Source organism: Flexithrix dorotheae DSM 6795 (assembly GCF_000379765.1).
GTDB classification, from domain to species: domain Bacteria; phylum Bacteroidota; class Bacteroidia; order Cytophagales; family Flammeovirgaceae; genus Flexithrix; species Flexithrix dorotheae.
In genome coordinates this window covers 57,672-115,342 of sequence record NZ_KB903438.1, presented here as the reverse complement: position 1 = coordinate 115,342, position 57,671 = coordinate 57,672, and the positions used below count along the sequence as shown (strand labels likewise).

General features: G+C 36.4%; 46 protein-coding genes (2 of these 46 cut by a window edge). 20 read left to right on the top strand and 26 right to left on the bottom strand.

Going from position 1 to position 57,671, the window contains the following annotated elements:
- Positions 1 to 431, top strand: the 3' portion of a protein-coding gene (locus tag A3EM_RS0112790) for a DUF3291 domain-containing protein (protein WP_020528615.1). It extends 19 nt beyond the left edge of the window; the window shows 431 of its 450 coding nt (coding positions 20-450); the start codon falls outside the window, past its left edge; the stop codon is at positions 429 to 431.
- Between the two features lie 90 nt (positions 432 to 521).
- Here A3EM_RS0112790 and A3EM_RS42265 read toward each other — a convergent pair whose 3' ends face one another.
- From A3EM_RS42265 to A3EM_RS42260, 3 genes are read right to left on the bottom strand one after another with little or no spacing between them, the layout of a single operon-like run.
- Complete coding sequence (locus tag A3EM_RS42265) at positions 522 to 1,628, bottom strand: MBL fold metallo-hydrolase (RefSeq protein WP_020528614.1); 1,107 nt, start codon at positions 1,626 to 1,628, stop codon at positions 522 to 524.
- 43 nt (positions 1,629 to 1,671) lie between these two features.
- Positions 1,672 to 2,451, bottom strand: coding sequence for an SDR family NAD(P)-dependent oxidoreductase (locus A3EM_RS0112780; protein WP_020528613.1), 780 nt, complete (start codon positions 2,449 to 2,451; stop codon positions 1,672 to 1,674).
- A 52-nt stretch (positions 2,452 to 2,503) separates the two neighbouring features.
- Positions 2,504 to 3,067, bottom strand: coding sequence for a TetR/AcrR family transcriptional regulator (locus A3EM_RS42260; protein WP_020528612.1), 564 nt, complete (start codon positions 3,065 to 3,067; stop codon positions 2,504 to 2,506).
- 468 nt (positions 3,068 to 3,535) lie between these two features.
- Between A3EM_RS42260 and A3EM_RS0112765 the strand changes: the two genes are divergently transcribed.
- The 3 genes from A3EM_RS0112765 to A3EM_RS0112755 all read left to right on the top strand — a co-directional run bounded on the left by A3EM_RS0112765 (position 3,536) and on the right by A3EM_RS0112755 (position 7,509).
- Positions 3,536 to 4,441, top strand: coding sequence for a DMT family transporter (locus tag A3EM_RS0112765; RefSeq protein WP_026210267.1), 906 nt, complete (start codon positions 3,536 to 3,538; stop codon positions 4,439 to 4,441).
- Positions 4,442 to 4,684: 243 nt separating this feature from the next.
- On the top strand, positions 4,685 to 5,893 hold the full coding sequence (locus tag A3EM_RS0112760; protein WP_157637862.1) for a glycoside hydrolase family 88 protein: 1,209 nt from the start codon (positions 4,685 to 4,687) through the stop codon (positions 5,891 to 5,893).
- Positions 5,894 to 6,111: 218 nt separating this feature from the next.
- Positions 6,112 to 7,509, top strand: coding sequence for a sulfatase family protein (locus A3EM_RS0112755; RefSeq protein ID WP_020528608.1), 1,398 nt, complete (start codon positions 6,112 to 6,114; stop codon positions 7,507 to 7,509).
- Between the two features lie 68 nt (positions 7,510 to 7,577).
- Here A3EM_RS0112755 and A3EM_RS0112750 read toward each other — a convergent pair whose 3' ends face one another.
- On the bottom strand, positions 7,578 to 10,352 hold the full coding sequence (locus A3EM_RS0112750; RefSeq protein ID WP_083925222.1) for a tetratricopeptide repeat protein: 2,775 nt from the start codon (positions 10,350 to 10,352) through the stop codon (positions 7,578 to 7,580).
- A gap of 549 nt (positions 10,353 to 10,901) precedes the next feature.
- Positions 10,902 to 13,253 (bottom strand): glycoside hydrolase family 3 N-terminal domain-containing protein, encoded by a 2,352-nt coding sequence (locus tag A3EM_RS0112740; protein ID WP_020528605.1) that lies wholly within the window; start codon positions 13,251 to 13,253, stop codon positions 10,902 to 10,904.
- Between the two features lie 600 nt (positions 13,254 to 13,853).
- On the opposite strand from A3EM_RS0112740, the gene A3EM_RS42255 reads away from it, so the two are divergent.
- The gene (locus A3EM_RS42255; protein ID WP_044238293.1) at positions 13,854 to 14,246 is read left to right on the top strand and encodes a type III secretion system chaperone family protein; all 393 of its coding nucleotides are present in this window, start codon (positions 13,854 to 13,856) and stop codon (positions 14,244 to 14,246) included.
- A gap of 135 nt (positions 14,247 to 14,381) precedes the next feature.
- Here the strand turns inward: A3EM_RS42255 and A3EM_RS0112730 are convergent, their stop codons facing one another.
- The 4 genes from A3EM_RS0112730 to A3EM_RS0112715 all read right to left on the bottom strand — a co-directional run bounded on the left by A3EM_RS0112730 (position 14,382) and on the right by A3EM_RS0112715 (position 22,131).
- Complete coding sequence (locus A3EM_RS0112730; protein WP_020528603.1) at positions 14,382 to 17,624, bottom strand: WD40 domain-containing protein; 3,243 nt, start codon at positions 17,622 to 17,624, stop codon at positions 14,382 to 14,384.
- Between the two features lie 158 nt (positions 17,625 to 17,782).
- The gene (locus A3EM_RS0112725) at positions 17,783 to 18,010 is read right to left on the bottom strand and encodes a hypothetical protein (protein WP_020528602.1); all 228 of its coding nucleotides are present in this window, start codon (positions 18,008 to 18,010) and stop codon (positions 17,783 to 17,785) included.
- 311 nt (positions 18,011 to 18,321) lie between these two features.
- Positions 18,322 to 20,979, bottom strand: coding sequence for a T9SS type A sorting domain-containing protein (locus A3EM_RS0112720; RefSeq protein ID WP_044238257.1), 2,658 nt, complete (start codon positions 20,977 to 20,979; stop codon positions 18,322 to 18,324).
- A gap of 57 nt (positions 20,980 to 21,036) precedes the next feature.
- Complete coding sequence (locus tag A3EM_RS0112715; protein WP_020528600.1) at positions 21,037 to 22,131, bottom strand: right-handed parallel beta-helix repeat-containing protein; 1,095 nt, start codon at positions 22,129 to 22,131, stop codon at positions 21,037 to 21,039.
- Between the two features lie 302 nt (positions 22,132 to 22,433).
- Here A3EM_RS0112715 and A3EM_RS0112710 point away from each other — a divergent pair, with 302 nt between their 5' ends.
- Both A3EM_RS0112710 and A3EM_RS0112705 read left to right on the top strand, forming a co-directional pair.
- Positions 22,434 to 24,692: a hypothetical protein gene (locus A3EM_RS0112710; protein WP_157637861.1), complete on the top strand. Its 2,259-nt coding sequence runs from the start codon at positions 22,434 to 22,436 to the stop codon at positions 24,690 to 24,692.
- A 65-nt stretch (positions 24,693 to 24,757) separates the two neighbouring features.
- Positions 24,758 to 25,369 (top strand): TlpA family protein disulfide reductase, encoded by a 612-nt coding sequence (locus tag A3EM_RS0112705; RefSeq protein WP_044238290.1) that lies wholly within the window; start codon positions 24,758 to 24,760, stop codon positions 25,367 to 25,369.
- A 302-nt stretch (positions 25,370 to 25,671) separates the two neighbouring features.
- Here A3EM_RS0112705 and A3EM_RS47520 read toward each other — a convergent pair whose 3' ends face one another.
- The 3 genes from A3EM_RS47520 to sufC all read right to left on the bottom strand — a co-directional run bounded on the left by A3EM_RS47520 (position 25,672) and on the right by sufC (position 28,394).
- Complete coding sequence (locus tag A3EM_RS47520; protein WP_020528596.1) at positions 25,672 to 25,830, bottom strand: hypothetical protein; 159 nt, start codon at positions 25,828 to 25,830, stop codon at positions 25,672 to 25,674.
- 447 nt (positions 25,831 to 26,277) lie between these two features.
- Complete coding sequence (gene sufD / locus A3EM_RS0112690) at positions 26,278 to 27,600, bottom strand: Fe-S cluster assembly protein SufD (protein ID WP_020528595.1); 1,323 nt, start codon at positions 27,598 to 27,600, stop codon at positions 26,278 to 26,280.
- A 41-nt stretch (positions 27,601 to 27,641) separates the two neighbouring features.
- Positions 27,642 to 28,394 (bottom strand): Fe-S cluster assembly ATPase SufC, encoded by a 753-nt coding sequence (sufC, locus tag A3EM_RS0112685; RefSeq protein WP_020528594.1) that lies wholly within the window; start codon positions 28,392 to 28,394, stop codon positions 27,642 to 27,644.
- 308 nt (positions 28,395 to 28,702) lie between these two features.
- Between sufC and A3EM_RS0112680 the strand changes: the two genes are divergently transcribed.
- The 5 genes from A3EM_RS0112680 to A3EM_RS0112660 all read left to right on the top strand — a co-directional run bounded on the left by A3EM_RS0112680 (position 28,703) and on the right by A3EM_RS0112660 (position 33,705).
- Positions 28,703 to 29,371, top strand: a complete 669-nt coding sequence (locus A3EM_RS0112680; RefSeq protein ID WP_157637860.1) for a TMEM175 family protein — start codon at positions 28,703 to 28,705, stop codon at positions 29,369 to 29,371.
- 48 nt (positions 29,372 to 29,419) lie between these two features.
- Entirely contained in the window at positions 29,420 to 31,096 is a 1,677-nt protein-coding gene (locus tag A3EM_RS0112675; protein WP_020528592.1) for a DUF748 domain-containing protein, read from the top strand.
- 152 nt (positions 31,097 to 31,248) lie between these two features.
- On the top strand, positions 31,249 to 31,575 hold the full coding sequence (locus tag A3EM_RS0112670) for a HesB/IscA family protein (protein ID WP_020528591.1): 327 nt from the start codon (positions 31,249 to 31,251) through the stop codon (positions 31,573 to 31,575).
- Positions 31,576 to 31,710: 135 nt separating this feature from the next.
- Positions 31,711 to 32,226 carry a hypothetical protein gene (locus A3EM_RS0112665; RefSeq protein WP_020528590.1) on the top strand — a complete coding sequence of 172 codons (516 nt, stop codon included), beginning with the start codon at positions 31,711 to 31,713 and terminating at the stop codon, positions 32,224 to 32,226.
- Between the two features lie 417 nt (positions 32,227 to 32,643).
- The gene (locus A3EM_RS0112660) at positions 32,644 to 33,705 is read left to right on the top strand and encodes a DUF3500 domain-containing protein (RefSeq protein ID WP_020528589.1); all 1,062 of its coding nucleotides are present in this window, start codon (positions 32,644 to 32,646) and stop codon (positions 33,703 to 33,705) included.
- Positions 33,706 to 33,791: 86 nt separating this feature from the next.
- Here A3EM_RS0112660 and A3EM_RS0112655 read toward each other — a convergent pair whose 3' ends face one another.
- Together A3EM_RS0112655 and A3EM_RS0112650 are read right to left on the bottom strand one after the other, a co-directional pair.
- Entirely contained in the window at positions 33,792 to 34,484 is a 693-nt protein-coding gene (locus A3EM_RS0112655; protein WP_020528588.1) for a potassium channel family protein, read from the bottom strand.
- On the bottom strand, positions 34,477 to 35,100 hold the full coding sequence (locus tag A3EM_RS0112650; RefSeq protein WP_026210266.1) for a uridine kinase family protein: 624 nt from the start codon (positions 35,098 to 35,100) through the stop codon (positions 34,477 to 34,479). The genes A3EM_RS0112655 and A3EM_RS0112650 overlap by 8 nt, the downstream gene beginning before the upstream one ends.
- A 149-nt stretch (positions 35,101 to 35,249) precedes the next feature.
- Between A3EM_RS0112650 and A3EM_RS0112645 the strand changes: the two genes are divergently transcribed.
- Complete coding sequence (locus tag A3EM_RS0112645) at positions 35,250 to 36,260, top strand: DHH family phosphoesterase (protein ID WP_020528586.1); 1,011 nt, start codon at positions 35,250 to 35,252, stop codon at positions 36,258 to 36,260.
- Here the strand turns inward: A3EM_RS0112645 and A3EM_RS0112640 are convergent.
- The 6 genes from A3EM_RS0112640 to A3EM_RS42240 form a co-directional block, all read right to left on the bottom strand.
- Entirely contained in the window at positions 36,257 to 36,838 is a 582-nt protein-coding gene (locus A3EM_RS0112640) for a non-canonical purine NTP diphosphatase (RefSeq protein WP_020528585.1), read from the bottom strand. The two genes, A3EM_RS0112645 and A3EM_RS0112640, sit on opposite strands and share 4 nt — an antisense overlap.
- Positions 36,839 to 36,865: 27 nt before the next feature.
- Entirely contained in the window at positions 36,866 to 37,453 is a 588-nt protein-coding gene (locus tag A3EM_RS45795; RefSeq protein ID WP_020528584.1) for an FKBP-type peptidyl-prolyl cis-trans isomerase, read from the bottom strand.
- Between the two features lie 124 nt (positions 37,454 to 37,577).
- The gene (locus A3EM_RS0112630) at positions 37,578 to 38,474 is read right to left on the bottom strand and encodes an FKBP-type peptidyl-prolyl cis-trans isomerase (protein ID WP_157637859.1); all 897 of its coding nucleotides are present in this window, start codon (positions 38,472 to 38,474) and stop codon (positions 37,578 to 37,580) included.
- A 363-nt stretch (positions 38,475 to 38,837) separates the two neighbouring features.
- The gene (locus tag A3EM_RS0112625) at positions 38,838 to 42,212 is read right to left on the bottom strand and encodes a UvrD-helicase domain-containing protein (protein WP_020528582.1); all 3,375 of its coding nucleotides are present in this window, start codon (positions 42,210 to 42,212) and stop codon (positions 38,838 to 38,840) included.
- 87 nt (positions 42,213 to 42,299) lie between these two features.
- Complete coding sequence (locus tag A3EM_RS42245) at positions 42,300 to 43,907, bottom strand: S8 family serine peptidase (RefSeq protein ID WP_020528581.1); 1,608 nt, start codon at positions 43,905 to 43,907, stop codon at positions 42,300 to 42,302.
- Positions 43,908 to 44,035: 128 nt separating this feature from the next.
- Positions 44,036 to 44,536 (bottom strand): DUF4920 domain-containing protein, encoded by a 501-nt coding sequence (locus A3EM_RS42240; protein ID WP_020528580.1) that lies wholly within the window; start codon positions 44,534 to 44,536, stop codon positions 44,036 to 44,038.
- Positions 44,537 to 44,670: 134 nt separating this feature from the next.
- Between A3EM_RS42240 and A3EM_RS0112605 the strand changes: the two genes are divergently transcribed.
- A complete protein-coding gene (locus A3EM_RS0112605; RefSeq protein ID WP_020528578.1) occupies positions 44,671 to 45,975 on the top strand; it encodes a cryptochrome/photolyase family protein in 1,305 nt (434 codons plus the stop codon).
- 62 nt (positions 45,976 to 46,037) lie between these two features.
- Here A3EM_RS0112605 and A3EM_RS0112600 read toward each other — a convergent pair whose 3' ends face one another.
- From A3EM_RS0112600 to A3EM_RS0112580, 4 genes are all read right to left on the bottom strand, one after another.
- Complete coding sequence (locus tag A3EM_RS0112600) at positions 46,038 to 46,772, bottom strand: protein phosphatase 2C domain-containing protein (RefSeq protein ID WP_020528577.1); 735 nt, start codon at positions 46,770 to 46,772, stop codon at positions 46,038 to 46,040.
- Between the two features lie 17 nt (positions 46,773 to 46,789).
- The gene (locus A3EM_RS0112595) at positions 46,790 to 47,200 is read right to left on the bottom strand and encodes a hypothetical protein (RefSeq protein ID WP_020528576.1); all 411 of its coding nucleotides are present in this window, start codon (positions 47,198 to 47,200) and stop codon (positions 46,790 to 46,792) included.
- Between the two features lie 34 nt (positions 47,201 to 47,234).
- Positions 47,235 to 48,605, bottom strand: coding sequence for a histidine--tRNA ligase (gene hisS / locus A3EM_RS0112590; protein ID WP_020528575.1), 1,371 nt, complete (start codon positions 48,603 to 48,605; stop codon positions 47,235 to 47,237).
- A gap of 1,050 nt (positions 48,606 to 49,655) precedes the next feature.
- Entirely contained in the window at positions 49,656 to 50,099 is a 444-nt protein-coding gene (locus A3EM_RS0112580; RefSeq protein WP_020528573.1) for a GNAT family N-acetyltransferase, read from the bottom strand.
- Between the two features lie 206 nt (positions 50,100 to 50,305).
- On the opposite strand from A3EM_RS0112580, the gene A3EM_RS0112570 reads away from it, so the two are divergent.
- The 4 genes from A3EM_RS0112570 to A3EM_RS45785 all read left to right on the top strand — a co-directional run bounded on the left by A3EM_RS0112570 (position 50,306) and on the right by A3EM_RS45785 (position 53,734).
- Positions 50,306 to 50,875: an RNA polymerase sigma factor gene (locus A3EM_RS0112570; protein ID WP_020528571.1), complete on the top strand. Its 570-nt coding sequence runs from the start codon at positions 50,306 to 50,308 to the stop codon at positions 50,873 to 50,875.
- A 14-nt stretch (positions 50,876 to 50,889) separates the two neighbouring features.
- The gene (locus A3EM_RS45790) at positions 50,890 to 51,624 is read left to right on the top strand and encodes a tetratricopeptide repeat protein (RefSeq protein ID WP_020528570.1); all 735 of its coding nucleotides are present in this window, start codon (positions 50,890 to 50,892) and stop codon (positions 51,622 to 51,624) included.
- A 165-nt stretch (positions 51,625 to 51,789) separates the two neighbouring features.
- Positions 51,790 to 52,983, top strand: a complete 1,194-nt coding sequence (locus A3EM_RS0112560) for a hypothetical protein (protein WP_020528569.1) — start codon at positions 51,790 to 51,792, stop codon at positions 52,981 to 52,983.
- A gap of 307 nt (positions 52,984 to 53,290) precedes the next feature.
- A complete protein-coding gene (locus A3EM_RS45785; protein WP_083925221.1) occupies positions 53,291 to 53,734 on the top strand; it encodes a DUF4174 domain-containing protein in 444 nt (147 codons plus the stop codon).
- Between the two features lie 61 nt (positions 53,735 to 53,795).
- On the opposite strand, the gene groL is transcribed toward A3EM_RS45785, so the two are convergent.
- The gene (groL, locus tag A3EM_RS0112550; protein ID WP_020528567.1) at positions 53,796 to 55,436 is read right to left on the bottom strand and encodes a chaperonin GroEL; all 1,641 of its coding nucleotides are present in this window, start codon (positions 55,434 to 55,436) and stop codon (positions 53,796 to 53,798) included.
- Between the two features lie 79 nt (positions 55,437 to 55,515).
- A complete protein-coding gene (locus tag A3EM_RS0112545; RefSeq protein ID WP_020528566.1) occupies positions 55,516 to 55,794 on the bottom strand; it encodes a co-chaperone GroES in 279 nt (92 codons plus the stop codon).
- Between the two features lie 194 nt (positions 55,795 to 55,988).
- On the opposite strand from A3EM_RS0112545, the gene A3EM_RS0112540 reads away from it, so the two are divergent.
- Together A3EM_RS0112540 and A3EM_RS0112535 are read left to right on the top strand one after the other, a co-directional pair.
- Complete coding sequence (locus tag A3EM_RS0112540; protein ID WP_020528565.1) at positions 55,989 to 56,918, top strand: DUF4846 domain-containing protein; 930 nt, start codon at positions 55,989 to 55,991, stop codon at positions 56,916 to 56,918.
- A 348-nt stretch (positions 56,919 to 57,266) separates the two neighbouring features.
- Positions 57,267 to 57,671, top strand: partial view of a cell envelope biogenesis protein OmpA gene (locus A3EM_RS0112535; protein ID WP_169513353.1) — the 5' portion only. It continues 411 nt past the right edge of the window; only the first 405 of its 816 coding nucleotides appear in the window; it begins with the start codon at positions 57,267 to 57,269; the stop codon falls past the right edge of the window.

Below are 57,671 nucleotides of genomic sequence, written 5' to 3'. Positions count from 1 at the left end.
TTAATATTGCCAAATTGCTATATCCAATTGAACATCCGAAAATTGCCGATTTCCGCAATAATATTGACAAAATCAATACACTTGGAGAACAAAGTAAAGGGTTTGTATGGCGGTATGTCGAAAATCCCAGAATCGCTACCGGAAATGAACCTTTTGCTGATCCCTGGATTGTAGTAAATCTCACGGTTTGGGAAAGTATTGAGGACTTGAAAAGTTTTGCCTTTAATTCCGAACATGTAGAAATATTTAAGGAAAGGGCCAAATGGTTTGAAAAACCATCCTCTCCCCATATGGTGCTCTGGTGGATTCCGGAAGGAAAATTACCCACCCTAGAGGAAGCTGAGGAAAAGCTGGAACTTTTAGAAAAAAACGGAGATTGCCCTCATGCCTTTACCTTTAAAAAAACTTTTGAACCAGAATTAAAAAGCTAATTTGCTGCTCCTGAGAATTATTTAATTTATGTCATAAAAAACCTTTTCAAGATTATCCATAGATAACCTTGAAAAGGTCGGTTGTTTAAATTAATTATCTACATTTTTCCACCAGGGTTCCGGCTTTACTAAATTATCCACTTCCAGAACTTCTCCCACCTTTGGGAAACTCAGTGTCATATTTTTGGGAGCTGCCGCTTTTATTAAGCGATCCACCGGATCGTACCAACTGTGTAGCGCCAGGTCGAATGTACCCCAATGAACAGGAATCAGTACTTCTCCTTTCAGCATTTCCTGGGCATCGATAGCCTCTTCGGGAAATAAATGGATATCATGCCAATTCTTATTGTAGGCCCCTATTTGCATAATAGTAAAGTCAAAAGGGCCGAATTGATCACCTATTTCTTTAAATTGCTCGGTAATCCCGGAATCTCCACTGTAATATATTTTCTTATGCTTCCCCAAAATAGTCCAACTGGCCCAAAGTGTTTTATCCCTATCTAAAATTCCTCTTCCCGAAAAATGCCTTGCCGGAGTACAAACTAATTTTACATCACCAATCATGGTTTCCTGCCACCAATCGAATTCTTTCACCTGGTCAGGCTTTACCCCCCACTTTTCCAAATGCGCACCTACTCCGAGAGGGGCCAGAAAAGGCATATCTCTTTTTGCTAATTCCACAATGGACAAATGATCCAGATGGTCGTAATGGTCATGAGAAATAATCACCGCATCTATTTCAGGAAGGTCTTCAAGCGCTATTGGAGAATCATAGAACCGCTTTGGCCCTGACCACTGGAAAGGTGAAACACGCTCACTAAAAACTGGATCGATAAGCAATCGCGTACCTTCCACTTCCAAAATAATGGTAGAATGCCCCAGCCAGATGTACCGAAAATCCTGACTTGGGGAATTTTCGAATATTGTTTTATCAATGGGTAAAATGGGAAAGTTTTCACCAGGTATCTTATGATCAGCTCCATTGAATAGATAATCATTCATCATGGAAAAGATTTTACCAGGTTCCACAGTTTTGGTCTCAATGGCATTCACAAACTTTCCCTTACCATATTGTGGAGAATTTTTTATTTTTTCAAGCCGGGTTCCTTTTGGAGATTCCCCGAACGAATCACTAAATAGCATACTTGTAACGGTTATGATGATTAAGCCAATTGTTCCTAAAATCCATTTTAACATGAGTTCTTCATTTAATGGTGTATATTCACTACTTCTAATTCCTTTATTTTTTCTCCATCGATTTTCGGGAAAACCGGAGTACCGTTTTTCTTGGTAAAAAGGGAATTACCCAATTTAGCATAAATTTCAAATTGCCTTCATTTATCTCTACCAATTTCCCCTTTTTCATTGCATTATATCCTGCCATGGCCACATCATATGCAGAAGTGAGCTTTTGATCAAAAATTTCTACTCCATCCAGGCTGGCAGATTTCGCAAACTCCGTTTCAGTTGCTCCGGGGCAAAGTGCAGTAACAGTTACATTTGTCCCCCTGAGTTCTTCGGCTATAGCCTGGCTGAAAGAAACAACATAGGCTTTTGTAGCATAATAGACCGCTTGTAAAGGTCCGGGAATAAAACCAGCTGTAGAGGCCACATTTAGAACTTTACCACTTTTTCTGGCTGCCATTCCTGGTAAAAACAACCTTGTAAGTGCGGTAAGTGCCATAATATTTACCTCAATCATCGCCTCATCTTTTCCCCAGTCTCTTTCATGAAATTTGCCATGTCCGCCAAATCCGGCATTATTTATCAGGTATTCCACCACAATTCCTTCCTTTTCCAAAGCTTTATAAATTTCTTCCGGAGCCGTTCTTTTTGACAGATCTTTGGCAATCACTGTCACTTCAACCCTATTCGTTTTTTCCAGCTCAGCTTTTATCTCCAGAAGTTTTTCCTCTCTTCTGGCCACTAATACTAAATTATCTCCTTTTGAAGCATGGATTTTGGCCAACTCTAATCCTATACCACTTGAGGCCCCAGTTATTAATGCTGCTTTTTTCATAATTTTGATTGACTAATCACTCTAATGAATAACTAAATTTTTTTACTTGATTTTAAACACGCTTAATATTATCCCAAAATAGTTCGAAAGCCAATTCATAAAAATCAGCATCTTCTATCAAATGTGGATTCAGGTTTAAATAACTAACTATTGCTAACATCTGATAATGGGTAATATGGTAAATTAGATCGATTGGAATATCTTTTAGAATTTTCTTTTCTATACCCTCTTTAATCATATCAGAAAACAATTTCAATTCCTCCTCTAAATCCTCCTGACTAAGCTGTGTAGCATACGGAGAGTGCATAAATTGCTGTTTGAAATTGTGTTTTTCCTTTTCGGTAATAGACCAGTTTATACTATTATACCAAATCGTTTTAACCTTTGCTTTAACAGACTGTTGCCCTTCAATTCCCTGCAGAATTTTTCGTAAAGAATCTTTTTTTATATCCGCATATAATCCCAAAATAAGTTCGTCCTTAGTCTTGAAATAATGAAAAAGAGTTCCATTGGCTACCCCTGCTGCCTTGGCAATGGCTGAAGTAGGTGTGCTGTGAAAGCCCTGTTCCACTAATAATTTCAATGCTGCTGCTAATATTTTTGCTCTTTTATCCATACTGACCGACTAATCACTCTACAAAAGTGTGAGAAATATTTTTAGGATGCAAATTTTTTTTCTTTAGTCAATTTGATTTCTTAAAAAATTACCAAAAGGACATCCTTAGTAAATTATGAGAGATTAACACTAAGCCATAAAATGATTTAAGATCCTGTAATTTATAATACTTATTTAATTGATTCCAGGCGATATCCGGCCAATTTTCCAGGAGAAATAAGTGAGTAGAAATCCCATTTTAAAGGTTTTTCAATTCGCAAGAAAATGGACATTTCCAAAAATTCCGTTTAGCTTAGCTCCATCAAAAAAATTTTAGAACTATGATAATCACTATAAAAATTAATCTACACCTCTGGCTACTGATTCTTCACGAAATCAGGAGGTTGATGTATTGATTTATTTCTTATAGAATTTATAATTATGCAAACCTCCCATCTGTCTCTGGGAGGTTTTTTTATTTTCAAAAAAATGAATAAACGACAAAACTCATATCAATTAACCGGGGTAATTTTTGCACTTGGGGGAGCGGTCTTCTTTTCTGCCAAAGCTGTTATGGTAAAATTGGCTTATCAATACGATATTGATCCTGTATCCTTACTTTTATTGAGGATGGGATTTGCCCTTCCCATCTATTTATTTATTGGTTTCAGGCCGCAAAAGACAAAACGCAATTTGGTAATCAGTTCAAAAGATTATTTGTGGGTGATAGCAGCCGGATTTGTGGGATATTATTTGGCGAGCTATTTCGATTTTTTTGGTTTACAATACATTAGTGCAAGCTACGAACGATTAATCCTTTTTATTTACCCAACACTAGTCGTGATTTTATCACGGATAGTTTTCAGGAAACCAATAACAAAGATTCAATTACTGGCAATTGTTTTAACCTATATTGGTATTTATGTGGCCTTCATGGAAAACCTGAATATTGAGGATAATAAAAACTTTTTATTAGGTGGCTTTTTTATCTTTTTAAGCGCCTTAACCTATGCATCCTATTTGATGGGAAGCGGTTGGTTAATTCCAAAATTCGGTACCCAGAAATTCACTTCATATGCCATGATTGTTTCCTGTGTCTGCGTGATTATCCATTTTGCGTTTCAAAATACAACCAATTTGTTTGGATATTCCTGGGAAGTTTATGCTTTGGGGTTAGCCATGGCTCTAATTTCCACAGTAATACCCTCTTTTATGATTTCCGAAGCCATTAAAAGGCTGGAAGCTTCCAATGTTTCAATTATTGCCAGTGTGGGGCCTATTTCCACCATCATTTTGGCAGCAATCTTTTTAAATGAACAAATTACCAGCTTTCAGGTATTGGGGACAATAATTGTTATTTTAGGAGTAATATTGGTGGGTAAAGCAAAAAAGTAAGTCAGAAAATTATAATAATATTTTGACTTTAAATATTCCAAAACAATTGGATATTACGATGGCCAAAGCTAACTCAGCATTTCGATTTTCCTGAGGAAAACGGGAACGTTATCGGTTTTTTAAGTCTGATTTTCGCTAAAAATTCTACTTTCAAAATACTGGTATTGAGTATTTTCGGACCATTAATATTTTAATTCAAATAATTACTAATTTTATTTAGTGGCCTAATTACCTATGACAAATATGAAAAATATAACGCTTATTTTTGTACTATTTTGCTTTGGATTCTTCGCCTGTAAGCAAGAGGAAACTCAAAAGGAAGAAGCATTAAGTCCACAGGAATTTATAAAAGAAAACATTGCCTTTTCAGGGGAAAAATATACCACAATGTTGGCTGAGCACACCGATACTCAACAATCGCCAAGAACTACTGACCCTGATGGTAGTTTTAAAACAGTAGCACCAAGAGGATGGACGAGTGGATTTTATCCAGGTAGTTTGTGGTATTTATATGAATACACCGGAGATGAAAAGTGGAAAAAAGCTGCTGAAAACTGGACAGCACCTTTAGTTTCAATTAAAGATTATACCGGAACTCACGACCTTGGCTTTATGCTTTATTGCAGCTTTGGAAATGGATACAGGCTTACTAATAATGAGGATTATAAAACTTATATGATAGATGGAGCAAAGGCTTTAAGCACCAGATTTAATCCTACTGTTGGTTTAATAAGATCATGGGATCATGGTAGCTGGCAATTTCCGGTTATTATTGATAATATGATGAATCTGGAATTTCTATTTTGGGCTACCAAGGCCACAGGCGATTCATCTTTCTATAATATAGCTGTTACTCATGCGGATAATACAATTGCCAACCATTTTAGAGATGACTGGAGCTCTTTTCATGTGGTTGACTATGACACTTTAACCGGAGAATCCATATGGAAAGGTACTCACCAGGGAGCCGCTGATGAAACAGCATGGTCACGAGGACAAGCCTGGGGGCTTTATGGTTATACAGTGATGTACAGAGAAACCAAAGACGAAAAATACCTGGATGTAGCCAATAATATTGCTAAGTTCTACCTTGATCATAAAAATATGCCAGAGGATTTAATTCCTTATTGGGATTTTGATCGACCAGGAGAAGAAAGAGATGTTTCAGCTGCAGCTATCGCTTCAAGTGCCCTATTTGAATTGGCGGAATATGTGGATGGAGCCTTAAAAGAAAAGTATGAAAAATCAGCTTTAAAAATGTTGGAATCCATGGCCTCACCTGCTTATAAAGCAGTGGATGAAAAAAATAATAATTTTATCCTAATGCATTCTACGGGTAATAAAAATGGCGGAAAAGAAATAGATGTTCCCTTAGTCTATGCAGATTATTATTTTATTGAAGCACTGGCCAGGTACAAAAACAAATTAGAAGGAAAACAAATTTATTGGTAAATTACTTCCCGGTTGAAATGTTCAGCCGGGATTTTTTTGTTTAATTTTTGCTACAAACCACGATCTTAAGCACCAGTGCTCCACACCGGGTACTCCATACCGGGTACTATTATTTGCGAGAAAAAGTAATCCCTCTATCAGTCTTTTGTGGCATAATAACACATTATTAATTTTGAATTACTACTTAATTTAAGCCAAACCCTCATAGAATATTGATAATGAAAAGCTACTTTTTGCCCTATGTCTTTGTAATCGCGATTTTATCAGGCTGCACCAACTCCCCAACCAATGAAGCCAACCAAACCTCTGGAGGGGAAGAAAAAATTAGCCCAACCGGACCTAATGTAATTGTCATACTTACCGATGACCAGGGGTATGCAGATGTAGCGTCCTGGGGCTCTACTGACATGGTAACCCCCAATATGGACAAACTCAACAATTCAGGGATGAAATTTCCAAATTTTTATGCCAATTGCCCGGTATGTTCCCCCACAAGAGCAGCTCTGCTCACGGGAAGGTATCAGGAGTTTGTTGGGGTTCCCGGAGTAATTAGGACTCATGCAAGCAATAGCTGGGGATTTTTCGATCCAGATGCGGTTACCCTTGCTGATAAATTTAAGGAAGGTGGTTATACCACAGCCATTATTGGTAAATGGCACCTTGGGCTGGAATCTCCAAATACACCAAACGAAAGAGGTTTTGATTTTTTCCATGGCTATTTGGGAGACATGATGGATGATTATTATACCCATCGTAGACACGATATAAATTATATGCGAAAAAATAAGGAAGAAATTGATCCTGAAGGCCATGCCACGGATTTATTTAGCCAATGGGCATCTGATTATATTGCGGAAAAGGCAGAGACCAAAGAGCCTTTTTTCCTTTATTTAGCTTACAATGCCCCACATTTCCCCGTACAACCGCCTAAGGAATGGGAAGAAAAAGTAATGTCCAGAGAAAAAGGCATTCGGGAAAAGAGAGGCAAACTGGTGGCTTTTATTGAGCACCTGGACGCAGGAATTGGGAAAGTAATGGAAACATTAAACTCCAGTGGCTTAGCCGAAAATACTATTATCGTTTTTACCAGTGACAATGGGGGGTTACTTAAAGACGAGGCCAATAATGGAAAACTTCGGGATGGCAAACAAAGTGTTTATGAAGGAGGACTGAGGGTTCCCACCTGCATCGTATGGCCTGGTAATGTTAATCCTGGAACATCCTCTGAATATAAAGCGCTTTCCATGGATTTATATCCCACTTTACTGGAGGCCTGTGGTGTAGAAATTGATCATGCTATTGAAGGGAAAAGTTTTCTCCCCATTTTAAAGGGTGAAGAATTAAGCGATCAGGGTCGGCCCTTATTTTTTTCCAGAAGAGAAGGTGGTACCAATTATGGTGGGTTAACCATTCAGGCTGTTCAGTTGGATGGTTGGAAATTATTACAAAACAGCCCATTTGGTCCTCAGGAGTTATATAATTTAAATGTAGACCCCTATGAGGAAAATAACCTGATCGATCAGGAAAAAACCAAATACAAGGAATTGAACAAGCTTCTGATGGCCCATTTGCAAAAGGCTGGTCAGGTTCCTTGGCAAAAGCCCGAAATCCAATAAAAACAAAAAAACCTTAAGAAAATCAATTCTTAAGGTTTTAAATTTTATGTGGCAAATTTTCTTAAAACTTATATCCTTATTCCAACAAAAGTGATGTCATCCCTTTGGTCAGCACCAGTCTGGTGCTCTTCAAGCTCTCTTTCAAATTGGATTTTTTGTTCATATGTTGGTCGATGTGCATGTTTTTCAATCATCTCACTAAGTTTTCTGGTTCCTAATCTCATTCTATCGCTATTTGCGGCATCGATAATTCCATCGGTAGTAAGGTAAATCATATCGCCTTTTTCTACTTTTAAATTGTGGGCGGTAAAACTGTGATTTACTTCTTTCTGGAATCCACCGATTGATTTTCTGTCTGGGGAAACTTTAGTCATTTTCCCATCTTTCGCAAAATGGAACATCGGACATTTGGCACCGCTGAAACTTAAACTCAACATGCCATCTTCCCACCTTTCAATACAACACAACCCAATATCCATTCCATCTACATTTTTAGAATCCCTTTGCTTTAAAGCCTCCCTTACACTATAATGCATAGATTCAAGGATTTTTTCAGGTGCATAAATTCCTTTTTCCTTCACAATTTGATTCAGCAATGTATTTCCAATCATAGACATAAATGCCCCTGGCACACCATGACCGGTACAATCAACTGTAGCCACAAATGCCTTATTATCGATCTGACAGAACCAGTAGAAATCACCAGAAACCATGTCTTTGGGTTGGAACATCACAAAGTGGCTGTCAAAAACTTTATTAATGTTTTCTTCTACTGGCAGTATGGCATTTTGAATTCGCTCCGCATATTTAATACTATCAGTTAGCCTTAGGTTTTTATCTTCCAGCTCTGTATATGCAGATTCTAGGCTGAGATTTTGCTCTTTAATTTTTGTTTCACTATCTCTCAACTTGCCATTGGCTTTTCTTAGAATTGCTTCACTGCTTGCTAATTTTGCATTGGTTTCTTCAAGTTCAACCTGCCTTTGTGCCATGGCTTCCTGAGTAGCTTCCAGCTCTTCCATGTTTTGCCTCAATTCTTCTTCACTGGCTTGTAATTCCTCATTTTTCTGGGCAATTTCATTTTGTTGGGCTTTAAGCTTTTTATTCGCTTTTTGCTTCATGATAAATGCGAAAATAATCACCACGAAAACCAAGGCAAACAAGCCTATTAAGCCATATCCATATTGTCTCATTGTAGCTTCTTCGGCAAGTTGTTGCTCCTGAAGTTTTCTTTCAGTTTCTAGCAGTTTATTATTTTTGGCCAATAATTCAATTTTCTGTGCCTTCTCCTGCTCCTCTAAAGCTTTTTGCTTTAATTCTAAATCTTGTAGTTCTTTTTCTTTCTGAAGTGCATTTAATTCTTTTTGTCTTTTTTGTGCTTTTAACTCCTGTTCTGCCAACCTTAAAGCCTGAGCTACTCTTTGCTTTTCATATTGCTCCGCTTTTATCTTGGCATCCTGCAAATCCTGCTGTTGCTTGAGCATTTTCAATTCCTGCTCTTTTTTAGCGGTTTCAGCCTGAAGCTTCTCCATAGCTAAGCCCTGCATTTGCTTATCTGCCAAAAGCATACTTAGTTCCTTTTCCTTCTTTTCGGCATTTACCTGCTTTTGATTAAGCTCTTCCTGCTTTCTTTTCTCCTCCGCATAAAACTCTTCTTTTATTTCTAAATATTTCTTATAAACCACTAAGGCTTTTTTACTTTGACCTGCAGCCTCAAGAATTTCTGCTAACCTCCTATAATTTTTTTCCAGAGTCTCTTTGTCATTATCTTCCAGCGCATAATCAATAGCTTCCTGGCAATAAGCTTTGGCCATTTGGTGATTTCCAGTTCCCATGTAAATAGTAACCAGGTAATTAATCACCCTGCTAATTTCTTTTGAATCTCCTCCTCTTCTTTTAATTTCAAGAACTGTATTATAGGTATTTAAAGCTTTTTCGAAATCCTGCATAGTTTGGTAAACCACTCCCATACTGATCATAATTGAGGAAGATTCATCCTCTGATTTTCCCATTTCCCGGCTTATGTCCAATGCTTTTTGGAAGGATTTTAGAGACGCTGAATAGCTCCCCATCTGCTTATAAATAATTCCTATTTTATTGTAATAGTTTAATTCTCCAGCTTTATCTCCTTCTTCTTTTTTAATATTTAAAATTTCAAAACTACTTGAAAGGGCCTTATCGGTTTGCTTTGAATTGATGTAGATATTAATCAGCTGTTCATTGGTAGTAATCAAAGCTTCCTGATCTCCGGCCTTCCTATAGTATTCCGCAAGATTTAAAAATTCTTTTTCGGCCTTATCTATTTCTCCATTACTTCTATAAATGATTGCCAACAAATAGGTGATTTCATTTTCTTTTGATATATCATTCTTATCTTCGGCAATTTTCTGGGCTTTGGAAAGATATTCTGTAACTTTATCTGGAATATTCCAATCCATATAAAGCTTTGCCGACTCCTTGTAAACACTAAACAATAAATTAGAGTCATTGATTTTTTCAGCCGTTTGACCTGCCTGAATATAATGATCCAGTGCTACAGGGAAATCCCTTTTTAATTTATAGGCATTCCCAAGATTGAGGTTTGATTTTACAATTCCATAATTGTACCTTAATTTTTTGGAAAGCTCAAGTGCTTTCTGTGCATAATTAATTGAAGATTCAATCGAACCATTCATATCGGATATTTCCTGTTCTGCTAATTGGTTGAGGGTGTAAACCTCCATCGTATCAGACTTTGCAAAAGTACCATTGCTTATTTTCCGATTTCCATTTTCATCATCCCCCATGTAGAAAAAAAGTAGGAAGGGTAAAAAGAAGTAAAAGTATTTTAAATGTATTGCCATAACATAAAATTAGATTATAGGATATAGTCCTTAGTTAGTATTATTCCCATCAAAACTTATATTAGTAAGAATTCATATTTACAATCCTTAATATAAATTAGGATGTCATGTAGAAATAGGAAGGGAAAAGAGGGTTGCTCAAGGATAAATTTAAAATAGCACTCAAACCTTACATGATAATTTTAAGCCAAATGTAATTATTATCAAAGCTTGCTCATCAATCTGACGCATCCTCTTTAAAGAGTTTTTTTATTAAAAAACTTAGTGTAAATGAGTTTGAATACCTGTTTTTTTTACAAATTATGGTTTGTAAAATTAAAAATGGAATCACCAGTTTCTCATCCCAAAAGACTGGATTAACTAAAATTAATATAAATCTGGTATAGTAAACTCAAATAAATTACATCAAGAAAAATAATCAGCATACTAATATTTATCCCTCCAATTTACTCCTAAAAGGGTCTTCAGGATAAAAATCAGGCAAACTAACCCTGTCCAGAATAATTAGGCAGCTTTTGTTTTATTCATAAAATTAAAGTTTTAATAATTTCACTTAACAACTGTAAGTACGACCTTTTTTAGTTCTATCGATGATGGGCCTACAAAAATATCAAATTGCCCCGGCTCTAAAGTGAAATTCATCTCCTCATTATAGAAGCTCAGCAGCTCAGGGGTTATCTCAAAACTCACCTGCTTCATTTGGCCTGGTTTAAGGGGAATTTTTTGAAACCCTTTTAATTCTAAAACTGGCCTTGTAACTGAACTCACCTGGTCCCTTATATAAAGCTGTACAATTTCATCTCCTTTTAATGTCCCGTTATTTGTAAGATCAAAAGTAATGGTAGCATTTTCCCCTATTCTAATATAATTTGAACTTAACACAGGATCTCCATATCGAAATGAAGTGAAACTTAATCCAAAACCAAATGGATAGATGGGTGTTGTATCATCAAAAAGATACCCCCTCCTAGCTGACGGTTTGTGGTTATAATAAGCAGGCAAAGCTCCAACTGATGAGGGAAAAGTACAGGGCAATTTTCCACTTGGATTAACATTCCCGAAAATCACATCCGCAATGGCATTTCCCGATTCCTGCCCTAAATACCAACATTCCAGAATGGCATGGGCATGATCTTTAATCTTCTTAATATTTAATGGCCTGCCATTATTGAGTACTACAATTACTTTTTTCCCCATTTGAACCAGCTCCATAAACAATTCCTCCTGTCTTCCAATTAAATCAAGGCTGGCACGATCCCCCAGGTGATTCTCTGACCAAGCTTCCCTTGAGGTCAGTTCATTTCCCCCCATGGACATAATGATCAGATCACTTCTGGAAGCAATCATTAAGGCATGATCCATCAATTTTTGGTCTTCTTCTTCTCGGGGAAGTTCTACCTGATCGAGATACCAGTTACCTGGTTTGGTAATTCTGCAGCCTTCGCTATAAACTACCTGCACCAGATTTCCAATTCGGTTTTCTATTCCCTGTTTAAGTGTAACAAAATAAGGCGGGGAGTCACTATACCCTCCTAATAATACTTTATCGGCATTAGGGCCTATTACTGAAATAGTGTTAAAATCGGTGGCATTTACCGGAAGTATATTATTCTGATTTTTTAAAAGTACAATAGATTTTTGAGCTGCCTCTAAAGCCAGTTTCCCATTTTTATCACTTCCAACCACACGTTCAGTAAGATCAGGATTTACATATGGGTCATCGAACAAGCCCAGCACAAATTTACTTTTTAATACTCTGTATACAGCTGAGTCCAAAATATCTACCGAAAGCGCTCCATTTTTAAACACATCCAGCAAAGCCGGGAAACTGTGCTGATCAGGTAATTCTACATCAATCCCTGACTGGATAGCCCTTATTCCCGCAGAAATACTGTCTTCCTCTACAAAATGAAGTTTGTATAAATCACTAATTCCGGAATAATCTGATACGACCAAACCTTTGAATCCCCATTCATTTCTCAATATTTTTTTTAACAAAAAAGGATTTCCATGGGAAGGTACTCCATCAATTTCATTGTAGGAGGCCATGACACTCATCACATTTGCCTCTTTTACAGCAGCCCTGAAGGGAGAAAGAAAAACTTCCCTTAACTCCCGTTCGGGTATATGAGCCGGTGCAGTATTATTCCCCCCTTCCGGTAGTCCATTGCCTACCAAATGTTTTAGTGTAGACATTACATGTTTCTTATCAATTTCATTTTCATTATTTCCCTGAAAACCCTTAACAGCGGCCACGCCCATACGGGAAACCAGAAAAGGGTCTTCCCCAAATGTTTCTTCAAACCTTCCCCACCTTGGGTCACGGGCTACATCTACCACTGGAGCAAGGGCCTGATGGATACCTCTTGACCTGGCTTCTTCGGCAGTGGTGCTAAATACTTTTTCCACCAACTCGATATCCCAGGAACTGGCCATCCCGATAGGCTGAGGGAAACTGGTTCCATCTTTTGCGACATGGCCATGTAAACATTCCGCATGGAAAATAACAGGTATTCCTAAGCGGGTATTTTCCACGAAATGTTTTTGGATCGTATTAGTAAAGTCAGCCATTTGTCTGGGACTTCTATTCTTCAAATTAACCGGATTAAGCCCCTCTCCTGGCCGGGCAATTTGACCAATTCCATATGGCAACGATTTACTGGTTTTAATTGGATCAAAAAAGCCTTTTTCATCAAGGATCAAATCATCTTTTTGCTGCCAGATACAGGAGATTTGCGCAATTTTTTCCTCCAGAGTCATCTGTGAAAGCAGATTTTCGACTCTTTCCTCAACGGGAAGTTTTGGGTTTTTATAGGAAGGATTATTCTTTTTCTGAGCTACCAAAGCGATAGGAATCCATAAAAAAAATAAAAAGGTCCAATTGTATATCTTCTTAAACATTAATAGCGAAATTTTACAATTCATTTCAAGTCAATTCGACTTTAATATTACTGATTTCAATAAAGTAATTAAAGAACTGGGAGGTTTTTGTAAGCTTAATTGGAAAATGTTTCAGGAATAGAAAATTCTGCATAAAATTTTCAAATCCTTATAATACTTTCAATTCACAATGGTGTCCTTATTAATGGATTAATTTAACAAACTTTTAAAAGACAGAATCTAACAATAAACCATTGATAGTCAAGAGCTAACCATCCAATTCAAAGAAAACCAAAGTGAGTTATTATCTGAATAATTCCGAATTTTCAATTATTTAGCTATTTTTATTGCTAAATTTAAACTTTACTTAAGAAACTATTATCGGTGTTTTAATTTTTGGGCATTAACACACCAAAATGCGAAATTTTCCGACTGTTATTCATTATTTGATTCCTGTCCAACCACTAATACTTTAAGAATAAAAATAATTGGTAAAAGATACACTGAAACATTATATAGATGAAACCGCTGGTCAAGAACTCATTTTTTTTAATTGCAATAATCATTTCAATCAATTTACTTTCCATCCAAAATTCCCAGGCTCAGTCACCTTTTGACAAAATGACTAATACAAAGGTGAATAAAATCCTATTAAGGGAAGCTTATAATGTAGAGGGGCAACTTGGGAATTGGCAAATTGAGTACAAAGAAAGATTATTGTTGGTAATTACTGATGAGGATGCTAACAGGGTAAGAATTATGACTCCAATTGTTGAGCAGAAGAAGATGGATAAAGATGAAATGAGGACCTTATTGGAAGCAAATTTTGATCGCGCCCTTGATGCAAAATATAGTTTATTTCACGATTATGTTTGGTCAGTATACACTCACCCATTGGCTGAACTTTCGGTAGAGCAATTAAAAGATGCCATGAAGCAAGTGGTTACCCTTGCCAATAATTATGGAACTACTTATACCAGTACCAACTTTGTATTTGGTGGGGAAAATAATTAGCTGGAAATCATAGAGGTTCCCAGAAGAAAACTTAAAAAAGTCCGTAAATCAGCACTTACCGATTTTTAAGAAAAAAGGAAGCTAAACAAAATTAGCTTCCTTTTTTGATTTTATAAATATTCTAAATTTCAAACTTTATTCAATAATTACAATTGGAAAATCCTGTCCTCTACTATATCCTGTTGGATATTGAGGCCTTCCTCTATACTTTTCTGTAAGCTCGGGAACCCTATCCTCCAGATATCCCTTTAATTCATTCACTGTAATTTTTTTATCCTTGAAACCACCATCGGCCTTTCCCCTGATCCCTTCCAATAAGGCATAGGTAAACACCCCCTGACCAAGCTCTGCAAATTCTGAGGCAAATTCTTCCTGCCCACTTGCAGCCAATAATACTACTCCTGCACTTCTTGCCAATTGCATCATGGCTTTTTGCTCTTTCGGACCTCTGGTAGCAAAGGACTTCACGGCTCCACCTGACTGGCAGGCATCTAATACAATCAATTGCTTTTGAGCCTTAATCTGCCTTGAAAATTCCAGTAGCTCACTCGAAGAAAGGGCTTTCTCTTCCATCTCCAAACCGGTACCATAAACTTGGGTAACATCGTAAGGAATTAGATAATAATCACTTGATTTCAATTGACTTGCCTCAGTTGTGGCCCCATGTCCGGCAAAATAAAAAATAAAAACATCATTAGGACGAGCATTTGTAGCCACCGAATCCAGTGCGTTGAATATATGAGGGATATCAGCCTGGGAATCATAAATTTCAATAGGAATAATATTTCGGAAAATAGCCTTTCCTCCATTTTGTATTCCCTTTACAAACTCCTGGGCATCCTTCCTGGCTACACTTAGGCGGTAATCAGGGTTGATATATTCATTTATTCCTATACTTACAATATATAAATCTGCCTGGGGTTTATAAGGATTGTCATGAAAAATACTGACCAAATCATGCAGTGATTCAGTTCTTTCATTGTTAAAAGCCATGGTGGTAAATTCATTTAAGCCATCAATCAAAACGGGCTCAAATGAAACTGTTACTTCCTCTCCATCTTTAATTTTATTCTTGAATGCAGTTCCGGTGGTATAGACCAATTTCCCATTCTGATAGAACCTTACCTCATCTATCCCTCCCCCATTATCCAATACCTTCGCACTGATTTTGATCTTTTCTTCAGGAGCCAGATAATGCCTTCTTTTGGTATCAAACCTGATATTTTTATCACCTTTGTCTGGTTTAACAAAGGCAATATCAGCGGGAATATTAATAAATTGAGCCACGTCAAAATCCATATCATTAGGATCTTCCCCCTGCATTATTCTCGACCATAATTCAGGAGTATAAAACTTTTCAAAATAGGATTCCAAAGGGATCACCTCATTTCCTCTAACATAATGTAGTGCTCTTTTGATCCCATCCATGGTCCCTTCAAAATATCCCCTTTTGGTAATTACCACATAATCCTTTTCATTTTCAGAAATAATAAAAGTGGCCAGTTCCCGCATTTTATTAAAGTCCCATAACTTCAATTGTGAATCATCTCCCCCACTCACCAAAAACCGCCCCTTTCCACTAAAACTTAATGCATTTATATCTCCTGTGTGGCCTTTTAGAGTTTTAATTAACCTTCCGGATTGAGCATCCCATATTTTAATAGTTTTATCCCTGCTGCCTGACACCAGATATTTTCCATCAGGACTATAACTCAGACACATAATTTCATTTTGGTGACCCTTCAATTCAGATATTAAATTTCTCCCTCCCCCACTCCAGACTTTTATAGTATGATCGCCTCCGGCTGTAGCAATAAATTGCCCGTCCGGACTAACTTTCACTGCCCTGATTGCCCCGGCATCGGCCTTTATCATATTTAAGGGTTTGCAGGCTTTGTTTTCAACCTGCCATACTTTCAATGCACTATTATGTCCACCGCTTACCAAATATTTCCCGTCATTACTGAAATCCAGAGACCAGGCCGGCTCAAAATATGCCTTGGTATTTCCTATTAGAGTATCAAGTGGACGACCTGTAGTCAACTCCCATAACATTACAGTTCCATCTCCACTTCCAGAAGCGATTAGGCCTTTCTCCTTATTGTAGGCGAGAGAAAACAAGCCCTTTCTGTGTGCATTTAAGGATTTTGGATTGCCATCTTTATCCAGGTTCCATATTTTTACACTTTTATCTGCTCCAACACTGATTAAGCTTTTCCCATCAGCAGAAAAATTCAAATCCCTAACATATCCACGGTGGCCTGTCAGTTTTGAGGAAACTCTTCCGGTAGCTACATCAATTAAAAAAATATTATTTCCATTATTTACAAAAGCTATACTTTTCCCATCTGGGCTAAACTCCAGCGTTGTAATTTTTTTACTAAACCCTTCTAAACGGGATATTTCTACCTGCTTTTCTACATCCAGGATAAGTGTATGATCAAGAGATGAACCAGAGGCAATGATTTCCCCCTCCTGATTATAAGCCACTGATGTTACCCAACCCAAATTACAATTAAAGGTTTTCTCCAGTTTACCTGTTTCTGCTCTCCAGAGATTTACTTTTTTGCCAACTCCTCCACTGACTATAAATTTCCCATCACTACTGTAGCTAAAAGAGTTAATATTACCCAGGTTGTTTTTTAAATCATGGATCATTTCTCCACTAATGATATCCCAGGTTTTAATGGTTTGGTCATTACTGCAGCTGGCAAAAGACATACCGTCCTGGCAAAATTTTATGGTATTTATCCGATCAGTATGACCGGAATAAGTCCTCAATAGTTTCTTTTGGGTTACTGACCAGAGTTTTATCTGATTATCCCAACCTCCACTTACCAAATATTTTCCATTGGAATTGAAACTTACAGTATTTGTACTTTTTTCATGACCTTCTAATTTCAGAATCATTTTCCCTGACAATACTTCCCAAAGCCTTACGGAATTATCGGATTGATCATTATCAAAATCCCCGCTTGCACTGGCTACCATTAAGCCATCCTCACTAAATGCGACAGAATTTATTGGACTATCATGCCCTGTTAAGGTCTGAATTACCATTCCGGTATGAACTTCCCATACTTTTATAGTTTTATCATAACTGCCACTTACCAGTAAGTTTCCATCATTACTGAAGGCTATAGAACTCACTTTTGAATTATGTCCATCCAGAGTTTTTAGAAGTTTCCCTCCTTTGATCTTCCAAATTTTTATGGACTGATCGGTTCCTGAAGTAGCTACCAGTTCATTATCAGGACTGAAGCAGACAAAACTAGCCCTTCCTTCATGGCCAATTTGAGCCGTAAGAATGGGAGTTTGGGCGTGAATTTTTATTGAATAGAAGTAGGAGAATAGGAGTATTAGAAGAAATATACGCATGTTAAAGCCTTAATTAATGTTAATAACTTAAAGCTTAACGCAAAAGGATTTATTGGATTGAAGATACGGATATAATTCTTTGGTAAAATAAGAAGAGGTCGTAAAAATGATTTCTACGACCTCTTCAAATAAATAGAATATGATAAAGCTTATTGTTTTCAAGCTTCTCCCTGTGGATATAAGTGTATTCTTTTTCGGGAAGCAGGTTTTACATCCTCAGTTTTCTTATCCCGAGGGCTATACCAAATTTCATAAAACTCATTCTCCAATTTAAATAATTTCAACTTAAACCTATGATAGGAAATGGCCCCCATGTAGCTTCCTCTTTCTGAAATTAATTTTAACTTTTCTTCTGTGGATAAAAAACTAAAATCTCTTAAACCCATGATTCAATAATTATAGGTGGAAAATGTAAACCTTTTATTAAATGAACTAAACCACATTTAAATTTGCATTAATTCATCACTTTAATGTGATCAAACTAACAATTATTAAACGGGGGAAAAACGCAAAAGGGGATGCTATTCAGGTTTATTAAGAGAAGGAGTTTTAAAACAAATCACAAAATCAGCCGGTCTTAAAAACAAATAACCCGCACATTATAAATCTGCGGGTTATGGATGTTTCTGAAATCGTCAGATCTTCTGACATATCTAAATAATAGTTAAAATCATGCCAAAACGGCTAAATGTAAACATTACTCCTTTATCAATTTCTGAACTCCTCTTTTATCCCCAAATAATATTTCAAAAAAGTAAAACCCATTAGGCAAATCCGAAACATTTAATTGTTTTTCAAATCTTTCTTTACTTTTTTCAAATGATTCTACAAATACCAATTTACCGAACTGGGTATAAATTTTCACAGTACCCATCCCAAGAACATTGTTGTAAAATTGAATATTTACTAATCCATTATTAGGATTAGGATAAATGGTAAAGTCATGAAAACTGTGGTGTTTAGGCAATCCTGTGATCCCTCCCCCTTCTGATAACACAGTGCAGGAATCATGGGTTATTTCCACCTGAAAGGCTCCTCCTCCCCCACCTTTAAAAAAAGAATTATTGGCTCCTTCAATTTTACTCCCATCCAAATACCACTGATACTCATTGCCCTCAGAAGCGTATAAAGTATCATTGGATTGAGTAAAACTTGCTCCTAATACCTTCACTTGAACGGTATCATACCCAACTGCCTGTTGGCCATCTTTTCCCCCAATTTGCAAATCAAACACCACGGCCTCTTTGGTTTTAGAAAATAAAATTAAATTACTCCCATTGATAAAGTGATCTAAATCTGAATTACTTACTTTTTCATTATCTATTCCCACAATCCTGGAGGAATATACGATATCACTATCGGCACCATCCACATCAGTTGAGTAGCTGGATAAATCTAATTGGAAATTAATCTCCGGGCAGGTAGCAAGTTGGTCCAGATTGTAAAACCTTGGAGCATCATTTCTGGGGTTCAGGTTTATTTTAAATGTATCTCTCGTAACCAATGTAGTACTGGAAGCTTCAACCACCACCTCAGATTCCCCGTTAAAGTCCAAAACTGTCTGAAGCAACATTTTTCCTTCATTTTCATAAACATTTACTTCATCTTCATTTTGAACAAAGGAATAAATAATTTGATCACCCTCTGGTTCATAGAAGTATTCCTCTAAATCATCAATAAGCACAACTGTTCCGACATCCTCATTAAAATTATAATTGGGAATATTTTTTAGTAACCTAGGAGCATCATCTAGCGAAAGAATAGTCACTTTAAATTGATCGGTTATTGATAATCCTTTTTTATCCGTGGCGGTAATCTCCATATTCACCACGCCATGGAAATCTTCTTCAAAGGATAACTCCAACTCATCTCTAATCCACCTGGCTGAATCATCAAAAATATTAGTAATATGAGCAATTATAGCAGCTGTATCTGAGGTAAATAAATATTCTAACCTACTGTCATCTGGATCCTTTATAATTTTTCTCATATCAGAAGTAATTAACCTGGGACCAGAATCTTCATCATAAATTAAACTTCCAATAGGTTCAACAATTCGAGGGGTATCATTCACTGAAGTAATCTTGACCTGAATAGTATCATACGCCTTTACCCCACCACCTTCGGCACTTACAATTACCTCGTACTCTCCATACAAATCATTAGTAGGCTGAATTGATAAGCCTATTTCATTTTCAATAAGAGCTACCAGATATTTATGATCAGAAACAACATCAAATGACAATGGGTCCCCATCCAAATCTTCAAACACCTCGTTCAGGTCATTAGTCATAATTAATTTTGGATCATCTTCAATAAACTGAATATCAGGAAGAGAGTCTTTTACCCTGGGAGTAGGCACAAGGATGGTTCTACAAAAAGTACTGGTATCACAAAAACTGTAAACTGTCTGGCAAACCTTATAAACCCCACCCATATTGTAAGTATAAATAGGTTCCTGAGCATACAAACTGTCACCATTATCCATATCCCAGATGTAGTCCACAGCATTAATACTGGAATCCGTCAGGGTTAATGTATTTTCAATCCTTGAATAGCCATAATTAGCTGTTAAACCCTCTCCAGTACAATAATCAAAAGGAGTAGGTACTGTAAGACTCCAAAGGCCTCTTTTGTCCTTCACTCTGGATAATATATAATGCCTGCCAGTGGATATGCCGGATAGAGAGAGATCAACGGAATCCATCCCAAAAAACTCATCCCCTATATTTTGTACTACCACACTATTTGCTAAACCATTTCCAGGATCGGTATCCCCCAGAAAGAATTCAATAGCTTCGATTTCAAATAAGGTATCCGCTTCGGGAGTATAATCTTCCTCAATGAAAAATCGAATAGCCTTAGCTACACCCCAGTTTCCAAAATCGTCTTTTGTCCTACAAACAAGATAATGCACACCGGGGGAAAGACCATCCACTGAAATATCAAATTGTTTTGAAAGGGTATCTGCAGAATTATCAAAATTTAATGAAGTCCCATTACCCATTCCAGGGTCATCATCAATAAAGTACTCTGCCTGTACAATTTTTCCTGTTTTTGCACTCCCCGTGTTTCCCTCATCAATGTAGAACCTTGTGCTTTTTGCTAAACTCCATGTCCCGTTTTCATCCATCACCCTGCAAATTAAAAGGTGAGGGCCTACATCCAGACCAGAAACGTCATATTCAATTTCCCGCTCTACGAGTGTATCGCTTTCGGTAAAACTGATTGGAGTGGCTTTACCAATTCCAGGATCAATATCAATAAAATATTCTGCCTGTTGAATTTTTTGAGCCATCAAAAATCCAGTTGTAGAGGTAAATGCCAAAAGAAATAATATTAATTTCTTAATCATGATACGGTGAATTTAATTTGAATAACGCCTTAATTTGATTGCAAAAACTGAGGGCAATCAATTTTGAGGAAATTCACCTTTTATAGTAAAGCGAAGCATATCATCTACCCCAATTACTGGCGCATTAATGTCAATTGATTTTACATGAGGAAAAGCAAATCTTTTCAATTGATTGTAGGGATACCTCCCTCCGCTAATTCCTATATTTGTTCCTTCGCTCCCACTACCTATAGCCGGAGAGCCTTCCTTCAAGGTCAGGTCTACAGCCATGATCTGACTAAGTTTGGTCCACTCTCCTGTCCCCGAGGTAAAAGAAGGATTTAGATTTTCCAAATTATTTGCACCAATAATATTTCCCTGTCCGCCCACAAACTCATCACTTACTCTATAGGACAGGTTTCTTTCAAATATGCAAAAGCTACAGGTAGAAATCCCAATACCCTGATAGTCATTATACCCGTAAAATATATTATTGATAATAGTGGCATTGTTAATTTCAAAAAGAGAATTTGTACCAAAAAGTCTTGGATTGAACATATTGTTTCGGATGGTAAGCCGATTGCCACCACCGTTTGCAATTTGGCCAATAATGTTATTTTCAATATCAATAATTGCCTCATTTCCAATACTTTCCCATCCATTAAAAAAGATAAGAGGGATAATATTTTTTCTGATACTAATACCTGTTGTTGAAAAAGCACCATTTCTGGTGAAAAGGTCAATTCTGGAGATATAGTTATTTTTTACTGTAATATTATCGAAGGAAATATCAGTATCATTCGAAGACTCAAAACTTAATCTATCGATGTAAAGATTGGCAATCACAGAATTATCACCCTCTCCTCTCACCACGATTTTATTAAACTTTGATTCTTCACCCGCAAATTCATCCGAACCGTTATAAAATCCTCCTCCTATCAATACCAGAGCTTTATCAAGCACCAGTGAATCTTCGCCATCATAATACCCTTTTGCCGGATGAATGTATAAGGTATCTCCCGTGCTGGCTGCAGCCATAGCCTCATCCAAAGTACCATATTGCGCTGGAATATTGGGATTCATACTTAATGTTAGAACCTTCTGTCCGTACGAATGAGCACCAAACAGGAATAAAACAAAAGACACAAATATTTTCCGAATTATTAATTCCATTATTCTAAAATTATGAATGATTGATATGTAAGGAGGTGGACTACTTTGGTTAAAAAAGAAAATTTGCAAACGATTCTTCCGCTTTTTTACCTTTAGGCCAATCTCAATTATTTAAAAAAGTTATCCACATTATTACGCTTGAAAGTCTACTTTATTTGTTATTTTCTGAATATCTGAAGGGAGCAAAACAGACTATTTTTAAGTCTTTGGCTTCAAGGATTTAACAGAAAAATTTAAGCACCTCATTTTTTGGAAATTTGCAATGCTTATATTTGTGATAGATGTTTTATGAAATTGTCATTATGGCTAACTGTCTTATTACCGGGAAAAGAAATATGGAAACAACAAAGTTTTATTTCTCGCTTAGACCTCCGTCCATATTGTTTTCAATACTTGTGTTTTTTTTCCTTTTTAGTCTGGTTTTCCCAACCTCTCTTTACGCTCAAAAAAGGATAAAATTCAAAGACATTTCCCAGAAAGTTGAATCGGGTAATATTTCTCAAAATGAAAAAATCAATTTGTTATTGGAAATTGAAAAAAGAGATAAATTTTATCCCCTGGCCATTACTCATTTACATAAAATCTACCTGCAAAATTCCAGACAAATAAGCATCAATAAACTCCAGGATAATCTTAATTTTCTGTTAGACTCCTCAATCTACTTTACAGGGAAAGTTATATCTTCGGTTAAAAGAGATTTCTATCAAAAAAACAAAGGTGAGATTATTGGCATTTTAGCGCTTCGCACGGACCTTTCCTATGATGACTTTATTGACAAGATTGAGCAGGAACTGGCGCATCAAAGTGAGTCCAAAATACTTGTCCCTGATCTGTTTTCAAATTATGAAAACGCAATTCATTCTTTAGAAAAAGCTGACAATGATTTCGAGCAAATCAGGAAAAAACATCCAAATAAAAACGAATTATATTTCTTATCTGATAGTGCTTACGACATCACAATTGAACCATTAAAATTAGATTTTTTTGATTTCAGAAAATCTTTTTCAGCATATCAAAATATTGCAGATTCCTTTCCATTTGATATAGAAAATATTTTCGTGGAATATCTCACTGTACAGGATGATCAGATAATTTCCACTGACAATGCCCTTAATCATTCGGATACACTAAAAGTAAAAAACTACCAGAAATGGTGGCTTAACCTGGAAATTACACGGGAAAATCAAATTCAGGAATTTTGGAGGGAAATGATCAAAACCGATCAATTATTGTCCGATGTTATCGATACCCTATCCACGGATAGCCTGAATCTCACACAGGATTTGGATTCTTTGGAAATCGAAACTAATCTCATTAAAGAACTCGCCCCCGCCTCTATTTCTTTAAAACTATTCGAATACCTACAAAAAAAGACACATGTATTAGCCTCATTCAATTCAGAAAAAGATTTTAACCCCGAAGGGAAGGGCAGAAATAATGTCATAAAATATTATTATGACCTTAAAACACAGGTTAATTCACTTGAAAATTATTTTGAAATACTTCAGGAATCCAGTTTTGATTCTCTGAAAATGAAGGAGATAAGTCCTTTCCTCCAGGAAAGGTATCAAGGAATAGAAGGTTTTTCATCATTTCTTGAAGCGAATAAGAAAGAAATTGAAAACCGAAATCAATACTGTGATAAAAAAATACGGGAACAATTATTACAGATATATTTTGAAAAAAAATTCCTGCCAAATTATGCCATTTACAAAGACATAAAGGTGGCCCTTTTTGAACAGCCCCTGGCTACAATTGTGGAAAAAGATCATTTTCTAACGCTCAAAGTGATTAATGAGGAAAATGATATCAAATACATTTCTGGATATCAAAGAGGAAAAAGTAAAATTCCCTTTGTAGCCAAAGCCAGCCAACAAAAAATAATCTGGCTAAAAACTTTGGATGTTAAACTAAATAATGGGGAGAATTTATTTGGATATGCCGATCAACTGAATTTTGATGGAAGAAATGTAATCACTACAATATCTTCCGAAAGTGAAGATTCAATTTTTCAGCATCTGATTGAATTAAATGATGAAGGTAAGCTACTTTCCAATCAGGTCTTGAACAATAATGAAAAACTGGAATTTATTTTCAAAAATCCAGAGGATTCCCTAACCATAATGGGTTATCAGGCTAAAAAGGGACACTTCCAAATTGAAGGATTATCCGGTAACCTGAAAAAAGCCTGGAACCTGTCTTTGCCCTATTCCATTCAATCCCCGAAAATTCACCTCTGCCAGGGAAATTTTGTATTAGTAGCTAATGTTATCGGGATGGCTCCGAACAATGAAAGTTCCACCTTAGAGAATTTGGATTATTTTAGCCAGATTTTGGTGGCCATCATCCATCCGGATGGGGAAATCAAACTTCACCAAATACTCAAAAATAAACACTCTGAATTTTTCACCCATACCATAACACTTGCAAACAAAGCTATTTTAATTTTAGGTTTTCAGGGCCCTTATGATTTAAATAATTTTGAAAATAAACCACTGATTTCCCATCAATTTGATCCACTACAAGAATTCACAATTGAGGATGGAGGGTTAGGAAAATAATATTGGAATTTATCCGGTTTTTTCGGGGTTATCGGGATTGGCAAAATAATTTATTATTCCAGGAAATGAGCGAAAAAGCAAAAAAAAAGAAAAAATCAACCAAAAGAGAATTCATTGAATTAGGCATAATTGTAGGCATTTTTGCCTTTATTTTTCTTACCGGGATTCAATCCGAAGTGGCTGGATTTTTACAAAGAGCAGTATTAGAAACAGGTATTCATAATGGCCATGAGGAAATCCCTGTTGCAGAGCAGAGCAGTGCCAGTTATAATTTCAGGTTAGCTGACCTGGAAGGCAATGAACTTTCCCTGGAAGAATTAAAAGGGAAGATAGTTTTTATGAATTTTTGGGCAACCTGGTGTCCTCCATGCATAGCCGAAATGCCAAGTATACAGGAATTGTATGATAATACAGCTGATAGTAATATAATTTTTTTGATGATTTCCACTGATGAAGACGAAACTAAAATCAGGAAATTTATTGAAAAGAAAGGTTATACATTTCCCGTATACAGACCAGCCAGCGTAAGACCAGAAGTTTATAGCAGTAATTCCATTCCAACTACCTTTGTTATTTCCCTTGATGGGAAGATAGTTTACAAAAATGTGGGCATTGCCAACTATAACTCAGATAGTTTTAAGAAACTGTTGAGCAATCTAACTAAAGAATCTCAATGAAAGTTGAAATGATTTTTATTGCTAATTCGATTGGAAGCAAATTTATATCATGAATTAGCTACTGGTAATCAGTTGATTAACACCAACAAATCACACATCTACTTCGTTAGAATAGACTTTCTGCTACTCGCACTAGAACATCCAGAAATAAAAAAAGAAACCAAATTATTATTCTGGTTTCTTTTAATAAATTGGAATAATCATAACGTAGTGTAGAATCGGATTACAATAGGCAAATAAGTAATGGGACTAAGTCCTGTTTTAAAATGGAATAAGGTTGTGATGATAAATAAACGAATTACCTACCAAACTACATCGGCATTTAAAATTACTAATCCTACAAGAAGTAAGGCACCAATTACAATTATGGCCGAAATGTAAGCATCATATTTCTTTGATACAGCAGGTTCTATCCCAATTTCTTTGTTCTTTTTTTCCTTAGTTTTTAGTTGTTCTGACATGATTTTAATTATTTCTGAGATTTGTAAGAAAAATAGCTAGTATGAAAAAATACTTTGAGAAGTATTAAATAATTACAAGCTTTTATTAAAAAAACTATTTCTTCAAAGTTATCTAATGGAAGCCTCAAGTAATATAAATCACTTGTTAACCAAATTAAATGATAACTTTTATTATCATAAAGCCTAATAATTAGATTTATTACCCTGATCGTTAAAATTTAATGTTCACCAGCTTTTAAAATACCAGAATAGTCTCATCAATTATTATTAAAATACAATTTATTATTAATTTAGTCAAATTTTATTTCATTTTTTTTGAAACATTACTTCGTAATATTCCTCCAAATAATTTTATGTAAATAGAGAAATTGAGGGAGAATGCAAAAAAAAAGGAATCCCAAATAGGTATTCCTTCCTTTCAAAATTATTTTATCCTAACCGGAAATATCAAATCTCCTGCTTTAGCCTTTCTCCAATCAATTTTGCCACATGATTTTTAAAAGGTTCAGATTTTATTCTTTCCAATACATCATTGGCAAAGGCGAACATTAATAATGCCTTAGCCTTGTCCTCATCTATTCCTCTTGACCTTAGGTAAAAAACAGGTTCTTCATCCAAAGCTCCAGTAGTAGCTCCATGCGAACATTTTACATCATCAGCCCAAATCTCCAATTGTGGTTTGGTATCAATAGAGGCTTTATCCGACAATAGTATATTTTTATTTTCCTGAAAGGCATTGGTTTTTTGAGCATCTGGTCTCACAAAAATTTTCCCATTGAAAACCCCTTTCGATTCCCCATCCATAATTCCCTTATACAACTCATTGCTATAAGAATTTGGTTTTAAATGATCCACCATTGAATGATTGTCTACATGATGTTTGTCTTTCAATAGATAAAGACCATTCATAAAGGCCTCACAATGTTCTCCATCCAACAGAATATTCAGGTTGTTTCGCACCAGATCTCCACCCAACGTGATCGTTGTGTTATTGTAATGAGAATCACCTTCCTGGTGTACCTGAGTAGTGCCTATAAAGAAGTTTTTATCTGACTTATTCTGTAATTTATAATTGTGAACTATGGCATTTTTACTCACTTTAAATTCCGTCACAGAATTAATAAAACCATAATTATCTCCGATTGCTGCATAATCTTCTATCACGGTAACCTGAGCGTTTTCCTCAGCAATTACCAGATTCCTCGGCATGGCAATGGCATTTGCAGCAGTGGAATCAGTAAAATTAAAAATTAATATTGGCTTTTCTATGATCTTGTTTTTATCCACCTTAATAAAAGCTCCTTCAGCTGTAAAGGCAGTACTCAAAGCGGTAAAGGCGTCCTCCTCAAAAGCAGCATATTTTGATAAATGTTCATTTACCAATTCGCCATACTGAGTTTGAGCATCTTTTATGTTCAGCACGGTCAAGCCATTTTCCTGCCCTATTTCAGATAATTCTTCAGATAATTTCCCATTTACAAAAACAAGCCTGTGGGCATCCAGATCAGGAATGATATAAGATTCTATTTCCTGAATTTTCCCGGAAGAAGGCAAATCAAAAGCAAATTCATGCTTTAGAATTTTCTGCACATTAGTATACTTCCACTCTTCATCCTTTACTGTCGGGAACTGGATTTTTTCCAATTGCTGAAGGGCATGCTTCCTCACCTCATTAAAGGCCAGTTTACCCTGTCCGTTAATGTTTCCCTGAAATTTATCGAACTGCTCCTTAAGTCCTTTTTTTAAATCAACTAAATTGATATCGTTCATTCTCAATAATTTTATTTTAAAAAGAAAAAAGAAAACAATCCTTAAACTGCCGCTTCTTCTTTTATCCAATCATATCCTTTCTCTTCCAGCTCTAGGGCCAATTCCTTTGTTCCTGATTTTACGATCCTGCCTTTATACAAAACATGTACATAATCCGGCACTATGTAATCCAATAATCGCTGGTAGTGGGTAACCACAATAGTAGCATTATCCTTACTTTTCAGGCTGTTTACACCATTAGATACAATTTTCAATGCATCAATATCCAAACCTGAATCAGTTTCGTCCAAAATTGATAATTTCGGTTCCAGCATTGCCATCTGGAAAATCTCATTTCTTTTCTTTTCACCACCGGAAAACCCTTCGTTCAATGATCGGGACATTAATGACTGATCAATATTCACAATCTTCATCTTTTCCTTCATTAATTTAAGGAAAGCCACAGCATCTAGAGGATCTTCTCCTCTATGCTTTCTTACTTCATTGATAGCCGTTTTCAGGAAGTTGGTATTACTTACTCCGGGAATTTCAACGGGATATTGAAATGCTAAAAACAAGCCTTCTCTTGCCCTTTCCTCTGCAGCCATATCCAACAAATCTTTTCCAATAAAATTCACTTCTCCTTCTGTCACTTCATAATCTTCCCTACCTGCCAGCACCGAAGCTAATGTACTTTTTCCAGAACCGTTCGGCCCCATAATGGCATGCACTTCCCCTGGCTTAACTGTTAAGTTAATTCCGTTCAATATTTTTTTATCCTCAATCGAAGCGTGTAGATTCTTTATTTCGAGCATTTTTTTCTATTTTGATAATGAATTTGCAAAAGTCAAAAAAAAAAGGCTATTCACCTATAATTTTAAACATTTTCTTTAGAACAATTATAAATAAGAAAAGTTTGGTCTTTTCCAACTAAAAGCCTTCCCACCTCTGATTTTCCAAACAGGTTGGCTCTATTTCATGTTTCACTATAAAATCCATTACATTTCTGTAGCAAAAATAAGCGAATACAAACTTCACAGAAAGGAATTTGCAATTAAACTACTGAAACCTGACCTTTAAGAAACATAGAGGAATAAAGTAAATTCGTCAAGAGAAAATGGAAATGGAAGACATAAAAAACAAGGAATGGCGCACAAGGCTTAGGTTTCTGGTAGACCTGCTTTTTTCAGCTACCATGACCATCATGATTTTAGGACTGGAAATTCCTGATCTTGAACAAAACCTTGAGAAAGAACAAATTTTGGATTTTGCGGCCGCTCAAATTCCAAAGATGGGCATATATATGATCACCTTTGTGATGATTTCCATTTACTGGCTAAAACATTTAGAGCATTTTGGAAATATAATGGTGGTGAATACGACTTTCATTTGGCTGGAACTTTTGTTCCTCTTATTCCTCGTCATTCTTCCTTTTTGGAATGGCTATATGACAGTTTTTCCTGAAATTTACCAATTTAAAATTCTTTATAGTTTGAATGTATTTTTGGTGGGTATCTTCTCGTGGTTAAGCTTAAAATATGCCACTCACAACCATAGACTGGTAAATCCCGAACTTCCCAATGCCACAATCCTCACTTTGAAAAAACAAGCCATCACAGAACCGACCCTTGCCATTATTGCGATATTTGCTGGACTAATCAAACCATTTTTATGGGATCTTACATTTTTAAGTGTCCCCGTTTTTTTCGCATTAAGAAAAAAAATTTCAAGGATTCCCTACATTTCAAAAATCACAGGTAATATCTTTAAACCAAAGCCACCTAAAACCTAATTCATTTAAGCATCAAAATAGTTGAAAACAAATTTACTTCTATCAAAAATGAAAAAAAAATCAATTTTATGGGCCCTGTTTCTCGCACTTGCAGGAATAATTGGTTTTTTATTTTGGAGAGTAGATGATTATATTTCTTTTCTGGTAAAGAAAACGCTTGCAGAAAACATCAATCAGGACCCAACTGGTTTTTACGATTATAAAATAGAAAGAATTGAAACTGGTTTTTTGAGTGGGAACCTTACCGTTCACGGCCTGTCCATGGAACCCAAGGCAGGTCTGATTGACAGTATGGAAGCCAAACAATTGAAAGCACTGGCAAGTGTAAAAGTGGAAATGGCAAGCCTGAGAGGGTTGGAAATAAGAGATCTGATTTTTAACAACCTCATTGAAATTAAGAAAATCACTGTTAGCAAACCAGAAATCAGTTATTTCCTGGATCCTCTAATTAATTCTACGCCCAATAAAATAGTTTTCGACCAGGTTTTATCCGAAACATTCCAATCTGCTTCCATACGTGAAATTGGTATAACAAAAGGAAAATTCTCCCTGATTGACATGTCGCAGGACAGTCTCTATGCCATTACACTCGACTCTTTTTTCCTTTCCATGAAAACATTTCAAATGGATTCTTCTACTTTGGCCAGCGGAGATGTTTTCGATTTCAAATACTTTGAAGTGGGTGCCCAGCGCTTTACCGGTAATATTTTAAAAGACCATATGCTCACCTCCGGGCAGGTAAGCTTTTCTACCAACGACACCACTTTAAATATTCAAATTGAAACTCCTGCACTCACACCAAGGCTGTCGAAAACGGCTTATAATGCAATAATTCCCTATGAAAAACCCTGGATAAAAGCCCAAATTGATAAAATTCAACTGAAGGAAATTGATATGAATACATGGTTCGAAAATGGAATTATTAAAATGAAAAACCTAAGCATTTTAAATCCTGAATTTGAACTATATACAGACAAGCGATTACCAGACAGACCCAGAAAATCAAAACCTCTAATGGCTGAAATCATCAGGGATTTGCCCTTGCCCATTTCCATTGATACACTTGAAGTGCAAAATGCAAACCTTACGGTAGAGTTTTTCCCCGACAATGGAGTAGATCAGTCTGCAACTATGTATTTTACAGATTTGGATATTTTGGGAGATAACCTGACAAATGCCCCGGAATATTTAAAAACAAACCCTGTTTTTTCTACCAGGATAAACGGAAAAATGATGGGAGGAAATTTAGGCGTGAATGTAAAAATACCCGTAGCTGATCTCCAAAACACATTTTCCATAGCAGGTAATTTAAATAACATGCCAATGGAAAAGTTCAATCCTTTTATGGAAAGTTTTGCACTCATAAAAATTTCTTCGGGAGAGATAAATCAACTAGACTTCCTGTTTGAGGCGGACAATACCGAATCCAATGGAACCATGGATTTCCACTATCAGAACCTGAAATTTGAAGTGCTTAAATTGCCTAAAAAAGTAAAAAACGGAAAAACAAAATCCGGGTTTCTGTCATTTGCTGTGAACACCGCAACCAGAAACAAAAACATTCCAGATACTAAAAAATACCGACAGGGAATTATTCAAATGGAAAGGGATCATCAAAAATCATTCATTGCCTATATCGTTGGAAGTGTAGGTTCTGGAGTAATTTCCAGTGTAGTTCCTGTGGGGAAAAAGGGAAATAAAAAGGGAAAAAAGAAAAATCAGTAAAGTTTAATTAACGAATTTTAAAGCATTTCGGAAAATAACAAACTCAAAAGATATATTATGTGTTATTACTTTCTGGAAAAGAGCTGGTCTTTGTGATGTTGATTAAAGTAATATATTTTTGTATTGGAAAATAAAAATTTGATCTAAAAAAAATGATTGCAGTTACAGATAAAGCAAAAGATAAAATATTTGAACTAAGAAAGCAGGATGGTCATTCTAACAACCATAACTTAAGGGTTTTGGTGAAAGGGGGTGGTTGCTCCGGATTAATGTATGACCTGGAATTTGATGCTACCACTAAGGAAGGAGATGAAGTTTTTGAAGATAAAGGCATTAAAATATTAGTGGATAAGAAAAGTCTTCTATACTTATTGGGTACCACACTCGATTTTTCAGATGGACTAAATGGAAAAGGGTTTCAGTTTATCAATCCTAATGCGACCAGAACATGTGGATGTGGAGAAAGCTTTTCTGTTTAACCTCAAAAATTACAGGCCTCTTAAACCCAGTTGTTTAAGAGGTTTTTTAAGGCTCAGTATTTTTCTCATCCAGCCATTAAAGCATTTTACAGCAAAATTTCACCATAACGTTTAGCTAGCACCAATATTTAGCCCATGGAAGAAAAGGACTATAGTTTTTTAAAGGTTTTCCTGGAAGAACCCATTTTTGTAATTGAAAAAGAGAATAATACTCCCCAAATTTCCGAAGAACTTAATCCAGCTTCCATCACAAATGATGATAACAAGGCTATAAAATTTTATGGTGAAAAAGACAAAAATGTATTGGTTTTAATTGACCAGCAAACTACCGACCTCCTCAAAACACAGGAATATGACCTGCTTCTCAAAATAATGAGTGCTATAAACCTGACGCTCAACCAGTTTACCCTGGTGAATATGGCTGATAATGCTGCATTGGATTTCCCAAAACTTTCTGGAGAATTTAATTTCAAACAGCTAATTGTTTTTGGTATTCATCCCTCCGTCATATCTCTGGGTGATTCGGCTGTGAATTATTTTCCTGTGAAAAATGGTGCTCATTCCTTTCTTTTTTCCGACAGTTTATCAGAGTTATTGGGTGATGTGGGGAAAAAGAAATTACTCTGGGCATCTCTTAAAAATCTATTTTAATTCAAAATACTCCCACATCTCCTGGAAGAATTTAATTCTGGTTGATATAACCTTTTTCCTTTTCCAGTGTCAATCTTATATAGATTACTGCTGCTTTTTGTACCTTCAGAGAATTGTGTAAAAAGTCTAGTAAAGTTGAAAAAATAGAATTCGCTTTTATACACCTTTATTTTTACCTAAAACGATACGTATTTAAGGCGCAAAACAGCATTACGCAACAAAAAAAGCGGACGGCTAGTCGAGGTATTGAGTAAAAAGAAGAAGTAGAAATCGAAACATTATCTTTTTATCTTTACTTAAAATGTAATTGGACAAAATTTAATGTATTCCATTGTGCCAACACTGAATAATATTGAGAAGGAAGTGCTCTAAATTAATCAGTGATGGTACTTAATCTTACTTTATACCCATTGACTAATGAAAAAACTTATACTCGTAGCCGCTACCCTTATTATCGCCTCTATTGTAGCTTTTAGGTTTAGCAGCATATCTACAGACGAAAATGAAGATCAATTAAATTTAAAAAATGCTGATATGTTGAATGCAGCTCAGGCATTTTTAGCCAGTTTAAATACTGCACAAGCCGAAAAAGCCAGTTTCGATTTCAAAACTGATGAAAGAAAAAACTGGCATTACATCCCCAGAGAAAGAAAGGGGTTACCATTTGAAGAACTGGACCAATCCCAAAGAGAAAAGGGAATAGCCTTATTAAAAACTGCATTGAGCACCCAGGGCTACAACAAGGTCAGGGCAATTATGGAATTAGAACTTGTATTAAGAGAGCTGGAAGGAAGAGGCCCTGATGACAGAAGAAGGCATCCTGAACTTTATTATTTTTCCATTTTTGGTGAACCATCTGCCAAAGAACCCTGGGGATGGAGATTTGAAGGCCATCACCTTTCATTAAATTTTTCAGCAGTTACCGGAGAACTTTCAATTACTCCGGCTTTTATGGGATCGAATCCAGGGAAAGTACCTTCCGGGGAGAAAAAAGGTTTACAGGTTTTAAAGCAGGAAGAAGAATTGGGAAGAAAGCTGGTGAAAATGCTGGATAAAGAGCAACAGGATATCGCTGTAATTATGGATGAAGCTCCAAATGAAATTGTCACAGCTGCAGATAGAAAAGTAAAACTCGAAAAAATTGAAGGACTGCCTTATTCTAAACTGACCAAAGCTCAAAAACTGGTTTTCAGTGAATTATTAAATGTGTATATCCAGAATATGGAAAAAGACATTGCCCACACACAAATGTCACAAATAAAAAAAGCCGGGTTTGATCAACTTCATTTTGCATGGGCAGGAAGTTTTGAAGTAGGAGACGCCCATTATTACAGAATCCATGGCCCTACCATATTAATAGAATACGATAATTCCCAAAATGAAGCCAATCACATCCATACAGTATGGAGAGATTTAAAGAATGATTTTGGAGAGGATTTATTAGAAAAACACTATAAGGAAAGTGATCATCATCACTAGAAAAAGAAAAGGCCTTTAACACAAAAAGTTAAAGGCCTTTAAATTTCATAATCAGATTGATTTTCCAAGAGATAACAACCGGATTTCTAGCTGTTTAAATAAATAAATTTCTCTACATCACCAGATTTACCCATTACAATGAGCATGTCAGAAGGCTCAATTATAGTATCCCGATTAATTTTCTGAACCAGATGGTCCACATCTTTCATTTGATTCTGTACCATTTCCTCATAAATCCTTTTGATGGTAATTAACCTCAAATTATAGTTTCCCTCAAAATCTATTTCTTCCACAGTTTTGGTACAAATCTTTTTAGGCACCTGAATTTCGGCAATTTCGTAATTATCCGGTAGTGGCAAAAAAGCTTTCATGGTAGGATTCAGCATTAACTCGGCTACCATTAGTCCCACTTCATCTTCCGGAGAAAGTATTTCTTTTACCCCTAATTTTTCTAGAATTATCCTTTGCTGCTGGCTCATAGCCCTGGCTACTATTCGCTTTATATTTAATTCCAACAAAAGCACTGTAGTAAGCAGCAATCCCTCAATATTTTCCCCAATAGCCACCAATACCGCATCCATTTCCTGTAAATTTTGGGAACTTAAAGCTTTGATATCAGTAGAATCCAGTGCAACCGCATAAGTGACATCATCCTTGATCATTTCCACACGATCAATATCCTTATCAATGGCAAGCACCTCTGCTCCCTTTACGGTAAGTTGTTTAGCCACCCGAAAGCCAAACTGGCCCATTCCAATCACTGCAAATTTATCAAGCATTTTTCAGTTTCGATTTTATAAAAGTTTCCATTACATCCAGAGCCTTATTAACCTTCTGGTCATTGTAAATCACAATATCTGCATCTCTTTTGTGAATCCCAATATATTTTTCGTAGGCAGGCATCACATGATGTTCGTATCTGTAAAGCACATCATGTAAATCATAGCCCCGCTCTTCATTGTCACGAAGAATCCTTCGCTTTATTTTTATCATATCCTTCGCCTCAATAAAAAGTTTCAGATCGATTTGTCTGGCCACTTCGGGATAATGCAATACAAATATACCCTCCACAATGATAACCGGGGATGGTTTGAAAACCAATGTTTTTGGTTGAACAACCGGGTTATTAAAAGTATATTCTTTGAGCTGGATAGTCTTTCCCGCTTTAAGCTTTGCAATATCTTCTGCAAACCATTTATCATCAATCGATTCAGGCAGATCAAAATTTTCCACTCCGTTTTCGTCCTTTTTTTGCAAATGCATAGGGCGATAATAATTGTCCTGAGAAAGTAAAGTCACTGTCTCCTTTCCAACTCTTTCCAGTAATTTATTCAGAAAATAGGTTTTCCCCGAACCACTTCCGCCAGTAATTCCAATTAAAAAGGGATGCATCATCACAATTAAAAATTTAAACTTTCCAAATATAACATAAGTAAATAAATAAGGAGAATCCTGATTAGCTTAATCAATTTTTGGCAAAAAAACACTATTGTAATTGCAGTTATTTATTTACATTTTTGTGACTGGTTATTTCCGAATATGTGATGCGTAATCTTGAATTGCTCAAAGAAAAGCTACAATCCTCTCAGAAAGTAATTATAGTCCCTCACAGAAGGCCTGATGCTGACGCCCTGGGTTCTTGTTTGGCCTTATCCATGTACCTGCAAAAAAAGGGACATGAAACGCTGGTAATTTCACCGGACGAATACCCACAGTTTTTATTTTGGATGACAGGTAATGAGCAGGTGGCAATTTATGAAAATGGCAACCAGGCGGAATTGAACAAGAAAATCAATGAGGCCGATTTAATATTCTGTCTTGATTTTTCCAGCCTGGATCGGATTGAAAAACTTGGAGAACCTATTGCAAAATCTCCCGCAGAAAAAGTTTTAATTGACCATCACTTGGGAAAAGAGGATTTTGCCAAATATGAACTTTGGGATACCAAAGCCTCAGCTACCGCAGAGTTAATTTTTGATTTCATAACCCTACTGGGAGATCAGAAAATGATTGATGTGGAAATTGCAGAGTGCATTTATGCAGGCATCATGACCGATACGGGCTCTTTCAAATACTCCAGTACCTCCAGCAAGGTACATAGAAATATTGCCGTATTAATGGACAGGGGACTGAATACAGAAAGAATTCACAGGTTGGTTTATGATACAAATTCCGAAAACAGAATCAGGTTTTTAGGCTTTGCCCTGGATAACCGACTTGAAATTATCCGGGAATATAATACCGCTTTTATTTACATAAAGGCTGAAGATCTGAAAAGATTTAACTCCAAAACCGGAGATACTGAAGGTCTTGTAAATTATGCACTCTCCATAGAAGGAATTAAACTGGCTGCCATGTTTACTGATAGGAATGATGGTATTTCCATGTCATTCCGGTCGGTAGGAGATTTTTCAGTTAGTGAATTAGCGGCCAAACATTTCAACGGTGGAGGGCACAAAAATGCAGCTGGAGGCCGGCTTGATATTCCTTTAGAGGATGTCATCAAAAAATTCAAGGAGGTTTTGAAAGAATACGAAGCAGCACTAAAAGCTTAAATTAAAAAATCCACCAGCTTGCGCACCGCTCTTCCTCTGTGACTAATTTTATTTTTAGCTTCCATAGTCATTTCCGCAAATGTCTGGTTAAACCCTTCGGGCACAAACACAGGATCGTAGCCAAATCCATCCGTGCCGGTTTCTTCAGCTATAATTTTCCCATTTACAATCCCTTCAAACTGCTCGACTTTCCCATCCAGGACCAGGGAAACCACCGTTTTAAAGCGTGCTGATCGGTCTGTTTTTCCCTCCAGTTTTTGCAATAGCAAATTGATATTAGCTTTGGAGTCTCTTTGAGGTCCTGCATATCTTGCCGAATAAACTCCAGGTTCATTATTCAAGGCGGGAACTTCCAAGCCTGTATCATCCGCAAAACAATTGATTTTGTAATTGTCCCAAATATATTCGGCTTTCTGTTTAGAATTGCCTTCAATAGTTTCCTGAGTTTCAGGAACATCCTCTTCACAACCAATTTCCTTTAATCCTACCACCTCAAACTTACCTGCCAGTAGTGTTTTCACCTCTTTCAGTTTATTCTCATTATTAGTAGCAAAGCAAATTTTTGGTAAAGCACTCATAGAATCGTATGGCTGGGAAATTAAAAATTATAATTCAAACTTAATCACCTCCAGATCAACTGTGGTGACAGTATTGGCAGGAATTCTAAGCCCTGATGTAGAATTATTTGAACCGGTACCACTAGGATAACCCAACCTGGAGGGGACATAAAGCCTTCTCTTCCCTCCTACAGCCATTTCTTTTACAGCCTCCACCTCAGCGGCCATTACCAAAGAATTACCATATTCATAATTTCCGTCCTCATCTACTCCGGTGGCGATTTGCCCTGTAGCAGTTTGGAAAACACGTTGTCCTGTAAATTCTGAGCTCTGAACCACCTTCTCATAGAGAATTCTGGTTTTGAATTCGGTCGTAACGGCAACCTGGTTAGGTACCTGTTCTCCGGTACCTTCTTCTAAAACTATATAGTATAATCCTGTTGAAGATTGTTGAACATTTTGAATATTATTTTCCTGAAAGTAATTGGTTAATATAATTTCATCTTTTTCATCCTGCGTCATAATAACTTTTTCCTCTTCTTCGCAACTTCCTAAAAATGACAAAATTCCTAATGCCAATAAATACTGAATAAATTTCCGGAAAAATTTCAAATTCTGAGTTTTATAAATAGTCATAATAAAGTTTGTTGAACTACAACAGGTAAATGCATTTAGAAGCCTGTAAGTTTACTCAAACACTAAACTTATCAGCTAAAAAAATGCCCGATCAAAATATGATCGGGCAATAATATCATCAAAATTAAACATCTAAAAGGGTTACCCTGAAAATTAATGCGCTATATGGGTAAATGGTACTGCCCTGAGAAGGACCAGTGGCTCCATAAGCCAGGTGAGAAGGCATGATAAATATGGCCTTTTCCCCTTTTTTCATGGTGGCGATACCATCATAAAACCCTTTAATTAAGCTTTCATCCGAAAATGTAAATACTGCACTTTCAGATTCATCAAATTTTTCTCCGGTCTGCAACACAATTCCTTCATAAGCTACTGTGATATTCAAACCATTAATAGGCTTTGCAGTAGTGTCTGCCTCTTCCAATAAAACCTTATAAAGCCCTTCTTCAGAAATCAATTCAGCTTCAAGATTATTCTCCTCCAAATAATCTAAAATCATTTGATCTTCATATCCTTTCTGCTCCTCCTTTGTACGTATAGCATTGATCTGTATCACTGAGGTAAGAATAGAATTGGCCTCAATAAAAGTATTTCCAATTGTTCCTGAACTGGTACCAAATGCCAATTTGGAAGGCATAATCACAAAATTCTTTCCTTGCAGATTAGTCTCCATTATTCCATAAAGTTGCCCTAAAGTTCTGAATTCGTTTACTTCCGCATTAGGTGTAATATTCGGTGTAAACACAAAGTTTGATACAGTATCTACCAGTTTCCCATCTAATAAACCAAGGGAAAACGAAGCATCAACCACACTGGAATCATTCGGAGTAATTCCTAAACCTCCATCCAGTTCAACATAGTAAATCCCAAAATCTGATTTTACAGCATTGAGATTATTGTCGGCAATATATTGTTCAACCTTATCCTCATCATCTATATAGGAAGGTTCTGGTTCATCAATACATGAAAACAAAAACATGCTGATTAAGCCATAAATAAAAGCTGGAAAGATTTTTTTCATTTTTTCTAATTTTAATTGGTTCTTTTCAATTTTAGGAATTGAGCAGACAAGCAAAGGCTATTGTGCACCAAATCCCTGATTTAACAATACATTTAAAAAACAAAAAATGCATTCAGGTTGAAAATGCAAAATTAAGCAATTCAGTTTCTTTTTTCATAAGTATTAAAAAGAAACCCTAAAGGCATTTATCATCAAAAAAGTGTTAGTGAAATTTTCAGGACATGATCTGTGACTGGCTTTTTAAACCAAATGACAATCACCCTATATTTTGCCTAAATTTTTAGGCGATAGTAGACACAGTGTGGGGTTTGAATAAAATAGACTGGCAAATATAAGCAAAAGTTGGAATGGGGAGAAAAATTTTTATTTCACCTCCCGCGCTTTCAGCAATTCGGTATAAACAATAAACATTCGAATTTGCTGGTAGCCCATTTCTCTAAAAACTTTAGCATATTTTCTAATTTGCTTTCCATATTTTTCAGGGTCTTCCCCACCTGTTTTGTAGTCAATAATAACCAATTCATTTCCATCTCTTACAATCCTGTCTGGCCGCAGCGATTGTAACCCTTTGCCTTTTTTAGTTCCCAGAATGAGCTCCTTTTCATTTTTGACTTTCACTCCTGCGGAAGGATCGTAATAGCGTTTAATTTCAGGGATTTTCATCACAGCTGAAAGGCTTTTTCTGATCTTATCCTGTTCATTTTCATTGATTAATCCCTCCGTAATCAGAGTGGCAACTGCCTTTTCTATATCGGTGTTGTATTTAATTTTTTCAAAAGCATAGTGTAACAAAATCCCCTGTTTTCTGGCCGAATACATATCGTGAATGGATATGTCCCTATCTAAATCACGGTCAGAACTTTTCCGCATTCTTATTTTATCCCGACTTTCCGTGTGGTAAAACCTCCCAACTTTTAAAATTTGTTGTTCTGGTAATATTTCCGAATCAGCTTTTTTGGCAGCTTTCTTCAGCTTCTCTGGTTTTTCATCTTTATAAAAAACCACTTTTTCTATATGCACTACAGCCTTTTCCCCTTTCTGGTTTTCTATGGAAATCTCCTCATTTGTAGTATTCAATTCTCCTTTTTGCAATACTTTATAATTGCAAAGTAAATCTGCTATACTCTTCAAAGCTTCTGGTTTTGAAGAATCCTGAGAAATCATAAAAAGCTTTTCTTCTGCTCGGGTGAAGGCCACATACATCAAATTAAATCCATCCAGAAAAGTAGCCTCAAGTTCCTGAAGGTAATCGGTCCTAAACTCTGTTCTTTCCAAATCCTTTCCCACAGTAAGGATAACTGATGGCAGTGATTTACTCAGTTTATCAGTATTCCAGTTTCTCCAGATTGTGGTTCCCGGCTTAGGCTGCAGCCCCCAATTTGCAAAGGGAATGATGACAATGGGGAACTGCAAACCTTTCGATTTATGAATGCTCATTATGCGCACTGCATTTCCTTCCTTGGGCGTACTGATAGAAAGCTTACCTTCTTTCTTGTCCCAGAATTCCAGAAAGTCCAGTAAGTTATTCCCTTTTTTAATGGAGAATTTCAGGATGACATCCAGAAACTTCTGAATATAAATCTGGCTTTTTTCCAACTCATTCAGTCTGAAAGTCCGGATTAATTCTTCTGTCATCTCATAGATGGAAAGAAATTGAAGTGATTTCAGGTAAAGCTCGGCATTGAAATATTCTTTGATCAGTCTGGTGAATTCCAGCAGGTTTATTTCCTTCGCAGCCTCTGCAATTTCCTTGTATCTTTTCCCATCAATTTTCTGAAATGACTCTCCTATTTTTTCATAGTGTTGGGAAAGATAAAGCAATAAATCCGCCTTTAAAGTCGGGTTAGTAGGATGATGAATCACCCTGAGGAAATCTACCAGAAACTTAACTTCAGGCGCATTGTGAAGCAATAGAGATTCACTGGAAATTACAGGAATTTTATCATCTATCAGCTTTTCTGCCAGAAAAGCGCCATGACCATTATTTCTGGTCAGGATGGCAATATCGGAAAGATCATAATGAAGTTCATCCGTTACATGTTTAATAATCCGAAGGGTTCTGTCATAATTCACCAATTCGAAGGAAGGTTTTGGAAGAGATTTTTCCACAAATTCTACCTCTACATGCCCTCCGCTTTTCCCCGAACATTCCTGAAAAACTTCGTTGTAAAATTCCCCAACTTCGGGAAAAGTATCAATCAAATCATCCTTTAAGGCCGTGAAAATTCCATTGTTAAAATGAATCACATTATCCTTACTTCTGTAATTGGTATTGAGGGATTGAATGAGACTTTGTTTTTTGAAAACAGCCGCCTCTCTTTTCAAGGGAGAAGTAACCGCTGCAGTGGGCAAATCCGGAAGTTTCACCAGCATTTCCGACTTTCCTCCCCGCCATCGGTAAATAGCCTGTTTGGCATCACCCACAATCAAAGTCATGGAACCCTTGCCAAGCGCATTCACCATTAGGGGAATTAGGTTATGCCACTGCATTTTTGAGGTATCCTGAAACTCATCTATCAGAATATGATGGTAGCGTTCTCCAAGTCTTTCATAAATATAAGGCACTGGTTCCTCTTCTACTATCAGGTTAATTTTTCGGTTAAAATCCGAGATATGGACCAGGTTTTTATCAGCCTTTATTTCCTTAATTTTCTTATCCAGCTCATTAATGGTTGCCAGCAGGTAGATATTTTTCCGAAGAGAGTAGGCAATCATATAGTTGGCCATCTCCCTTGTTTTTATGCCTTCTATTTCATGGAATGCGGCAATTAAATCATCCTTTAAGCCATCAATTACATTTTTCTCAAAAGCCTGCGCCTTGCTTCCATACCACTTGTCTTCATTTATGGTTTTGAGCACATAACTGTTTGGGTCCAGTTCATTGATTTTTTTCCTGATTTTAAAATGATTTTCAAAATAGGCAAATATTCCTTTTCCCGAATAAAAAAAATGGGAAGCATTCAGGCCCTGGTCGATGATGGAAAAATAAGCTTTTTCAGCCACTGCACTTACCTGATTTTCTACCTTTTTCAGATAACCAAAAAGGTCATTTTTTATTTTTTGAAAATCCCCCGGAGTAAGGTCCTGCAGGTTTTGGATAGATTCATATTTCTCTTCATTAAAAATATTCTGTCCAAATGATTTTAAATCCTCATCAATATACCAACTGTTATTGTTATCGGCTTTGTTCAGGGCAAATTCTACAATTAAATCACTGAGTGCTTTATCCAGTCCGGCTCCTACTTCATCCTGCAAATTATCAGTAGATTCATCCAGCAGGTCATCCGTTTCCAACTCCACTTCATAGTTGAAAGGCAGATTTAAATCCTTTTTAAATGACTGGACAATTCGATTATTAAAAGCATCAATGGTACTGACCGAAAAATCTGCATAATTGTGTAATAATGTTTCATGTACCCTGGCCGCCCTTTCTATCACCTGTTCCCTGGTCAGCTTTACCTCCGGGTACTCCTCCGGAATATCCAGCATAATTAAATCCAGCATAGGCTGAGATTCCTCAGGCTGAAGATGTGCGATTTCGGAAAGATGATCCATGATTCTTTCCTTCATTTCATTTGCCGCATCATTTGTGAAAGTCACTGCCAGAATGCTTCTAAAATAAATAGGCTTGAAATGGGGCAACATACCCGGAGCTACCAAAGCCAATTTCAGATATTCCTTGGTAAGGGTAAAAGTTTTGCCCGATCCGGCCGATGATTTATAGATTTTAAAATTCAAGTCAAAAAAATCTTAAGGAAAATGAATTAAGCACCCGTGCTTTTATCTATCCGGTACAATTTGGAACAGATTATACAAAATCCAAAACTACTCAAAATATATCTTAAAAACCTTCGATATTTTTTGTTGTTGAACTTTCAGTAAATAGGGACCTTTTAGCTTTGAATTTCCTGAAATATCAACCTGAAAAGAAGCAGCATGAGGAATAATGCTTGCTTTTTGAATCTCTCTCCCATCTCTGGAAATCAATACCCAATTCAATTCTTTTCCCACCCAGTTTTCGGGTAAATCAAAATGAAAGATTCCGGCATTTGGATTGGGGTAGAATTTAATTTCATTATCTAAATGGTCAAAAGTCTTGCTGCTTAAGGGAGTGTTTTCAATAATGGATTTAAAACTGGGAATTCCGTAACCCAGTTTATTATCAGGATTAGAAGCCTGGGAGCCTGAATTTTTAAGCAATTCCATTAATTCCATATTAGTAAGATGAGGAAAAGCCTGCCAAACCCCTGCAGCTAAGCCAGCCACAATGGGTGCCGCAAAAGAGGTTCCGTTGTTGGAGGAAATACTTCCAGTAGGGCTTAACACGATAGTCCCCTGGCCCATGGCCACCAGTTCTGGTTTAATTCTGTCATCTGCACTTGGCCCAAGGGAAGAAAATGCAGTCAGGTTACCGGTTTGATTTACCGCTCCAACTGCTAATACCGAATCTCCATCAGCAGGAAAAATGATTGATTTCCAGGGATCATTTCCTTCATTTCCGGCACTTACCACCACCAGCATTCCTCTTCCTGCTGCAATGTCTGCCGCCTGAGTGATCATAGCCTTTTCCCCATCCAGATCCTCCTGTGTATAATTGTCATTTTCCTGATCAAATAAATTATAACCTAAGGAAGAACTTAAAATATCAACCCCAACACTATCAGCATACTCTGCAGCCACAGTCCAAAAAAACTCCTCAACTCTGGCTTCAACTCCTGCATTTTCTGTTCTAAAAAGATAATAATTTGCATTATAGGCCGGGCCAATTAATTCTCCAGGGGCAAGGGCTGCCATAGCTGAAAACACCTGCATTCCATGTTTATGATCATCATAAACATTTTCTTCATGATCTATGAAATCGTAAGTTCCTCTGATTTTTCCTTTTTGAAATAAGCTGTCAAAGGCCGGAATTTCGTCTGTGTTATTAAAACCTCCATCCAAAATGGCAATGGTTATGCCTTCTCCATCATAACCCAATTGGTGCATCAAATCAATACCCAGCATTTCATTTTGAGTAAAGGAATTCCCATAGTTCAGGTCTTCATTTATTTCCTGTATTTCATTTAGTGTAAGGGTACCGAGAGGAAAAGAGGGATTTCTTAAAAAAGGCAATTGCTTAATTTTATCTTGGGAAGCATCATCATTCACTTCAATTAAAGCCCCATTGAGCCATTTTGAGGTATAAATAATTTCCGCCCCGTTGGCCTTCAACTCATCCAGATAAAAAAAACTTACCGGGAGATCTTTATCATCTAATTCAATTCCCTGTTTTTGTCTTCTTTGCAGGGACTTTTCAGATAAAAAGGCTTCGGGTTGATCCAGGGAAAATGAGGTACCTGTTTTATCTTTAAAAAATACTGCAAATAGATTTTCCTGGGCAAATAAATTCCCGGAAATTGCAAAAAATATGATCAGAAGGGTAATTAATCGCATAAAAGCTGGCTTTATTCTACATATCAAAGATAGGTCTTTTTAAGACGCCCAATTTCCGGTTCAAGTTGGTAAAAAACAAAACCAGCAAGGCAAACCTTACTGGCTTCATCAAATAATTATCAGTTTTCCTATTTTATCAAAACACCATCCGCCTCAAAAGCCAGCGCCAATTCAGGTTCAGTGATGGCATCAATTTCTTCCTGCGTTTTTCCGGCATCCTCTGCATAATGCTTCAATTGATCTATGGGCATGGTTTCATTTGCTGCATAGCCATGAATCACCACTTCTTTTCCTACAATATCCGTTGGCATGAATAAGGCATAATCTTTAAAGGTTACCTTCATTTTGGAGCCATCTGGTCTTTCCAAATTCATCCAGCAACCTTTTTTCTGGCAAACATCTGTCACTATGGCCTTTACCGTAATATCCTCCATCTTTTCGATTCCAGTCATTTTTTCAGATAAATCGGCTAAAGAAATAGCTGCAGATTCAGAAACTTCAATGCCATGCACATTTGGATTTTCTTCCACAGAAGTTTCTTTTGTGGTGGTATTTGCCGCTTCATTAGTAGTTTGCTGAGAACAGGCATAAAACAAACTAATTGCTAAAAGGAGAATATAAAATCGCATGATGATTAGTGTTTTAGGATTGATTATTTCATTAAATTTAAACAAAGGTAACCAAAGCTTATTTCTGGAAAAAATGATTGTTGAACAAATTAACCTTGTGACTGTTTTATAGAAACACAAACATACTTTTTCAAATGATTTCCATATTTTGGTTTAGAAGAGACTTAAGATTAGAGGACAATGCAGGGCTTTATCATGCCCTTAAAGGGGAAAAGCCTATTCTTCCGCTATTTATTTTCGATACAGAAATTCTGGATAAACTTGAAGATAAAAAAGATGCAAGGGTAGAATTCATTCACAATTGCCTAAAGGATTTGAATGGTGAACTTTCCAAACTGGGTAGTCAGATTCTGGTGAAACATGGCAAACCTGAGGAAATTTGGAAGACGATCATAAACCAGTATGATATTGCAGAAGTTTATACCAATCATGATTATGAACCCTATGCATTGGAAAGGGATAAGCAGATAAAAAATCTGCTCAAAGAAAATGACATTTCCTTCAGGACATTTAAAGATCATTGTATCTTTGAAAAAGATGAAGTACTGAAAGATGATGGGGACCCATACAAGGTATTCACCCCATACAGCAGAAAATGGATGGAAAAGCTGGAGAGCAGTTCCTCCGGCTTTTATCTGAAAGCCTACCCCACTGAGAAATATTTTGCAAATTTTCATCAAACCGAAAATTTACCTTTCCCGAAGTTATCCGATTTAGGGTTTGAAAAAACAAAAATATCGATTCCCGAATTAAGGCTTGATGAAGCTAAGATAAAAAATTATGGTGAAACCAGAGATTTTCCTGCAAAAAATGGCACCACAAGACTGGGAATCCATTTAAGATTTGGTACTGTAAGCATTAGAAAAGCTGCCAGGATTGGGCTCAAAAAGGGCAAGACTTTTTTAAATGAATTGATTTGGAGGGATTTTTATATTATGATTCTTACCCATTTTCCCCATGTGGCTAAAGGAAATTTCCACAAAAAATATGATGCACTGGAATGGAGAAATAATGAAGCGGAATTCCAGGCCTGGTGTGAGGGGAAAACCGGTTATCCCATTGTGGATGCTGGAATGAGAGAACTTAATGAAACCGGCTATATGCATAATCGGGTAAGGATGATCACCGCAAGTTTCCTTACCAAGCACCTCTTGATCGATTGGCAATGGGGGGAAGCCTATTTTGCCAAAAAACTGCTGGATTTCGATCTGGCCGCTAATAATGGGGGCTGGCAGTGGGCTGCAGGTACCGGAACTGATGCTCAGCCTTATTTCCGTGTTTTCAATCCGGAATCTCAAACGAAAAAATTTGATAAAGACGGAAAGTATTTACGAAAATGGGTCCCTGAGTTTCAACTACCCAATTACCCCAAACCCATCGTAGAGCATAAGTTTGCCAGAGAACGAGCGATAAATACCTATAAAAGGGCTTTAAATTAAATGGGGGTCTTAGGAAGAAAGCAAGGGCTGATAACAGCTAAATGTTTTTAAAAATATTGAAGTTAATTCATTAATCTTATAATTGCCAGGTCATCTGTCACAACCTGGTTCATTTCATTTTTTAGAAATCTGATTTTTCGATCCAAAAAATTTTCATATTGCGAATTTTCCTCATCCACCAACAGGAAATTGATTATTTCAGTCTCTGGTTTTTGCCTGCCTCCTTTTCTTAAATCTTTAAAAGTAAAAATTCCGTCTGTACTGATGGATAAGTTCTTAAAATTCTCAACGGTAAGTTTTTGGTTTTGAGCTTGAAACCACTCTTCAAAATTTTCAGATAAGTGATACCCTAAATAATCAGGAATATTATTCTGCTCATACTCAATTAATTCACCATCCCAAAAAATTAATCCATCTCCAATTGTTATTAGGTCAGCTCTGGAGTTTTCAGTATCCACCACGCCTAATATCATGGTAGATAAAAGTTCATTTATGTCTAAACCAAGCTGGTTTTTCAACAAATTAGTTTGTTTAAACAATTCCTTAAGAATTGCTTTTATCTTACCTTCCAAAGGGATTTCAATTGAGTTATAAAACTCTTCATAAAAAAATTGTTTAGCAATTTTCCTTAAAACCTTTCCATAAAGCATTGAGGCAAAAACAGATTCCGTACCCATCGTACAACCGTCTAAAACTGCTATCAACTTTTCCTTTGTTGCGATTTGCGCTACCACCAAAAAATCTTCGCAATAATTTGTATGAAATTCACCAATTTGTAAGGTGGTATTTATTTTCATGGATAAATTAACCTTTACTACCCCCCATAAGTGTTTTTTAACCAGCTTAAGGCAAGGCTTTCATCTTTAAAAAACCTCACCCTCAACTTAGCTGACTCCCTTTCTTCCATCGCCTGCTCAATAGCTAATTGATTAATGAGTTCCGGGGGCATGAGAAAAGCAATTCTGGTTAAAATTTTATTGGTAACCACAGCAATATTTTCATCAATCCAGGCTTGCAACTCAGGCCTGATCACAAACTTCAGGTTTTGAGCGTTGATAAGCACCAGCGAAGGTTTATAGGTTTTAACTCCTTCCCGATACTTCATCATTTCATTTTTAAATTCCTCCTCCAGAAAATTCTCAGTGGCCTGGAGCCAAATATGCTTTAACAGGTTATCCTCCTTAAAAAAATAAAATTCAGAGTAAATACTTGAATAAACTTTCATCGCCTTTTATATCAATTGAAACAAGCGCCCACTGTCAGTTTTGAAAAACTGCTAATAACTCCTCAGTAGATACCAGCTTTTGCTCCCCACTAGCCATATTTTTAAGGGTAAATTTTCCTTCAGCAATTTCATTGCTTCCTGCTAATACTACATAAGCCACTTCTTTTTTATTAGCATAATTCATCTGCTTTTTCATTTTGGCAGATTCAGGGTAAATTTCCGAATTAACTCCCCTGGCCCTTAGCTTTTGCAATACCGGCAGGCAATATTTTTCAGTAGTCTGGTCAAAGTTCACAAACATCACCTCTGTAGTGTTCAGCTGATCTGTGGGGAATAATTCCAGTTCCTCCATTACATCATAAATTCGGTCTACTCCAAAAGAGATGCCTACACCCGACATATCCTTCAGTCCAAAAACTCCGGTCAGGTCATCGTAACGACCTCCCCCGGATACGCTCCCAATGCTTACGTTGTTTACCTTCACTTCGAAAATGGCTCCTGTATAATAAGATAAACCTCTGGCAAGGGTAGTATCAAACTCCAGATGCGCCTTGTCCAGACCAAGTAATTCTATATAATCCAATACAGCTTGTAGTTCTTCCAAACCTTTAGCACCTAATATTGATTTTTCGAATATTTCTTTTAAAGCTGATATTTTATCCGAATTATCCCCGGAAAGTTCAAGGATAGGAGTTAACGCTGCTATGGCCGCATCAGAAAAACCCTTGCCTTTTAATTCTTCATTCACTTTTTCAGCCCCAATTTTATCCAGCTTATCTATGGCAACGCACAAATCGGATTCTTTCCCATTTTCCCCAATAGCTTCGGCTATGCCAGCCAATATCTTCCTATTGTTAATTTTAATGGTATAGTCCTTTATGCCCAGTTTGGAAAACACTTCATTAATCATGGCTACAATTTCAGCCTCACAGATTAAAGAATCGGTTCCAATCACATCAGCATCACATTGGTAAAATTCTCTGTATCTACCCCTTTGCGGACGGTCAGCTCTCCAGACTGGCTGTATCTGATATCGCTTAAATGGAAAATTGAGTTCTCCCCTGTTCATTACCACATAGCGGGCAAAAGGAACCGTTAAATCATATCTCAAGCCTTTCTCTGCCACCTTTTTCATCATGTGTCCGGCCCCCTGCTGAAAATCCTTTTCGGTACTCTTTTTCAGGAAATCACCTGAATTTAAAATTTTATATAAAAGCCGGTCTCCCTCATCTCCATACTTTCCCATTAGTACAGAAAGATTCTCCATACTTGGGGTTTCAAGCGGTTCAAATCCGTACTTTTGATAAACTTTTTTGATATTATCGAATATAAAATTCCTTTTGGCCATCTGTAATGGTCCAAAATCTCTGGTTCCACTGGGAATTCCTGGTTTCTGCCCTGCCATTTTACAACTGTTTGCGATCTAAAATTTTAAGAAGGCAAAGTTAACACAAGAATATTCATACTCAAAAGGGGGAAGACGTTTGGTTAGGGATTGGTTGTTTGGTTATTAGTGATTAGGAGTTTGTGATTGGTAATTAGGAGTCCGTTTGATAATGAATTTATTCTGATTGTGACTCTTTAGAAGGAACTAAAAATAGCAATAATGTAAGTCTCAGCAAGGTTTACTCGGGCCCCTGAGTTCTACTATTGTCCTGAAGCACTACGCAGGGTCTCTCAAATGAGAAGACCCTGCAAGGAAACTAATATTGAAACTTAGATTTTTTTTCTCCAAACAGAAAACCTAAAAATCCTGTCCTTTTTTTTACATTTTTCGAATTTCAGTGAAATAAAACTTACCAGAATAATACAGACATTTCATATAAATTTTTGCGCTAAATTAAAACCAAACCTATGATTCCTTTTTTGAAAAATCACATTCAAATAAAACTAGATGAATATAATTGTAAAAGGTATTCCGATTATGAAATTATGGAATTAATTGAGATTGAACTCTTTAAAAGAAAAGTTATAATAAAAAGTAAAAGTGATAATGAATTAATTTTTCTTGGAGGTATTTTTACATTGTTTCATCATAGTTCCTTTAACTATGTTCAATATGCAACCATAAAACTTATAGAAAAGAACAATAGTAAACATTTAGAATACACCTATTGGACTCCATTTTTGCTTACCGGAATTATTGTAACTATCATTTTTCTTAGTCAAATTCCTTTTTCTGGCCCAATTACAATTTTTGGAATTACAGCCAATTTTGTCCTTTATTGCTCTGTAATCATTAAGCAAAAAAGGTTCGTAACTCAACTAAATAAGAAAATCCGAAATATTAAATATGGTTCTAGTCTTGGTTGGTAAAAAGGTAATAAAAAAACTCCTCTGATGGCGCACGCGTGACGCGTGTGTCCCAAAACCACAAGAGTCTAAATCACAACTGCCCAAAAAAGAAGTAGAGCATTTCCTTAATTGAAACTTTGTTTTTCCATTTCTAACCACTTTACTTCACTTCCAAAAAATAGAAATAATCGGTAGTTTTCTTAAAACCTATTTTTTCATAAAGAGCCTGAGCTCTATGATTACTTGCCTCAGTTTCCAGCAATATCCAGGGAGAATTAGTGGATTTTGCCAGTGCTTTTGCCCTATCCATCAATTTTGTAGCTACCGATTTTTTCCGGTGTTCCGGATGTACAAAAAGGTCATTCAGCAACCATGTTTTCGCCATGGAAACCGAGGAAAAAATGGGATACAATTGGATAAACCCAATAGCTTCACCCTTTTCACTTTTGGCCAGAAAAATTACTGATTCACCGTTTTCAATTCTTTCTTTTAAAAACTGAGTGGCGCCAGCCAGGTCAGTTGTTTGTCGGTAAAATACTCTATAACTATCAAATAAGGGAGCTACTTCTTCCAGAGAAGACAAATCTACTTTTATGATTTCCATAATTTTCACATTTGGAATTAACAGGGAATAACCGGAAATTTATATTAGTTTATTTTAAAATACTATTGAATTTTCCGTATCACATATTGAAAAATAATTAAACCATTTCCAGGGTAATACCAGATTAAGATTCAATAAAAGTAATTTCTTTAAATAAAATAGCAAAAGCTGTTTACCATTACATTCTGCCAAATACCTAAGCATAATTGAGCACAAGTGATAATATATTATTAAGAAAAATCCTGGCCGGCAAGGAAGAGGAAATTGTAGAACTGTACAACCTTTATAAGGATGATTTTTTGCGCTGGGCAAAATTTAAATTTAGGCTATCTGAAGAAGAAGCTATTGATATTTTTCAGGATGCGATTATTGCCTTTTATAAAAACATCAAAAGTGGAAAGATCATCCAGATAGATTATTCTATCAAAAACTACTTGTACGCCATTGGTAAAAACCTGATCTCCAACAAATTAAAATTCAACCAGAAATTCGAGAACGAATTTGAAAAACTTGAATACAAACTCTTTGTGGAAAATGAAGAAGACCGGATAGAAAACCTGGAGGCCAGACAAAATGTAATGAAAGCGCTTGAAGCACTTGGTGATCCTTGCAAAACCATTCTGAAACTGTTTTATTTCGATCGGTTTTCCATGGAGGATATTGCCCGTGAAGTAAACTCCAAAAATGCGAATGTAGCCAAGGCACAGAAAAACAGGTGTATCAACGAATTGAGAAAACTGGTTTTGAAAACATTTAAAGAAGGAGATTTTTTCTAATTTTTAAACCGAATATGGAGAATAATAAGCCAGATTTAGAGGAAGTAAATGCTTTTCTGGAAGGCAAAATGAACGAAGAAGAAAGGGTTAGGTTTGAAAAAAAAATAACCACCGATGCTTTATTTGCCCGGGAATTCCAACTCAAAAAGGCCTTACTTGGAGGAATGGAGGATTATTTTTCGAATCAACTCAAAAAAAGACTGCAGCAGGAAGAAAAGCCCACAACCGGGAATAGCAGGAGGCTTAAAATTTACAGGATAGCCGCCATTGCCGCTTCCATAGTGCTCATTTTATTTTCCACCTTCCAAATATGGTTTTCCGTGACCAGTCATGAAGCCATTTTTGCTGAATTTTACCAACCTTATCCCAATGTGGTGGACGGCACAGAACGCCAGATGTCGGAAGAAACTTTAAGTCCTTTTCAAATTTATGAAAACAAAGATTACGAAAAAGCCATTGCTACTTTTAAAAATGAGCTGGCATTAGACCCTGAGGATGTTGCCCTGAATTTTTATATGGCGCTATCCCATCTCGCCTTGGGCAATGCCGGTGAAGCAATCCCCTTCCTGGAAAAAAATCAATCTGGCCCAAAGGAGGATGAATTGCAGGAAGCTAATGAGTGGTTTTTGGCACTGGCTTATTTGAAAGCCGGGCATAGAGAAAATGCCATGAATCTATTCTCTGAAATATCTGGAAGTAGTTCAAGCTATCAGGAAAGTGCCAAAAAAGTGATGGAAAAACTTAAATGATTATTCAAATGTAAAAACGCAATACTTGATTACTGCAGAATAGTTTTGTAATTTGTTTGAACAACCACACCAATCCAATCTAATGTCTGGCAAATGGCTGTACTCCTAAATAGATGGACCAAAACTTTTGATAATCCATACTTATCACCATTAAACTAAATACCCATGCTAACCTTCCTGAAAACTATTCCTTTTTGTTTTTGTTTGTTTTTATCCACTTCAGTTTTTTCCCAAAGTCCGGATGATTTACAAAAGGCCCTTGCTAAAATTGACAGCCTTGAAAAAGCATTGGATGAGGGCAATTACACACGGGTACCCAACCGGGATTTCGATGAAAAACTCAATGCAAAAGTTATTACGGAAGTGAATGACCGCATTTCCATCCTGGAAAGTTCTCTGGCTACTATTGGTGCGGTAGTAGGATTAATTTTAGCCATAGTAACTGCCATAGGAGGATTTGCCATCAGGGGACTGGTGAAGGAAACCGTACAAAATGAAGTTGAAAAAGAATCGGTAAGGCTAAAGAATTCTTTTGAGGATGATATTAATAAAATTGTCCACAATGTGAAAATTAATCTGGAAAATAAACTCAAAGAAGTAGAACATGAGCTGGAAGTGAACAGAGAATTCACCAATTATACCAAGCGATTCATCTATGAAGATGAATTGAACAAACTCAAACAACAACTTGACCGCAATCCAAATAGTGATTTATTGAAATCAAATCTGAAAAACTTACTCTTAAAAGCTGAAGAAATAGACTATGGGGAGCTTGTAACTCAGATTATAGATGAGCTGGTTTATGTCAATTTCAAAATGAGGAAAGACGATGAGAACTTTGAAATACTGGAAAATTATGCCCAGAAATATAAAATCAAGGAAAGAACCTATATCAATGCCTCACTAGGGCAAATTGATTATTACCGAAACTATGGCGATGTGAATAAACGAGAGCTGGCCGTAAAATACCTTGAAAAATCGTTGGAATTAATCCCGGGATATGGAGAATCCATGGGCTTGTTACTTGGCATTTACATGATCGATTTTGAAAAAACAGATGATGAAGCAAGCAGACAGGAAATTATGGAAAATACCCTTAAATTAGTTAAGCAAATCAATTCCTCACCTACCGGTACTTCAGCATGGGAAACGATTTCCAGATTAAACAGAGATAAAAATAATACTTCATATGGCAAGTATGTTAAAATGCTTTACAATATGTTCCCGGAAGAAATGAAGGCGATGGAAGAAAAGGCAAAATATTTACCCGAACAATTGAAAAAATCTCCAGCTTATACTCCGGAGATGTCCAAACTAGTGGATCAATATTTAAAAACAGATGAGGAAAATGAAGGATAAAAAAAAGAAGCCTTTAAAAAAAAGACTTCCTTTAACCAAAAAGATTCCAATTATATACTATTAGTGGAAGCATATTGGCAAAATATAACCTAGGTTTTCATATTTTTTACAAAAAAATAGGGAGGGATCTCTTATTTAGAAATCCTTCCCTTTTTTTTGATTAAGTTAGCATAAAAGTAACAATCAATAATAAGCTCTTTGGTTTTTAAACCTCCTTAAAGATACATATTTTTTTTATCAATCTAAAATGGCAATACCCTGCCTACAATTACACTAAACCATCTGCTCAAAATATGGTTATAACAGTATGAAAAGATCTGTATTTTCACTTTTTATGCTAATGTTATTTTCATTTCCCCAGACCACAAGTGCCCAGTATTTAAAAAAACACCAGTGGCAAAACCGTATATTGTTAATTTTTGCAGAACACTCCGAAAATGAGGTTTTTCAAAAACAGATGGCTGAATTGAAAGCTTATGAAGATGGGCTGAAGGAAAGGAAATTAATTATCTATCAAATTTTTCCCAAAGCATCCAGGGAAGGCCTGAATACCTTGAATCCATCGGCACCATCTGCCCTATTCTCCAGTTACAACTCCGACCGCGCTCCATTTAAAATTATTTTAATTGGTCTGGATGGGGGAATCAAAATAAAAAGCAATGATTTTCTGCCCTGTAAATCCTTATTCAATACGATCGACCAAATGCCCATGCGTAGAAACGAGATGAAGAAAAAAAGCAATTTGCATTAGAAAATAAAAAAAGCCCGCAAAAAATGCGGGCTTTCTATATTTATATTAATCAGATTACTGATTACATCATGCCTGGCATGCCACCCATTGGAGCACCATGTCCACCACCTGGCATTGGAGCATCCTTTTCTGGCTCATCAGCAACTACACACTCAGTAGTAAGCAATAATGAAGCAATAGAAGCAGCATTTTGAAGCGCTAATCTGGTTACTTTAGTTGGGTCAATTACACCAGCAGCAACCAGGTCTTCGAATTCACCAGTTCTGGCATTGTAACCGAAGTTTCCTTTTCCTTCTTTTACTTTCTGTACAATTACAGAAGCCTCAAGACCAGCATTGTTAATGATAGTTCTTAAAGGAGCTTCTAAGGCAACTTTAATGATATTTACACCAGTTTCCTGATCTTCGTTTTCAGTTTCTACTTTGTCTAAAGCTGAAAGTGCTCTGATCAGGGCAACTCCACCACCAGTTACTACACCTTCTTCTACTGCAGCTCTTGTAGCGTGCAATGCATCGTCAACCAAATCTTTCTTCTCTTTCATTTCTACTTCAGTTGCAGCACCGATATAAAGGATAGCTACACCACCAGAAAGTTTAGCAAGTCTTTCCTGCAATTTCTCTCTGTCGTAATCAGAAGTAGTGTTTTCAATTTGTTGTTTGATTTGATTTACTCTTCCCTGAATTTCCTCAGCAGCACCAGCACCGTTCACTACAGTAGTATTATCTTTATCGATAATTACTTTTTCAGCAGTTCCTAAGTAATCAAGAGTAGCATTTTCCAATTTGAATCCTCTCTCTTCAGAAATTACCTGACCACCAGTTAGGATAGCGATGTCTTCCAACATAGCTTTTCTTCTGTCACCAAATCCTGGAGCTTTAACAGCAGCAATTTTCAGTGCACCTCTAATTTTGTTTACCACTAAAGTAGCTAATGCTTCACCATCAACATCCTCAGCAATAATTAATAAAGGCTTTCCAGTTTGAGCAGCAGCTTCCAAAATAGGAAGAAGCTCCTTCATGTTAGAGATTTTCTTATCGTAGATAAGGATATATGGACTTTCTAAGTCAGCCTCCATTTTCTCAGTGTTAGTCACGAAGTATGGAGAAAGGTAACCTCTGTCAAACTGCATACCTTCTACAGTTTTCACTTCAGTTTCAGTACCTTTAGCTTCTTCCACAGTGATCACACCGTCTTTTCCTACTTTTTCCATAGCCTCGGCAATCATTTTACCTACCTCAGCATCGTTGTTAGCAGAAATTGCAGCTACTTGAGAAATTTCTTTTGAATCATTTACAGGCTTTGAAAGGTTGTGTAACTCTTCAACTACTGCAGTAACAGCTTTGTCGATACCTCTTTTAAGGTCCATTGGGTTAGCACCAGCAGTTACGTTTTTGATACCAGTAGTGAAAATTGCCTGAGTAAGAACGGTAGCAGTAGTAGTACCATCACCAGCCTGATCAGCAGTTTTAGACGCTACTTCTTTTACCAATTGAGCTCCCATGTTTTCGATTGGTTCTTGTAGTTCAATCTCTTTTGCTACAGAAACACCATCTTTGGTTACGGAAGGAGCTCCGAATTTTTTATCTAATATTACATTTCGTCCTTTAGGACCTAAAGTTACTTTTACAGCTTCTGCCAAAGTGTCAACTCCTTTTTTCAGTTGCTCTCTTGCACTTGTATCGAAAAAAATTGATTTAGCCATTTTTCTAATTAATTTTTTTTAAATAAAAATAATGTGAAATTAATGTTTGGTTAATTAGCGAGGTTTAATTCAGTTGAAATTAAACAATGGCGAAGATATCGGCCTCTCTCATGATAAGATAATCTTTTCCTTCGATGCTAATCTCAGTACCAGAATATTTTCCGTAAAGTACTGAATCTCCAACTTTTACTGTTAAAGGCTCATCTTTTTTCCCAGTTCCTACTGCTACAATTTGTCCCTTCTGAGGTTTCTCTTTAGCAGTGTCAGGAATAATGATGCCTGAAGCAGTTTTTTCTTCTGCAGGGGCAGGTTCAACCAGAACTCTGTCTGCTAATGGTTTGATGTTCACGTTTGACATTCTAATAATCTAATTTTAAGTTTTAGAATTTTACTATTTTTAAAATAAAGTTATCTTCTTTGAATCTTATGTTAGCATTTCTTATGCCACCATAAATTTCTGACAATTTTAAGGCTTTAGACTGACAATATTACACCCTTTTCATGTCAATAATGACAATAGCATTTCTAACTACACAATTTTCTCACTGAAGTATGAAAAATCTTCACCCCTTATATCTCATTTTCTTCTTTATTTTCACAAGCTGTAATGGTTCAAAACAACAGTCTGTGGAAACAGTAAATAAACCTGTCAGTTTTACTGCAGAAAATGAAGTTATTTTGGCAGATTCCACTGTAAACAGTTACTCCTGGCTGGAAGAAGGGAATTACAGCATCCAAAATGCCATAAGAAATCAAATAGCCCCACCCGATGGCTACCAAAGAAAAGCAGGAAAACCAGGAAATTTTGCAGACTGGCTTAGCTTTTTGCCGCTTAAAGCAAAAGGGAATCCGGTTTTGCTTTTTAATGGGCAGGAAAAATCAAATCAATATGCACATTTTAGAATAATCGATATGGATGTTGGTAACAGAGATTTGCAGCAATGTGCAGATGCCACCATGCGATTGAGGGCAGAATACCTTTATGCAGTCAAAAAATTTGATGATATCCACTTTAATTTCACTAATGGGGATCTGGCTGATTTTAAAACCTGGAGATCGGGTAAAAAAATCAGTATTTCCCAGAACCGACTAAAGTGGGTGAGTTCTACCTCCTCCAATACTTCCTACAAAAGTTTTAAAAATTATATGCAGTATATCTTTATGTATGCAGGCACAGCATCATTAAGCCAGGAATTAAAATCCAAACCTTTTGATCAGATAAATTCCGGGGATATTTTGATAAAAGGCGGTTTTCCCGGCCATGCCGTAATTATAGTAGATATGGCATTTCACCAATCTTCCGGAGATAAAGTTTTTTTACTGGCCCAGAGCTATATGCCTGCTCAGGAAATGCATATACTTAAAAACCCAAATAGCAGCAGTTTAAATCCATGGTATTCTATGCAGGACCTTGCCAGATCAGGGACTGTGCGCACTCCCGAATGGACTTTCAAAACGAGCGATTTAAAATCGTGGGAGTAAAACTACCCTAATTAAAACTATTGGCTGTAAATGGAAGCCACAATATTCAATTTCTTTGCGGGGCCTTCCTTTCGGAGAGGTATTGTAATATGGAAGAGGGCTATTTTTGAGGGCAGAGTTGCAAAAATGCACCCATGCTTAGACTTCCATTATCTTTGTTTTAGGGTAACCCAAAATTGTTACAATCAGAAAAAATCGAATTTTAAACCTGTTTTAAAATTGTCTCTTTAAAGTATAAAATCTATTTTTAGTAAAAGATTGAAAATAGCCAGAAATAGCTTTTTCCATCTTAAACTCAATAAAAAAACAACTTCTATATAAATGCGGGAATCCGATACTTTTAAAAAATTGACTCAATTGATCCTGGAGGAGGAGCGGGAAGCCAGAGAAAAGCTTGAAAATCGGGTAGAGGTAATTGATCAAAATTTAAATGAACGGGAAAAACTAGAGCCCAGAATAGCCCCTATTTTAAGTGATCAGGTGGTTTATCTTCAGAAGAAATTTCCAGAGCTTTTTGGTCCTGCCATCACTGCATCTATTAAAAACCAGATCAAAGATTCCAAAGATGAGGTTGTGGAAGCCCTCTACCCTATTATGGGAAAAATGGTTAAAAAATATATTCTGAAAGAAATTGAATTATTGTCTGAAAGAATTGACCAGAAAATTGAAGAAGCCTTTTCCTGGGATAATTGGGTAAACTTCGTAAAAGCAAAAGTTTTTGGTATTAAACAGGGCGATATGATCCTGAAAGAT

What these genes read in the sequence shown, in the direction of transcription:
- A3EM_RS0112660 (WP_020528589.1), top strand. Translation starts at nt 32,644, where the DNA reads ATGAAAAAACTTATACTCGTAGCCGCTACCCTTATTATCGCCTCTATT.
- A3EM_RS47520 (WP_020528596.1), bottom strand. Translation starts at nt 25,830, where the DNA reads ATGTCAGAACAACTAAAAACTAAGGAAAAAAAGAACAAAGAAATTGGG.
- A3EM_RS0112710 (WP_157637861.1), top strand. Translation starts at nt 22,434, where the DNA reads ATGGCTAACTGTCTTATTACCGGGAAAAGAAATATGGAAACAACAAAG.
- A3EM_RS42260 (WP_020528612.1), bottom strand. Translation starts at nt 3,067, where the DNA reads ATGGATAAAAGAGCAAAAATATTAGCAGCAGCATTGAAATTATTAGTG.
- A3EM_RS0112765 (WP_026210267.1), top strand. Translation starts at nt 3,536, where the DNA reads ATGAATAAACGACAAAACTCATATCAATTAACCGGGGTAATTTTTGCA.
- A3EM_RS0112650 (WP_026210266.1), bottom strand. Translation starts at nt 35,100, where the DNA reads ATGATGCATCCCTTTTTAATTGGAATTACTGGCGGAAGTGGTTCGGGG.
- A3EM_RS0112580 (WP_020528573.1), bottom strand. Translation starts at nt 50,099, where the DNA reads ATGGAAATCATAAAAGTAGATTTGTCTTCTCTGGAAGAAGTAGCTCCC.
- A3EM_RS0112750 (WP_083925222.1), bottom strand. Translation starts at nt 10,352, where the DNA reads ATGGCAATACATTTAAAATACTTTTACTTCTTTTTACCCTTCCTACTT.
- A3EM_RS45795 (WP_020528584.1), bottom strand. Translation starts at nt 37,453, where the DNA reads ATGACTATTTATAAAACTCAGAATTTGAAATTTTTCCGGAAATTTATT.
- A3EM_RS45785 (WP_083925221.1), top strand. Translation starts at nt 53,291, where the DNA reads ATGAAAAGATCTGTATTTTCACTTTTTATGCTAATGTTATTTTCATTT.
- A3EM_RS42255 (WP_044238293.1), top strand. Translation starts at nt 13,854, where the DNA reads ATGACTAATACAAAGGTGAATAAAATCCTATTAAGGGAAGCTTATAAT.
- A3EM_RS0112595 (WP_020528576.1), bottom strand. Translation starts at nt 47,200, where the DNA reads ATGAAAGTTTATTCAAGTATTTACTCTGAATTTTATTTTTTTAAGGAG.
- A3EM_RS0112720 (WP_044238257.1), bottom strand. Translation starts at nt 20,979, where the DNA reads ATGATTAAGAAATTAATATTATTTCTTTTGGCATTTACCTCTACAACT.
- A3EM_RS0112545 (WP_020528566.1), bottom strand. Translation starts at nt 55,794, where the DNA reads ATGTCAAACGTGAACATCAAACCATTAGCAGACAGAGTTCTGGTTGAA.
- A3EM_RS0112670 (WP_020528591.1), top strand. Translation starts at nt 31,249, where the DNA reads ATGATTGCAGTTACAGATAAAGCAAAAGATAAAATATTTGAACTAAGA.
- A3EM_RS0112645 (WP_020528586.1), top strand. Translation starts at nt 35,250, where the DNA reads ATGCGTAATCTTGAATTGCTCAAAGAAAAGCTACAATCCTCTCAGAAA.
- A3EM_RS0112730 (WP_020528603.1), bottom strand. Translation starts at nt 17,624, where the DNA reads ATGCGTATATTTCTTCTAATACTCCTATTCTCCTACTTCTATTCAATA.
- groL (WP_020528567.1), bottom strand. Translation starts at nt 55,436, where the DNA reads ATGGCTAAATCAATTTTTTTCGATACAAGTGCAAGAGAGCAACTGAAA.
- hisS (WP_020528575.1), bottom strand. Translation starts at nt 48,605, where the DNA reads ATGGCAGGGCAGAAACCAGGAATTCCCAGTGGAACCAGAGATTTTGGA.
- A3EM_RS0112560 (WP_020528569.1), top strand. Translation starts at nt 51,790, where the DNA reads ATGCTAACCTTCCTGAAAACTATTCCTTTTTGTTTTTGTTTGTTTTTA.
- A3EM_RS42240 (WP_020528580.1), bottom strand. Translation starts at nt 44,536, where the DNA reads ATGCGATTTTATATTCTCCTTTTAGCAATTAGTTTGTTTTATGCCTGT.
- A3EM_RS42265 (WP_020528614.1), bottom strand. Translation starts at nt 1,628, where the DNA reads ATGTTAAAATGGATTTTAGGAACAATTGGCTTAATCATCATAACCGTT.
- A3EM_RS0112600 (WP_020528577.1), bottom strand. Translation starts at nt 46,772, where the DNA reads ATGAAAATAAATACCACCTTACAAATTGGTGAATTTCATACAAATTAT.
- A3EM_RS0112655 (WP_020528588.1), bottom strand. Translation starts at nt 34,484, where the DNA reads ATGCTTGATAAATTTGCAGTGATTGGAATGGGCCAGTTTGGCTTTCGG.
- A3EM_RS0112640 (WP_020528585.1), bottom strand. Translation starts at nt 36,838, where the DNA reads ATGAGTGCTTTACCAAAAATTTGCTTTGCTACTAATAATGAGAATAAA.
- sufD (WP_020528595.1), bottom strand. Translation starts at nt 27,600, where the DNA reads ATGAACGATATCAATTTAGTTGATTTAAAAAAAGGACTTAAGGAGCAG.
- A3EM_RS0112675 (WP_020528592.1), top strand. Translation starts at nt 29,420, where the DNA reads ATGAAAAAAAAATCAATTTTATGGGCCCTGTTTCTCGCACTTGCAGGA.
- A3EM_RS0112740 (WP_020528605.1), bottom strand. Translation starts at nt 13,253, where the DNA reads ATGTTTAAGAAGATATACAATTGGACCTTTTTATTTTTTTTATGGATT.
- A3EM_RS45790 (WP_020528570.1), top strand. Translation starts at nt 50,890, where the DNA reads ATGGAGAATAATAAGCCAGATTTAGAGGAAGTAAATGCTTTTCTGGAA.
- A3EM_RS0112715 (WP_020528600.1), bottom strand. Translation starts at nt 22,131, where the DNA reads ATGGAATTAATAATTCGGAAAATATTTGTGTCTTTTGTTTTATTCCTG.
- A3EM_RS0112780 (WP_020528613.1), bottom strand. Translation starts at nt 2,451, where the DNA reads ATGAAAAAAGCAGCATTAATAACTGGGGCCTCAAGTGGTATAGGATTA.
- sufC (WP_020528594.1), bottom strand. Translation starts at nt 28,394, where the DNA reads ATGCTCGAAATAAAGAATCTACACGCTTCGATTGAGGATAAAAAAATA.
- A3EM_RS0112540 (WP_020528565.1), top strand. Translation starts at nt 55,989, where the DNA reads ATGAAAAATCTTCACCCCTTATATCTCATTTTCTTCTTTATTTTCACA.
- A3EM_RS0112605 (WP_020528578.1), top strand. Translation starts at nt 44,671, where the DNA reads ATGATTTCCATATTTTGGTTTAGAAGAGACTTAAGATTAGAGGACAAT.
- A3EM_RS42245 (WP_020528581.1), bottom strand. Translation starts at nt 43,907, where the DNA reads ATGCGATTAATTACCCTTCTGATCATATTTTTTGCAATTTCCGGGAAT.
- A3EM_RS0112665 (WP_020528590.1), top strand. Translation starts at nt 31,711, where the DNA reads ATGGAAGAAAAGGACTATAGTTTTTTAAAGGTTTTCCTGGAAGAACCC.
- A3EM_RS0112680 (WP_157637860.1), top strand. Translation starts at nt 28,703, where the DNA reads ATGGAAGACATAAAAAACAAGGAATGGCGCACAAGGCTTAGGTTTCTG.
- A3EM_RS0112705 (WP_044238290.1), top strand. Translation starts at nt 24,758, where the DNA reads ATGAGCGAAAAAGCAAAAAAAAAGAAAAAATCAACCAAAAGAGAATTC.
- A3EM_RS0112630 (WP_157637859.1), bottom strand. Translation starts at nt 38,474, where the DNA reads ATGAAAAAAATCTTTCCAGCTTTTATTTATGGCTTAATCAGCATGTTT.
- A3EM_RS0112760 (WP_157637862.1), top strand. Translation starts at nt 4,685, where the DNA reads ATGAAAAATATAACGCTTATTTTTGTACTATTTTGCTTTGGATTCTTC.
- A3EM_RS0112725 (WP_020528602.1), bottom strand. Translation starts at nt 18,010, where the DNA reads ATGGGTTTAAGAGATTTTAGTTTTTTATCCACAGAAGAAAAGTTAAAA.
- A3EM_RS0112755 (WP_020528608.1), top strand. Translation starts at nt 6,112, where the DNA reads ATGAAAAGCTACTTTTTGCCCTATGTCTTTGTAATCGCGATTTTATCA.